The sequence below is a fragment of the Pseudomonas sp. GW821-FHT09H03 genome, assembly GCF_059415945.1.
In genome coordinates this window covers 183,462-239,715 of sequence record NZ_JBWKOF010000010.1, presented here as the reverse complement: position 1 = coordinate 239,715, position 56,254 = coordinate 183,462, and the positions used below count along the sequence as shown (strand labels likewise).

The window sequence follows — 56,254 nt, the reverse complement described above, 5'->3', positions numbered from 1 at the left end:
GAAATGATCGTGACCGGCCATGAATCACCCTGTTGGCTGGGTGTGCCGCTCAATTCGCAAAACGGCACCATCGGCGCGCTGATCGTCAAAAGCATGCCGGGCGGCGAGCGCTACACCGAACAGGACAAAGAATTGCTGCAATATGTTTGCGCCCAGGTCGCCACTGCGATCGAGCGCCAGCAATTACACGCGCGTCTGCAGCACATGGCGCAATACGACCAACTGACCCAACTGCCCAACCGCGAACTGCTGCGTGACCGGCTCAATGCCTCGCTGGAAGTGGCGCGGGAGAACGGCGGGCGCATGGCGCTTCTGTACGTCGACCTCGACCGCTTCAAGCAAGTCAACGATACCCACGGCCATGCGGTCGGCGACCTGCTGCTGCAAGCAGTGGCCAACCGGCTCAAGGGCTGCGTACGCGAAACCGATACCGTGGCGCGCATTGGCGGCGATGAGTTCGTGGTGTTGCTGCACAGCATTCACGCCGCCGACGATACCGACATCGTGGTCGGGAAAATCCGTCAGGTTCTGGTCCAGCCCCTACGGCTGGACGGGCACAGCCTGAATATCCAGCCGAGTATCGGCGTCGCCCGATACCCCGATCACGGCACCGAAGAAAAGCAGCTGTTCAGGCACGCCGACGAGGCCATGTATAGCGCTAAACGCGAACAGCACCTGCGACGGTTCTGAATCCAGGTCGCCGTTCGTCGCGGTGCGAAACTATTTTTCTAAACCTTTTGCATCGCGAAAATTCAGATTCTATGCGGGCGCAAGTTCGCCGCGATCATCAAAAAGAGGAAGAGAATCATGCCTAACTCAAGAAACTCGAACTCGGGAAATTTCGCCAACGATCGAACCAAGGCGTCTGAAGCAGGTCGCAAAGGTGGGAAAACTACCACCACGACTGTCGATAAAGAGCCTGCGAAACCCGATATGGGCCGCAAAGGTGGCCAAAAATCCAAGTAGTGGTGAACGTAGTTTTGATTGAGAAGCGGGGGCGAAAGCTCCCGTTTAAATTTACTCGAGGAGGGCGCGACCATGCACCGGATGGCCACCCGAATACGATGTACCAGTTTTGCCACGTTACTGGGCCTGTGTGCCAGCAGTGCCTTCGCCCAGTCCCCCGTCGAATTCATCGATGATGCCTCGGCCAAAGGCATCGCGGATATCGAAGCCAGTCGCCTGGCGCACCAGAAGTCCGAATCCAAAGAAGTGAAGGACTACACCATTGTCGTCATCAACGACCGCACCACCGCCAACCAGCACCTGGCGAAAATCGCCAGACAACTGGATTTGCCGGTGGCCCCACGGGAACAAGTGGTGGAAAAGGCCAAGACCCTGATGCCCGAAGTCATGGAAGGCTCGAACTTCGATCAGGCCTATGCGGCCAGCCAGGTCAAAAACACCCAGGAAGCCATCGAGCAGTTTGAGCAAACGGCGCAAACCACCGATGTGCCGCAGATCAAAGCCTTTGCCGAGGAAACCCTGCCAAAGTTGCAAAATCACCTGCAAATGGCCAAGGCACTCCAGGCCAGTCGCTGATCGTCAGCGGGTGGCCCGGGGGCCACCCGCAAATCGCGATCAGCAGTTATTCAGATCCTGCTTGCCTTCTTCCTGAACGACGACGCCACCCACGGAAACGGTCTGGCCTTCACCCAGTTTGCGATACTGCTTTCTCAAGGCTTCGAGCTGCTTGAGGTCGAGCGCTTCCAGCCCCAGCATCGCGTTCTGCGCCTCCTTGGTCACTCGCAGTAACTCGTCGACCTTCAAGTGCAAGATGTCGGTATCGCGGTTTTGCGTGTTCTGAATCAGGAACACCATCAGGAAGGTAATGATGGTGGTCGAGGTGTTGATGATCAGTTGCCAGGTATCGTTGAAATCAAATATCGGACCGCTCAGGCCCCATAGAAAAATCAACAGGATCGCCCCCAGGAACGTCTTGGGACTGCCAGCCCACAGGGCGAGTTTTTGTGCGACTTTTGCGAACTTCATGGCCGTGATTCCTTATGAGAGGGCGCCTGAAATTCAGACACTGGCGGCGGGATGAAAATTCGACTGTTTGTTACTGACTGTTGCATGATCGCTTTTCGAAACCTTTGGCGGTGCCCGTAACGGTATCGTAGCGGTCCGCTGACATGGCATCGAAAAGGAGAACGCAATGAGTTGGTCCGCCAGACAATACGTCGCTTTTGAAGATGAGCGCACCCGTCCCGCCCGCGACTTGCTGGCGGCCATCCCGGCCGCGGACGTGCGCTCGGCCATCGACATCGGTTGCGGCCCGGGTAACTCGACCGAGTTGCTGGTGGAGCGCTTTGCCAACGCCACGGTGCGCGGTCTGGACAGTTCCACCGACATGATCGAGGCCGCCCGCAAGCGTTTGCCGCAATTGCAGTTCGATATCGCAGACATAGACTCCTGGAGCGACAGCGGCCCGTTCGATGTCATTTTCGCCAACGCGGTATTGCAGTGGGTACCCGATCACGCAACGTTATTGCCTGCGCTGGTGAGCAAGCTTGCACCGGGCGGCAGCCTGGCGATCCAGATGCCGGACAATCTCAATCAGCCATCCCACCGCTTGATGCGTGAGGTGGCTGCTGATGGCCCTTGGGCGAACAAACTGGCAAGCGCTACCGGGCAACGCACGGAAATGGCCGATGCCGCTGGCTACTATTCGATGCTGAAATCTCACTGCAGTCGAGTCGATGTATGGCGCACCACCTACCACCATCCGCTCGCCGACGGAGCCTCGGGAGTGGTGGAGTGGTTCAAGGGCAGCGGCCTGCGGCCGTTTCTCGAGCCGCTGGATGAGGTGGAGCGGGCTGAGTATCTGAAACAGTATCAGGCGGCCATCGAGCGGGCTTATCCGGCACTGGCCGATGGCTCGGTGCTGTTGCCGTTTCCGCGGTTGTTCATCGTCGCGACCCGCTAATACCTGAAGGGGTAGGGCACGCCGAGCGTCGTCTGCCCCCTTGCCTCATCCATCAGCGCTGAACACTGAGCAACATCATCATGGGTCGCTCACGTTCTTCGGCCAGTGCCGGTTGCGCTGCTACCTCGGCATCCGTCGGTCCCCATTCGTCCACTCGCAGGATGTTGAAGCCCGCGCCAATCAGCAGGTTGAGCAAGGTGCCGAGGGTCCGGTGCTGCTTGATCACGCCGTCCGCCAGCCAGTTGGTCACGCGCTCACCTTCCAGTTGATAGCTATCCACGGGCCAGCTCTTGCGGCCCTCGGTATCGATGATCCACCCAGGATTGCGCGGCGCCATGAAGATCGGATGCTCGATGGAGAACACGAAGCGCGAACCGGGCTTGAGGGCTGCGTGGATAGTCGTGAATAGCCTCGGCAAGTCCTTGATGTAATGCAGGGCCAAAGAGCTGTAGGCCAGGTCGAAACTGGCGGCCGGCAGATCGAGGTGCTCCATGTCCGCACGTTCGTAGCGCACGCTTGATGCCGAGGTGGTCTTGCGTGCCTGCTCCAGCATCTTTTGCGAAACGTCCAGGCCGAGTACGCTGCCGACGCCTTGCTCGCTGGACCAGCGACAGAACCAACCGTAGCCGCAGCCCAGATCCACGACCTTCAGGCCTTGCATGGGTGGCAACATTGCTCTGAGTGCAGGCCATTCGGGTGCTGCATCCAGGCCGCCGATGGAGCGGGCCATCTGGCTGTAGCCGTGGAAGAAATCGGGGTTGTCGTAGATGTTTTGAGTCATGCAAAAGTCCATGTACCGGGAAACGAGGCAGGCCCGAACATAGTAGTGGATCAAGCCTTTGGCAGAGGTTCGTACATGAGGTTACGCCTTGTGCCTGAGTTACATTGGTGAAATGTGAAAATCATTGCTTAGTGGGCGCTTCTGATTTTTTGGCCTGCCAGGATCGTTTCATCCACGAACTGCAGTGTTGGTAAATCACTCCTTCGGGCGGTCACTCGTTCAGGGCGATTCAGTAGTGCCTCCTGATCTCCCGCAGCATGTGCATTGTGCACCGCAGGTTCGGGAGTCTGAGGAGCGCGTGTAGTTGCGTGAGTGGGAGCAATAGAGGGTTGAGCCATCGGTGACCTGTTAACTGTAACTGGTGGCGTGCTCAGGTTCGATCTTAGGAGTGATGAACGGGAAAGTGTAGAGGTATCGACAAGTGAAGCTACCGACGCACCCCGTAGGGTTACTCTTGCTGTTTCTGCTAATGCCCCCCTCAAGGCAAACGTCAAGCTGGCTGTCCCTGCTGCCACACTCGCAGCTGCCAGAACGGGGGAGGAAGTTGCAACCGCTGCCGTAGCGAGAAGCACGCCGGCTCCCCCCGACCCAAGCGCCAAAGCTCTCGCCCCGTTTAAATGAGCAAAGTTTTTCACTGAATTAGCTATGCCCATGAGCGAGAAATATCCACCTGCGGTCCCCGCAAGGTGAATCGCAATGGCCGGAACAGCGACGCGTCCTGTTGGATCGCGACGATTTATGGGGTCTGCGCCACAGTACATGTAGGGGTTTACTCCACCCGCCCCGAATGGGCTCAACCTGTCGGGACTGTGGAAACGCATCAGCGCCGGGTTATAGGCCCGATAGCCATTGCCCAGCATGTACCAGCTAGTACGAGATTCCCGCAACTCGCCATTGAAACCCAGCTGGGTCGAAACTGGGCGGCCAGCTGAGAGGTGCCCGTAGGCGGTGTATGTTATCGCGTGTGCGTCACCCTGACTCACTTCTGCCTGAACGGATTGACTCTGGTTGGTGGCGAGTAGAATCGTATGTCGGCTTTTTATCGATTTGGGTGACATCATAGGGTTTGCACCTACGTGTTAAAGAGGATGGTGTGGTTGTTTTACAGTAATTGCTCTGACGTCTGTACTAGCAGAACTGATAGTGCTGGGTCCTGTAATGAGCTTTCCTGTTCGACATGTTTGGTCCAATCCACCAGATCCAGGCTCAAAAAACCGGCCATCACGACCGGTTTCTCGTATTTCTACACACCCCCCCGAGGGGCAGACGTGGCAGCTTGTGCCAGTAGAGCGAGCCACTCAGAAAAACCAGCTGCGATCATCTTCCAGTTTCTGGCTGCACTGCTTCAGTTGCGCCTGGTAGTTGCGCGATTGTTGTTCCACTTTGCGCGCCACTTGTATCAGCCAAGGCTTGCTGAGATGGGAGCCGCGACTATAGTCGCCACGACCTTCGTGGTAGGCCAGATACTGACTGTTCCTCGAACGCAGAGCGCACGGCCTCCACAACACGTTCTGCAATATGCTCATCTTCTAGCAGCGGATACGATTTCTTTAGTTTGCCGGACACTATCCAGCCGTTCTCCTTGATGGAGCGGATAATGCGGTTCGCGTCCTGGTCCGGCATTTCCACAACCTCTTTCAACTGCTCCTGAGCGCGCTGAAAAATCACCAATACTCTGGCTTCATCCGCCATTTCCTTTCGAATCGTATGTTCGACGACGCGAGCGGTGTACAGGACGTGTTCGGTCAGATCGGGATATCGCCAAGTGAAGCAGGCGTCCTCGTATTCATCGAAGATGAAGTTGCTTGGTGTCCCGTCCTCGTAGGTCACCAGTTCGCCGAACCGATAGGCCGTCGCGTAGCGTCGCATGAACGGTCGCGAAAACACTTCGAGTGTACGATCGTAGCCCGCCCTGAAGTCGATCGAGCTTGTGATGGTGGCTGATACCGGCAATATCACACCGTCAGGCACTGCCTTATCCCGAATCAGGGTGTCGTTGATCAGGAACCGATGAATCCGGCCATTGCCATCGCGCATCGGATGGATGTACACGAAACCAAATGCCAACACGGCGGCACGTGCTATTGACTCCGCGCCACGGGTTGCGACCTCAAACTCGTTGAGCCCTGCCAATAGCCCGGCAAGATCCGCAGAATGAGGAGCAATGTAATGCACGATGTCCTCGCGCATTGTGGCCTGCCCCACAAACTCAGGAGAGCGACGTAATCCCAGTCCGATCGCGTCACGTCCCAGGATGCCGGCTTGCATGGACGTCAGGCTGTCGTTGCTCAACGGGTTTTCTATATGGCCGCAGTGTTGAGCAATAACATGGGCAAACCGCTGGATGCGGTCGGCCTGGTCGGCTTCCTTTTCGATGAGGAAGCTTGCGCGCGATTCCTTGAATGTCAGCCAACTGGCCGTACGCATCAGGATATCTGGGCCAAAGGTTTGGTCCAACTCATCCAACGCCTCGCGCAGATCGAATTGCAGAGCTTCCTGCACTGGCGCTGTTCGACGAACCACGGGGCAAAAACCAGCTGTGCCTGGCAGGTTGTTATTGATCCGCCAACGCCGCGTTCGCAGTGCCTCACGTCGAGTCAGGTAGTCTTGGGGAGAAAGTGCCTGAACATAAGCGCCATTGGTCACGTCAGGCACATCCAGGCGTTCGCCTGTCAGCCATTCATAAAAGAATCCCGTGCGCCGGGCGTATTGTCCGAAAGGTTCACGTCGACACCAGTCCTCGATAGGCTGCGGGCCTATGGCCGCAAACAGGCGAGCAAAGAACTCAAGATGAATCTCTTCGTACTTGAGGCCGAACTCGAAATGACCTGCGAAATCGTCCGTGGGGCGATACCTTGGTGGATACCGGTTCTCCACCTTCCCGCCACTTTCACGACTGACTCGCACAGTGCCGATTATCGACTCAACGCGCAGTGGCTGTGCCAGAGCGATGTTGTGACGGTTCGCGAGGGTCTGAAAACCGACTTGCATTGACGAAATCCTTTATCGAGGCAAGAAAAAGGCTAACAAGAAAGCGATTTTATGGCAAAACGTTAATTTCTTCAGTGTAAAATCACTAATGCTGAAGGAAATTTGATACTAAATATGGTGTCTGCGAGAAAAACGTTAACAGGACCTAAGGTAGTCGGTATCCGGCGCCAGCGCTCGGTCACCGATCAGCGGAAGATGGACGAAAATGCGGACGGGGATTTTTGTCGAAGAGTCGCCAATTTAGCCAACGGTCTAATTCCAGCAAATCCAAACAAAAAAAGGCCTTCAAGACTAATGCCGATCAGTTAGGGACAATTCCTGAGGGAGTGAAACTTAGTGGCGGAACGCCGCATCGCCCCGTTGGGTCGCGAAGCGGCCCGAGAAAATGGGACTGCTGCGCAGTCCAGCGGGGCGATGCGGCGTTCCGACAAGCCCCCTCGCCACAAAGGTTCGCTCCCATAAGGGTTGCGGTGTTTGATGCCTTAACTGATCAGCATTAGGCCTTCAAGACCGGTTTTATATCTCTACACATCCACGAGGGGGGCAGCCCTTGAGCTTGCGCCCGTGGACGCGTTACTCAGAAAAACCAGCTGCGATCATTCTCCAGTTCCTGGCTGCACTGCTTCAACTGCGCTTGGTAGTTGCGCGATTGTTGCTCCACTTTGCGCGCCACTTGTATCAGCCATGGCTTGCTGAGATGGGAGCCGCGACTATAGCCGCCACGACCTTCGTGGTAGGCCAGATACTGGTTGTAAGCATCCCATTTGGAGATCCCGAGTTGGCGCTGGGTGCCGGTGGTGTACCAGCCGATGAACATGATCGCGTCATCGAAGTTGTCCCGTGAGCCGCCATTGCCGGTGCCGTCCTTGTACTCGCCCCACACAGGATCCTGCGCTTGTGCGTAGCCGTATGCGGAACTGACCCGGCCCCAGGGGATGACCCACAGCAGGTAGTCGCGAGGGGGGAGTGCATCGGAAACAAAACTGCTTTCCTGCTTCATGATCGCCATCGCCACAGGTAGAGGCGTGCCCCATGCCTTCTGCATGTCCAGGGAGTCTTCGTACCAGTCCGGGTATTCACGATAAATGTTGCAGAGGTTGTTCTGGTCTTTGGGTGGCGCCGTTGCGCAGCCCGTCAAAATCATCAGAAACAGCAAAAATATCCACGTTCGCCTTTGCTTCATTCATAACATCTCTGAAAGGAGTAGGGCGCCGTCAGTCCATGTATGCGGCTCCTGATTCCTATGGACCAAAGCACCGACAGCAATGTCTGATGCCTTCCTGATCGACCGGGTCACCCGATACGCAAGATGGGTTTGTAACGTCTTGCTACCGTTGAGCCAACACACTTGCGCACAAAAAACCGGCCACTTGGGGCCCAGAGGTACATCACTGAAACAAAGTCATCCGCTCTGTTGCAACACCTTGAGCGCCGCCGAGGCGAGCTCCGGCGGAAAAGCACCCCGCAATGTCAGGGACTTCCACGCCCCAGGCGTGTTTTTCGTCGCCCATTGAAATCGCAATCGGGTAAAGCATGTTGATCGTCCTCCGAGGACTCAGCGCTTCGGGCTCGTCAGAGCAGCGCCGTTTCAATCGGCGCCGACATACCAGGATCGTCGATCCGGGTTCCCGCGCCGAGCTCGGCGAGGCGCCGTGCAATCTCGCTCGCCTGCCGCTGGGCGAGCGCCGCGCAGCCCTCGATATTGATCAATGCACGCCGTTCCACATCGAACACCAGGGCGATGGACCCCACCAGGCCCACAGGTGGCATCAGGATGGGAACGGCCAAGCCCATGGCGCCGGCCTCCAGTTCTTGTTCTGAGAGGTAGTACCCCCGCTTCCGTACGTCGGAGAAGTGGGCCTTCTGCGCAGGCCAGTCGGCACCCAGCCGTTGGAGGTCGGGGTCGTCCATATGCTTTTCACAGATCTTGCGCAGGCGCGCCGGTGGCAGGAAGGCGAGCATGGCCTGCGACGGCGCGCCGCGAAACATTGGCATCGGATGTCCTCGCGCGAAGGCCTCACCCGCTGGGTAGCGGCCGACCTGCTGGTGCACATTGACTACTTCATCGTTGTACATGCGGCAAAGGAAGCTGGTGAATCCGGTTTCCTCGGAGAGGTGCTGCAGGGGATCGCGTGCCGCTTTGAGCAGCGGGTCCGACTGACGAATCCGGTAGTCCAGCATGATGATCCGCGCTCCCAGCGAGTAGTGGCCGGAGTAATTGGCCAGGAAGCCGGCCGTCGACAGTTCGCGCAGGTAGCGGAAAGCCGTGGGGCGAGACAGTTGAAGGCGCGCAGCGACCATCTCTGCTGTCAGCAGGGTATCGCTCTCGGAAAATAGATCCAGCACATCGGTCATTCGGACAAATTTGCTCATCGAGCGGGGACTCCAGGGTGATTGCCGTCGGTCGTATGTAAAATCTCAATATTTGACACTTTACGTTATTTTCCTCATATTCTCCAAAACAACAACATAGAGGCTTAGCCCATGCCCAAGACTTTTGAACCCATCCGGCGCCTTCATCATTTTGCATGGCGATGCCGCGACGCAGAGGAAACCCGCGCCTTCTACGAGGACATCCTGGGCTTGCCGCTGACCCACGTCGTTCTTGCCGACAGCGTGCCCAGCACGGGGGAGAACTACCCCTTCGCGCATCTTTTCTTCAGTCTGTGCGATGGCTCTTCTATCGCTTTCTTTGACCTTGGCGACGACACGGCGGCGCAGCCTTCCCCCAACACTCCGGCCTGGGTCAACCATCTTGCCCTGAAGGTCGACTCGATGGGCGCCATGGAGCGGGTTCGACAGAAACTCGAAAGTGTCGGCATCGAGGTCCTCGGCATTACCGACCACGGATTCGTACGTTCGATCTACTTCTTCGACCCCAATGGCGTTCGCCTTGAGTTGACGATCGACATGTCGGATGAGCCAGTCTCTAATTCTGATATTGAAACAGCTCATGTGGAACTGGGCAAGTGGATGTCCGAAAAGGCCGCCCGGCGCGCCGTAACGGTCTGAGTTGCTGAAGGAGACGTCGGATGACTCAAGATATTGAACACCAGTGGGTGCATGTGGGCTACCCCGAGTCCAGCTTGGTCACGGAGAGCTACGGCTTCGTCGGCAGTCAAGGCGTCGTCAATCTGGAGGGAGTGCTGATCCGGCCACGCGAGGGCGGGCGCCATACCGTCTTCTTGATGATGCACCCCAGTTCCACGCTGCAGCTGTTGCCACTGCCGGGCGCCATGGCACAAGCGGGTCACTCGGTGCTGTGCATGGGAAGCCGCTATGCCAAGAACGACACCGCGCTGATCTACGAAAAAGTCGCGCTGGACCTTGGCGCCTGCGTGCGTTATGCCAAAGAGGTCTTGGGCTACAAGAAGGTGATCCTGCTGGGCTGGTCCGGCGGCGGATCGCTGAGCCTGTTCTATCAGTCGCAGGCCCAGCAACCGACCATCACTCACACGCCTGCCGGCGATCCGGTTGACCTCACGGCAGCCCAGCTCTGGCCGGCGGACGGCTTGGTGCTGGAAGCGGCGCATCGTTCGCGAGCTCGCTGCCTCGCCGACTGGATCGATCCTTCGGTACTTGACGAAGGCGACCCCACCCGCCGCGATCCGCGTCTGGACATCTACTCGTCAATCCAGCCGGTGCGCGCTCCTTACCCCGCGGACTGGCTCGCCGAGTACCGTGCGGCCCAGGTTGCCCGGATTCGGCGCATCACCGTGCGAGTGCGCGAAACCCTGGACGAACTGCGCCGCACGGGCGGGGCCGAAATGGAACGCGGCTTCGTGACCCATCGCACCATGGCCGACCCTCGCTTCCTCGATTTGCGCATCGATTCCAACGACCGGGCCCCCGGTTGCTACCTGGGCGTTCCGGAAACCGTTAACAGCGGACCGGTCGGCCTGGCGCGCTTCTCGATGCTGCGCTCCTGGTTGTCGCAATGGTCACTGGATGACTCGCAGGCCGACGGCGAAACCTGCGCCCGCGCAATAACGGTGCCGCTGCTGGCCATCGAACATGGTGGCGACGACGCCGTCCCGCAGCCCGACATGCGCCTGCTCTACGAGGCCTGCGCCAGCACCGACAAGCGCTTCGAGTTGCTGCCCGGTGCCAACCATTATTTCAAGGGTCAGCCGGAACACCTGAAAAAGGCTGTCGCCTTGATCGGCGGCTGGGCTGAACAGTACGAGAGGAGACTCCCATGACAACTCCACTTTCCGGTCTGCGCGTGATTGAAATGGGTACCCTGATTGCGGGTCCCTTTGCTGCCAAGACACTGGCGGATTTCGGTGCCGACGTCATCAAGATCGAACCGCCCGAAGGCGGAGATCCCTTGCGGACATGGCGCACGCCCGAGGGCGAGACTTCGGTGTGGTGGCATGTGCAGTCGCGCAACAAGCGCTCGCTGGCTCTGGACCTCAAGCACCCCGAGGGGCAAGCCCTGGTGCGTCGCCTGGCCATGGAGGCCGATGTGTTGATCGAGAATTTTCGACCAGGCACGCTGGAGGGCTGGGGGCTGGACTTCGAGACCCTCTCGCGGCTCAACCCACGCCTGATCATGCTGCGCATCTCCGGCTACGGACAGACCGGTCCGATGCGTGACCAGCCCGGCTTCGGTGTCATCGCAGAGGCGATGGGCGGCCTGCGCCACATTACCGGCGAGCCTGGCCGCGCACCGATACGGCCCGCCATCAGCATCGGTGATTCGCTGTCAGCCTTGCATGGCGTGATCGGCCTGCTGATGGCGCTCTACCACCGCGACGTGCGCGGCGGCCAGGGCCAAATGGTGGACGTCGCCCTCTACGAATCGGTGTTCAACATGATGGAGGGCGCCATTCCCGAATTCGATCGCTTCGGCATGATGAGGGAACCGGCGGGTAGCGCGTTACCTGGTGTGGCCCCCACCAATGCCTACCCCTGCGCAGACGGGCAGTTCGTGCTGATCGCCGGCAATGGCGACAGCATTTACCGCCGGCTCATGGCGCTGGTTGGACGCAATGATCTTGGCGTGGCCCCGGAACTCGCTAGCAATCCGGGACGAGTCAAGGCCATGACTGTGATCGACGAAGCCATTGCAACATGGACCCGGCAGCATTCGCTGGTCGATGCACTGCAGGCGCTCGCAGATGCCAAGGTCCCCGCCGGCCGAGTGTTCACAGTGGCCGACATGATCGACCACCCGCAGTTCCTGGCGCGCGAAATGGTGCCCGAGGTCTCCCTCGCTGACGGCTCCACCTTGCGCGTCCCCGGCATCACCCCAAAGCTCAGTGCCACGCCGGGGCAGATCACGAGCATGGGCCCTGACCTCGGTCAGCACACCACCGAGGTCCTGCGCGCTGCAGGTGTATCGGAAGAAGACATCCATCGGCTGCGCGAGTCAGCAGTGATTGCTTGAGGAAAACAACCACATGAAGAATCTACAAATCCTGGGTATCTGCGGCAGCTTGCGGCGTCAGTCCTACAACCGTAGTGGCCTGCTCGCGGCGGCAGAGAACATGCCCTCGCATATGCGAATGGTCGAAGGCAGCCTGCGGGGCATTCCTGTATATGACGGCGATGTCGAGGAGCAGGGCATTCCGGCAGAAGTCCTGCGTCTGGCCGAAGAAATCCGGTGCGCCGACGCGCTGCTGATCGCCAGCCCCGAGTACAACTTTTCGATCAGCGGCACGCTCAAGAACGCGATCGACTGGCTGTCCCGCACGACGCCCCAGCCCTTCAAGAACAAGCCGGTAGCGCTGCTGTCGGTCACCCCCGGTCCTGTCGGCGGCGCGCGGCAGCAATACGAACTGCGCAAGGTCCTGGGCTGCCTGGAAGCCATCGTGCTGCCGCGTCCGGAGATCTTCATCGGTCTTTGCGCCCAGCGGTTCGACGCCGACGGCAGGCTCGTGGATGAAACGACCCGCGGGCTACTGGGCGCGCAGATGCACGCCTTGAACGAATGGATCACACAGGTCACCCCGCGCGATAGATAACTGCGATTCCCAAAACTGCGATCCCAATAACAACAATCCGGGACAAACCATGAACACATTCAGCAAAGCTATTCGAGCAGCCCTTGGCTGCACCCTCTTGGTGGCGTTGCCGGCCATGGCAGAGGACACCATCAAAATCGGCATGATCACCGACAAGGTCGGGCCGGCGAAGCCGTATGCCGAGCCGGTCTCGGCCGGTGTCACCTTCGCGGTCAAGCAACTCAACGCCAAGGGTGGCCTGCTCGGCCGCCAGATCGAACTGCTTGTGGAGGACGACCAGGGCCGTCCGGACATTTCGGCCACCGCCGCGCGCAAGCTCGTGGATGCTGGCGCGGTGTTCATCCTGTCCAATTCGCTGACTCCGGCGACGCAACAAGTGCAGACTGTGACGGTGGAAACGAAGACGCCCCAGTTGGCCCCGAGCAATAGCGGCGACACCTTGACGACCCAGCTCAGCAATCCCAACTTCTGGCAGACCGGCCCGCTGGGGTCGACCCAGATCGCCACGCTGCTGTCCTATGCGGCCAACAAGAAGTACGTCAAGGTGGCCGTGGTGTCTGACAACACGGAGCTGAGCCAGCTCACCACCAAGTCATTCAAGGCCGGTCTCGAGAAGGCCGGCATGCAGGTCGTCGCCGAGGAGATGATCTCGCGCGGTACCACCACGGCCGAGCCGCAGATGCAGAAAGTGCGCGCAGCCAATCCGGAGGCCATCTTTCTCACTGGCTTCCTGACGCCTGAAAACGCCCTCATCCTGCGTGCCTATCGCCAGCTGGGCATGAAGTCCGCCTTGCTGGGTAACTTCAACTTCTCGACGCCGCAAACCGCCGCAGTGGCCAAGGGCTTGCTAGACGAGCTTGTCTTCGTCGATGCATTTGATCCCGCCAAGCCAGAAGTCGCCCGCTTCGTCGAATCGTTCAAGAAGGAAGTCGGCAACGAGCCCTACAACCTCAATGGCTACGGATACGACGGGATGATGCTGGTCGCCGACGCGATCCAGCGCGCCGGCAGTACCGACAAGGAAAAGGTGCGCCAGGCCATGCAGGCAACCAGGGACTATGTCGGCGTGATGGGTGCAACCGGTACCGGCTATGGCTTCGCCGACGACAAGCGAACCGGCTTCGATCCCAATGGCATGGTCGTGCGCGTCTACACCGGCGACAAGCAGGGGCCGGTCGTTCACACCGGTACCAAGTAAGCCCCCAGGCTACTGTAAGGAATCCTATGAACGACTTTCTGGAACTGCTTGTCAGCGCCGCCGCCAGCGGCTGCATATATGGTCTGGTGGCCCTGGCTTATCTGTTGATCAACCGGCCTACCGGCATCATCAATTTCGCGGTGGGTGAGTGGGCCATGGTGGCCGCCTTCGGGGCCTTCGTCGCGCTCTCGCTCATCGAGATACCCTATCCGCTGGCCATGGTCCTGGTGCTGCTGTTGATGCTGGTGATCGGCTGGCTCACCGAACGGCTGGCGGTGCGCCCGCTGGTGGAGAAAGGCGCGCCCCATGTGGCGCCCGTGCTTGCGCTGCTGGGCATGCTGGTGGTGTTTCGCGAGTTGATCTCCATCGGCTTCGGTGCCGATCCGCAACCGGTGCCGCCTGCGCTGGGCTTCGGACGATTCGAACTCGGGGTGCTCGCGGGTTCGTACCAGAGCTTCTTCATCATCGCGGCCACCGCACTGGTCTTCGTCGGCGTGTGGTACTTCTTCGAACGCACACTGACCGGCAAGTCCTTCGAGGCAGTAGCGATCGATCGTCGTGCCGCCGCGCTCATGGGCATTCGCCTCGGGCGCGTGACAGCCGCATCCTTCGCGGTGGGCGCGGCGGTTGCCGGGCTGGCTGGCATGTTGGTCTCACCCAACATTTCGGCCCACTACATGATGGGCATGCCGCTGGCGGTCCAAGGCTTCACCGCGTTGGTGATAGGCGGCGTCTGCCGCGTCGAAGGGGCTCTGCTGGGCGGACTCGTGCTGGCCCTGGTAGAGCAATTCACGGTGCGCTACGCCCCCATCCCGGCCGGCCTGGCAATGGGTGTCCCGCTGGTCCTGCTTATCCTCTTCCTACTGGTGCGCCCCACCGGATTGCTACAGGCCCGGGAGGCTCGTATATGAAATCCCTCGTACGCTACATCGTCGCCGCCCTCGTGCTATCTGGCCTGGCCTTTGTCCTGGGCAGCTATCAGATGGACGTGTACCGCAAGTTGCTGCTGTGGATCACATTGGCCCTGAGCTACAACTTCCTGTTCGGCATCTGCGGTCAGGTTGCGTTCTCGCACATTGCCTTCTACGGCATCGGCGCCTACTCGGTGGTGATCTTCATCACCCAACTGGCCCTGCCTTTGCCGCTGGCTGTCATCGCCACGGTGGCGGTCTGCCTGGCGCTGGCGCTGATCGTCGCCATTCCGGCCACTCGCCTGGCCGGCTTCTACCTCTCGCTGGCCACACTGGCCTTCGCTCAGCTATTCATCGTGGTGCTGAACGAAGGTGGAGCCGTGACCGGTGCCACTGGCGGCCTGACCAACTACAGCCTGCCAGCGATGTTCGGCGTCACCGTCACCGGCCCCTGGTATACGGTGGTGATCGTGTTGCTCTTGCTTGCAACCTTTGCCACGTTGTGGCGTCTGGACCGGTCCTGGTTTGGCCGTGCCTGCCGCGCAGCCCGTGACAACCCGGAAGCCGCCGTCGCCATGGGCGTGGACGTGCGCCGCACCAAGGTACTGGCCTACACCATCACCAGTGCGCTGGCCGGTGTGGCCGGGATGGTCTACGCCTTCGTGGATAACACCGTCAACCCGGCCATCTTCAGCCAGGAGGCCGTGTTCCAGTTGCTGTTCATGGTCGTCGTTGGCGGCGCCGGCCGGCCGGCCGGCGCCATCATCGGCACCACAGTGCTGTACCTCATGCCACTGCTGCTGTCGCCCCTGATCGGACATCATCATGCACTGGTGTTCGGTCTGTTCATGGTACTCGTCGTGATCTTCCAGCCGCGTGGCCTGATCGGCATTTGGGATCGTGTCGCAAGGCAATGTCGTCAAGGGCAAGGTCGCCAAGGGCAAGTGCAACTTCGGAAGGTGCAGCCATGAGCGCCAACAATCCCCTCCTGCAGGTGCGCGGCCTGGGTCGGCGCTTCGGCGGCCTGCATGCGGTCGCCGACCTTGATCTTGACGTCTACCCGGGCGAAATCCTCGGTGTAATCGGGCCCAACGGGGCCGGCAAGAGCACCACTTTCTCAATGATCGCCGGGGCGCTGTCACCCACCAGCGGCGAGATCGTCTTTGATGGACAGCCCATGGGCAAGGTGCGTCCCCACGGCTTTGCGCCGCGCGGGATTGTGCGCACCTTTCAGCACAACAAGCCTTTCGAGAGCATGTCGGTACGCGAGAACGTGATGGTGGGCATGCACAGTCGTATGCCGTCGTCGCTCTGGCAGATCCTGGCAGGGACTGGATCGTCCGCTCGTGCGGAGCGCCAAGCCGCGGCCAAGGCGGACTCCCTGATCGATTTCGTTGGCTTGTCGGAGTTTCGCGATGCCGACGTCGCCACACTGTCTTTCGGACAAGGCCGCCTGCTCGAGATCGCCCGCGCGCTGGCAGCGGAGCCCCGGCTGATGTTGTTCGATGAGCCCGCCGCCGGACTGACCGCTGCGGAGTGCCGCCGTCTGGAGGAGATCGTGCGCACGATTGCCAAACGCGGCATCTCGGTGTTGCTGATCGAGCACGACATGCGCTTCTTGATGTCCCTGGCGGACCGCGTGGCCGTACTGAACTTCGGGCGCAAGATCGCCGACGACACCGCAGCCGAGGTCCAGCGGCACCCGGAAGTGGTACAGGCCTACCTGGGCAACTTAAAGGATCTGCAGAATGCTTGAAATACGCAACCTCTCAGCAGGCTACGGCCACGGCCCGGTGATCGACGATCTCAGCCTCTCGATTGCGCGAGGCGAAACAGTTGCCGTGCTGGGCCCCAATGGCGCCGGGAAGTCCACGCTCGTCAACGCGCTGTCCGCAACCTTGCCGGTGCGCAAGGGCCAGGTCCTGCTCGAGGGATCTGATCTGGTAGCACTCACCAGCGATACGATTGTGCGACGCGGTCTGGTGCAAGTGCCGGAAGGGCGACGCATGTTCGCGCCGATGTCGGTGCTGGACAACCTCATGCTCGGTTCCATCACGCTGCCCGGCGGCAAGCAGGCGGCCGAGGAGCAGTTGCAGCGGGTCTACGAACTGTTCCCCAGGTTGGCGGAGCGCCGCCATCAGGCGGCAGGCACCCTGTCCGGGGGCGAGCAGCAGATGGTGGCCATCGGCCGCGCGCTGATGTCGAAACCGCGGCTGCTGTTACTCGACGAACCCTTCCTTGGGATCGCGCCCCGGGTGGTCGAAGAGATTCTGCAGTCGTTGGAGGTGTTGCGCGGCGACGGTCTGACTCTGTTGCTGGTGGAGCAGAAGCTGGACATTGCGCTGCCCTTCACGCAACGAGCCGTTGTACTGATCAAGGGCCGCATCGCCCTGGAGCAAACCAGTGCTGAGCTGGCGCGCCGCGACAACCTGGAAAGCCTTTACTTCGAGCTGGCCGACGAGGTCATGGCCTGACGCCGGCGCATCTGACCGCGCTGTCAACCGACTCCGAATGATCCGCTGCCCCCGCCGACGCCGACAGGTGTCGGACGGGCCTTTGCAACCTCCTAATGAGGAGCTGACTTCATGGAACGTCTTTATATCACCGATGTGTGCATGCGCGACGGGCTGCAGAACCAGTGCGCCCAGGTGTCCACCGAGGCCAAGCTGGCGCTTGCGCAGCACCTCGTGGCAGCCGGCGTTGCCAGCGTGGAGGCAACGAGCTTTGTATCGCCCAAGGCTGTTCCCCAGATGGCCGATGCGGCCGACGTCGTTCTGGGTCTTCAGCAGCGCCTGCCGACACTCCGCACATCGGTCCTGGTGCCGAACCTCAAGGGTCTGCACCGAGCGCTGCAGGCGGGTTGCCGGGAAGTCGCGGTCGTCCTGTCGGCGACGGAGGAAATGAATCGCCGCAACATCAACATGAGCCTGACGCAGGCGCGCGAAGAGTCCGCGTTGGTGCTGCGCGAGGCGCGCGCGAGCGGGATCAAGACACGCGCCTATATCGCCGTGGCTTTCGACTGCCCGTTCGAGGGGGCCACGCCGCTTGACCGCGTGAAGGTACTGGCAGCCGAGATGTATGCGGCCGGTGCCGACGAGGTGGTGATCGCGGACACCATCGGGTCCGCGTTCCCCGCAGAGGTGCGTCGGCGCATGACCGAACTGGCGACTGTCGTACCGCTCGATCGCTTGTCGATTCACCTGCACGATACCCGCGGGATGGGCGTGGCCAATGCGTGGGCGGCAATCGAAGCCGGCGTGCGCCGCTTTGATGCCAGCGCCGGCGGCATCGGTGGCTGCCCGTTTGCGCCCGGCGCTGCCGGCAACCTCGCCACGGAGGACCTCGTCTTGCTGGCCGAGAACTCGGGCTTCGACACCGGCATCAACCCAGTTGCGCTGCTGAGTGCGATCGAGTTTGCCGAGTCCTTGCTCGGCCGAACGTTGGGCGGCCATTCGGCGCGCTGGCTGATCCGGCAGCGCGAGCGGGCCGCTCAAACCTCTACGGAGGGTATCGCGCGGGCTTAACGTACAAAATTCTCCGAATTCTGTGAGCTCCACTTAACCCACACAGCCTTGAAAGCTCTTCAACCACACCTTAGAGAACAATAAAAAAATGAACAGGTATCTATCTCTCGCCACCGCGGGACTGGTTTTGTGCGACCTCAATTTCGCCCAGGCAGGCTTCGTCGAAGACAGCAGCGCGACTTTGGCCACCCGTAACTTTTATTTGAATCGGGACTTTCGCCAAAGTGGCGCTCCCCAGGCCAAGGCCGAGGAATGGGCCCAAGGCTTCATCGCCCAATTTCAGTCTGGCTACACCGACGGCGCTGTGGGATTCGGCTTCGACGCCTTGGGTACACTGGGCATAAAACTCGACTCCAGCCGAGATCGGCGTGGCACAGGCTTGCTAGCTTTCGGCCCGCAAAGCCACGAGCCAGTGGACGAATACAGCGCACTGGGCCCAACCGCAAAAATGCGCCTGTCCCAGACCCAGCTCAAAGTGGGAACCCTGATACCGACCCATCCGCTGGCGTACTACTCGGATACCCGATTGCTGCCCCAGACGTTCACTGGCGCCTACCTGACGTCGAAGGAAATCGACGACTTGACCTTCACCGCGGCGAGATTGACCGAAAGCAAGGACCGTAACTACTCGCACCGAGACGACATCAGCTTTGCCGGCCAGAGCAGCGATCATATGGACTTGCTCGGTGGTGACTATGCGTTTGGCAAAAACCTGACGCTGACTTACCACCACGGTGATCTACAGGACATCTATCGCCAGCAATACGCCGGGCTGGTTCATGTACTGCCGCTAGCAGAGGGAGTGAGCCTGCGTTCCGACCTGCGCTATTTTGACAGCAATGACATCGGCGCCAGCAAAGCCGGAAAAATTGATAACCGCAACTTCAACGGCATGTTCACCCTGTCGGTCGGGGCGCATCGAATCGGCGCCGCATTCCAGAGTCTGTCAGGCGACAGCGCATTCCCCTACATCGACACCAGCATGCCCTATTTGGTAAACCTGGTTACCTACAACTCCTTCTCCAGGGCCAATGAAAAATCGTGGCAACTACGCCATGATTATGACTTCGCAGCCCTCGGAATCCCGGGCCTGACGCTCATGAACCGTTATGTGAAAGGCGACGACATTCGCACCAGTACGGTACGCGATGGCACTGAGTGGGAGCGCGATACCGACCTCAGCTATGTCTTCCAGAGTGGAATGCTCGAAGGCGTGAACCTGCGCTGGCGCAACGTCACCTTCCGGTCCGGCAATGGCCTGACTCAGAAGATCGATGAGAATCGCCTGATCGCCGGTTACACCTGGAAATTGTGGTGAGTCCGGTGAGCCAGAATCTGCCGGTTTGTGTCTTGTTGTGGGGAGGGCAACTATGACCCAGTCATGCGCAACTGATGTATGCGCCCTGATAGAGGGACGCAAACTGTCGAGATTCCAATTGCGTGATGGTCTGTGTGTTGGTGTTGGCGTGTTCAAGCAAACAATAGTTGCTGGTTACGTGTAAGACAAAAAAAGGGCTTGTATCACTACAAGCCCTTTTTTATGTGGTCCCGGTGTCAGGAGTTGACCCTGTGCGACTCACCGCCAAGCAGGGAGGGCCGCTAAAGAAAAAGCCATTGCGCAGAAAACCCAAGCGACCCTGGTCGAGACGGGCACTGCGCGGGAATTTTTCGTGCTGCGCGACGCAGAGGCCTGGCATCTGGAACTGCACCTCGGCGCCAAGTGGCTGACCATCACTCGGACACCATTGAGATGTAATATTCCTGGCTCGTCGGTTACTTGAAGAAGTCGCTCATATCCTCTTTTGTGATTTTAACGCACTCACTGCGCAAGCCTTTATAGCAATCGTCTTCAGACTCAGAAATGAGCCTTTTCATTGGATAAACTGATATGCCGCTTGAACTCCTTCTCCCGCTACTAGCCGGTGCTGCCGCCGGCGGATTCATAAATGGACTTGCAGGGTTCGGTACCGCATTGCTATCGCTTGGCATCTGGCTTCAAGTGTTGCCACCGTGGCAGGCCGTTTCCATCGTGGCGGCAATGTCTGTCGCGAGCGGCCTCCAGGGGGTTTGGAGCGTCCGCCGCGACCTACCGAGTGGAACCAGGCGTCTTTCCCGCTTACTGATGCCAGCTTTAATCGGGGCACCTCTAGGCGCAGCGATACTTGGATTCATCAGCGCGACAATATTGAAGATTGTGATTTGCAGCTTCATGCTGCTTTACGGTGTGTTCTTCTTACTGCGGCGGTCGCTTCCACAGATTGATCGCCCGATGCCTGTGGCCGATGTCTTCATTGGTTTCTTAGGGGGCGTCTTTGGCGGAGCAGCCTCGCTTTCTGGTGTGCTGCCAACTATGTGGTGTGCGATGCAGCTTTGGACTAAGGGCGAGACCAGCGCCGTGCTCCGCCCTTACAACTTGATAATTCTCTCGATAGCCGTCGTCATGTTTGCTTGGCAGGGCTACTACTCGCGTGAGACGCTCGTACTAACAGTCATCGCGCTTCCAGCGACCCTCATAGCCTCGCAGGTCGGCCTGGCAGTCTATCGACGGCTGACAGACCACCAGTTCCGCTGGCTGTTAGTTTGGCTACTCTTCGCATCTGGCATCGTGCTGGCTTTGCGCGAATTACTTTAGGAATGTTGAGTGTTGGTGCTGACGCCGAAATGACCCAGTGGCCGAGATGTCACTGACCCAGTCTTATTCCTCGCGAACCACTGACTATGCTGGATTTCTGCCTACTTGGGGTAGGGCAGTCTTGCGTCGGTACGTGGGTCGATTCGGCGTCAGCGTCTACTGTTGAATGGGTGTGAATCGGTGTTTAATTGGGTTTTGAGGTGCTTTACCGGCTAGATGCTCTGGCCTTGGGAAGATTTATTCCCCATGGTTGTCTCCTCAAAAGATGAGGTGCATAGCCTCATACAAGACCATGCACCTCAAGATTTCAACAGATTAAGCGAACGGCTCGCTTCGAGGGCCCATCTTTTTGATGGCGTTTAAAGAGCGATTTGCTTCTGGGGCAAGTAGGGGGTGATGTTCCGCATTGCACGTTTAACGTAGTCTTCCTTTTCGCCTACCGGCGCTACGTAGTGCATTGCACTCTCTGCTGCTTCAATGCCTTCCAGGCGGGCGATAATCCAGGTGGCCAGATATTGGGATGCAAGGCACCCACCCGCAGTGGCAAGGTTGCCTTGGGCGAAAAATGCTTGATTGAGAATTTCGACACCTGCTTCCTGAACCCAAGGTTTCGTCGTTAGATCCGTGCAGGCAGGAATTCCATCGAGCAGCCCGAGCTTTGCCAGTATCAGGGTTCCGGAGCACTGAGCGCCCAGTAGTTGCCTTGTAGGATCAAGCTCCAGCTGCGCCATGAGCGCCGGGTCGGCAACCACGTCTCGGGTTTGTATGCCACTGCCGACGATAACGGCGTCGGCCTTGCTCGCTTCTGAAAGCGACACATGGGATTCGATGACAACCCCGTTCATGGAGCGAACTTTGGCTGTTGGGCTGGCAATTGATACACGCCAGCCAGGCTTCTTGATTCGATTTAGAATGCCCAAGGCGATGAGCGAGTCGAGTTCGTTGTAGCCTTCAAAAGTAAGGATTGCTACGTGCATGCTGTTTTCTTCCTCTGCATATGGTCAGGAACAGAACGTGAAGCAGGTACGCCACAACGGCGAGCGTCGGCTGCTCAAGTCAGGCTTGAAAAAAGCATGCTATGGAGTGCATGCAAGGCAATCAAATTATTGTCATGGATACATCGTCTGTTTCCGGTGGGTCAATTCGGCGTCAGCTACAACAGGCGGGGGACACTTGGAGCAAGATTATTCAGCAGGGTTCTGCGCAGCCAACGTGATGACGTGTGCAAGGCGTCTGGTGGCGGACTCAATTTCTTCAGGGCTGAACCCACCCAAGCCCAAAATCACCCCTGGGCGGCCATTGCCACCGGCGTACATTGTGGACACTGCACGTACTGATACTTGATCTTCTGAGGCTTTCAAGGCAACCCACTTATCATCGATGTCGCCCTTTAGCCATAGAACCAAATGCATACCCTGATCACTGGGTTCCAGCCATGCAAGGCTGTGGGGGATCAGTTTATTTACGGCCTCGATTATTTGCCTGTGAATGTCCGCATACACTCCGCGAATTCTCCGGATGTGTCGATCCAAATGTCCTTCTGCGATGAATGCAGCGAGAACATGCTGATCGGCGTTGGCAGGATGCCGATCCATCAGGACTCTTGCCCCACAAAAGGCTTGCACCAGGCATGGTGGAACGATTGCGTATCCGAGCCGTAAAGATGGGAACAATATTTTGCTGAATGTTCCTAAGTAGATGACGCGCTCGGGGTCTAGTCCCTGTAAGGACGGAAAGGGATGGCCTGCATAACGCAACTCACCATCATAATCGTCCTCGACAATCCAGGAGTTTGAAGCTCTGGCCCATGACAACAAGGCATTGCGTCTGGCCATACTCATCGGCATGCCGAGCGGGTATTGATGTGATGAGGTCACGAAGGCTGCACGGGCCTGGGGGCATTGCTCTATTCCGCTTTCAACATTCAAACCCTCAGCATCAACAGGGACGCGGATCATTTGATTCGTATGGCCTGCGCTTTCCAAAATCGCGGTGATACCCCGGTAGGCCGGATCCTCCACCCACGCAAAATCCCCGACATCAAGAAGCACCTGGCAGGCGAGGTATAGGCCCTGTTGCGTGCCGGATGTGATGATGACTTGGCTAGCTTCACATCTGACAGATCGTGACTTGCGCACGTAATCGGCTACGGCTTCCCGTAGCTCAAGGGCGCCCTTCGGATCACCGTATCCCGATGGCGCTCCTGGGCCTCGCGCCCTAATACGATTACCAAGGCGGCGCCAAATATCATCAGGAGCTGCCTTACCAATCGGTACAGAGACTGAGAATGGAATCTGAGGAGCTGCTCCAAATTGCTGGGCCACTTGAGCGAACCTCTCGATTCGCGCAGAAGGTGTCCACGGCAGTGTTTCAGTTGGCGTACTTTCCTTCTGCTTGCTAGTTGGAGACATGTCAACCAAAGAACGGGCAACCCGCGTGCCCGCTCTGCCTTGCGATTCTAGAAAGCCCTCCGCAATCAGCTGCTCAAATGCCTCGATAACGGTGCCTCGGGCAATCGTCAGCGATTTGGCGAGAATGCGTGTCGATGGAAGGAGTTCGCCCGGTTTAACGTCACCCCTGCGGATCGCAGATCTCAGAGCTTGCGCAAGCTGTCGTCCTAATTGGCCTGTGGTTCGATCCAGAGCGCCTAGCGATGGAATTTCAACAACATTCGCTTTTCTTGCCATCAATTCTGGCTCATTAATTATGTTGGATATTGGCTCTATACCATAGGCCAGTTAATCAACACAATTTGTATGAAGGCCTTATCACCACTGCCCGACGATCTTGACTGATCTGATGTCTCTGTACTGCCAAAGCAATACAAACGCACAACTTTTCCACTTCAACCCACGCAGGAGTCTCAACAATGTTCTCCGGTCTCAGTGCATTTCCCTTGACCCCCATGGATGAAAGCGGCCTTGACGAAACGGCCTATATCCGATTGATCGAGCGCCTTGCGACTGCCGGTGTTGACTCCATTGGAGCCCTCGGTTCGACCGGCAGTTATGCATATCTGACTCATGCAGAGCGGCTGCGAACCGCACAGCTTGCGGTGAAGCACGCAGGCGACGTTCCGGTAATCGTTGGTATCGGTGCGTTGCGCACTCGAGACGTACAGGCTCTGGCGGAACAGGCGCAGAAAGCTGGAGCAAGCGCCGTTCTGCTCGCCCCAGTGTCTTACCAGAAGCTGACTGCTGACGAGGTATTTGGGCTCTATGAAGCGGTGACGCGTGATCTGTCTGTACCACTTTGCGTGTATGACAATCCCTACACTACCCACTTCGAGTTCAGCGACGAACTACATGGGCGTATCGCGCAACTGCCTAATGTGGGCTCTATCAAGATCCCGGCGGTACCGGCAGATCTAGATGCTGCCAGGGCACGAGTTGATCGCCTTCGTGCGTTGATACCCGTCAATGTGACCATCGGTGTCAGTGGTGATGCTTCGGCTGTGACTGGTTTGAATGCCGGTTGCGACGCTTGGTACTCCGTAATCGGAGGGTTGCTACCAGACTTGGCGGTGGCAATTACACGCGCTGCACAAGCAGGGAATTGGCAGGAAGCTGCTCGGCTGTCGGAGAAGTTACGGCCTTTATGGACGTTGTTTGGCAATCACGGAAGCCTCCGAGTCGTGGCGGCGATGGCCGAGTTGCTGAACCTGGTAAGCCGACCATGTTTGCCGCTGCCCCTGAAAGCGTTGGAGGGCAATGATCGGCAAATTGTCGCCACGTTGTTGAAAGAGTTGGAGCTGGAGCGATAGTTCGCACTTCACTTGTGCTAGGCGACAGGTTTTACGCGACTTGGGCACACGCAAACGGCGTCGTGCTCCAATCCATCCGACAGGATGCGTCCGGTAAAACAGGAGCAGGCAAAAAATTGTATGAAGTGGCAACCTGAATTGTTTTCGCGCTTGGAGAAAAGCTGGTGTCGAAGGCACCTCCTCGAGGAGATAGTATGGACTTACGAAGCAAAGAATATTTCGACGACCGTGCCACACGAGAGATGAAGGAACATCTGAAACCACAACAGCGTTCAATACAGGAACAGCTTGCCTACGCATGTCGCATCCTCGCCATGACAGGTCAGGAAGCTGGTTTGGCTGGCCAGATCAGTGCTCGTTCGGAACGGCCTGATGCCTACTGGACATTGCGTTTCGGCTTGGGGTTCGACGAAGCGACAGCAGGAGACTTTATCGAGGTTGACCGTGACCTGAATACCCTTACAGGATCCGGGATGGCAAACCCTGCTACGCGTTTCCACCTGTGGGTCTATGAAGCGCGTCCTGATATCCAGAGCATCATTCACACCCACTCTCCTTGGGTATCTGTCTTGGTCGCCGCTCGCCAGCCCCTGATCGTTTCTCAAATGGATATGACACCCTTCCACAACGATTGCGCTTTTCTGAGCGAATGGCCAGGCGTCCCGATTGCCGATCACGAAGGCGTAGTCATTTCCGCCGCCCTTGGAAAAAAGCGCTCCATCCTGCTCGCGCACCACGGTCAGCTCACCACCGGGAACATCCAGGAAGCTACCTACCTCTGTGTTTATCTCGAGCGCGCAGCACGCATGCAGGTTCGTGCTCGGGTGTTCGGCCCATTGGTACCGCTGGATGATGCCTTGGCAAGTGAGGCTCACGATTACCTCCTGAAGCCTTCGATTGTTAACGGAACGTTTGACTATTGGTGTCGCCAGGTAGATTCCATGCGGGAAAAACAAGTCGATTCACCCCAATAGCCGTTGATGCTCCTGAAATGGCTGTTGCTGCGAACTAATTGAATGTTCGTGGGTGGGCGCTCCGCATCATGTGCCTAAGTGTTAGCTCGCCGACACTTAGATGCATGGGGGTTGTCATGAGGCGCTGCTGTCAAAATTATTAAATACCACATCGTACCAGTCTGGGTGTATTTAGACGCACCAGAGGACTGGCGGTAAGGCAGCTGTTAAACTTAATCAGTTCGCTGAGGTCGATTATGGACTCTCGCAAAAACATCTCGAAATTTAGCATCGGCACTCAACTTACAATGCTCGGAAGAAATCCTGATGAGCAGTCAGGCTTTGTCAATCCTCCGCTCTACAAAGGCTCCACCGTCATCTATAAAACGCTTGAGGATATAGAGCTTAAGCGCAACCGTTTTCATTATGGAACCTGCGGTACTCCAACGATTGCGAACCTGGAAGATGCATGGACACAGCTAACTGGTGCGGCGGGCACTGTTCTGTCGCCATCAGGATTGGGTTCCGTGGCTTTAGCACTATGGAGTTTAACTAAGGTAGGTGATCACATACTGATGCCAGACACCATCTATCGGCCATCTCGAGTTTTTTGTGATGGTTTTCTCGCTAAATTTGGTGTCCAGACGAGCTATTATGATCCCTTGATTGGTTATGATATTGAGGCGCTCGTAAAAAGCAATACCACGGTTATTTTCATGGAGTCGCCTGGCTCTCAAACGATGGAGATCCAAGATATCCCCGCCATTGTCCAAGTGGCAAAAAAATATGGCATTAAGACTATTTTGGATAATACGTGGGCCACGCCGATTTTCTTTAATGCCCATGCTCATGGGATTGATATATCTGTCGAGGCAGGCACCAAATACCTTGGAGGACACTCCGATATTCTGCTTGGACTAGCATCCGCCAATGAAGAGTGCTGGCCTGGACTCAGAGCTACGTACGATGCAATAGCAATGCTGCCTGGTGCTGATGATTGTATTTTGGCATTGCGTGGTTTACGTACAATGCATTTGAGGTTGAAGGAGGCTGAGAAGAAGGCTATAGAACTCGCTGCCTGGCTTCAAAAGTGCCCTGAGATCGAAAAGGTGCTACATCCAGCATTTGAAGGATGTCCAGGGCACGAACTCTGGAAGCGTGACTTTACCGGGTCGTCCGGGTTGTTTTCTGTCATTTTAAACAAGAAATACAGCAAAAAAAGCCTAAGCAATATGCTTGATAATATGTCTGTTTTTAGTATGGGGCTTTCATGGGGTGGCTTCGAAAGTTTGATCATGCCGTTCAACTGCCAATCATACAGAACGGCGACTGATTGGTTGGAAGCTGGGTACGCCTTGCGTATTCAAGTTGGGCTGGAAGACATCAATGATCTGAAGCACGATCTCACCTTGGGCTTTGAACGACTCAACAGGGAGGGGTAGCACCGGCTTGCTATCTCGATGCAAGAGCAAGTCAGAATACGCTGATTAGTGCATAATAATTATAAACCCTACAAATAGCGTTTTAATACAAATAACTATTGATGCTCCGCATTAGACTTTTGTTAGCGCCGCCGACAACATTGGTTAAGGACTAGCGCCCAAGGGTGCGCTTAATCGAAATGCATGGGGTGTGTACAAATCAAGTGGCAAATCTAAAATGTGCTTGTGTTAACGCCGATGCCGAATTGACCACGGGCGGATGCAAGACTGCCTCACCTCTGAATTTGCAAAAATCACGCATAGGCAATGGTTCGAGAAGAACAGATTGGGTCAGTGATATCTCGGCAACTGGATCAATTCGACGTGGGCGCCAACGGTTCAACGCACCAGACATGAAAAATCATAGTTTTCATCGCAGTAGCATTGACGGAGGCTAGGTTGGCCGAACGCGATGCATTCGCGGCTTACTCTAATAGGAACTCAAGATACTAATTGGAGAGATAGATGCTTCATTCAATCCGCATAGTTTTTATTCACGGCTTAATCGGCCCACTCAAGGAAACCGTCCTGATGGAGGGGGCGAAGTTTACGCAAATGCTCGCTCCTGAAATGCTCGGCTACGGCTCATTGGCAGAAGTCGATCCGGCAATGATTAGCCTAAATGCTCAGGTCGAGTATCTTCATAAGGAAATGAATGCAGTCTCTGCACCACATGACCGCTGGTACCTCGTAGGGCACTCGGTCGGTGGTGCAATTGCTGCGCTTTTTGCCGCAGCGTACCCGGATCGCGTGGAAGCCGTGATAAGTGTTGAAGGCAACTTCACGTTGGATGACGCCTTTTGGTCGCAAAAGCTGGCAAAGATGCCACTCGAAGAAGTCGAGGCCAAGTTGGCGGATGACCGTTCAAAACCTGAAAAATGGCTGCATGGAGCTGGAGTTAAACCAACCGAGGCTACCTTGTTGGCTGCGATAACCTCTCTTTCCTTTCAGCCGGCGAGCACGCTTCAACAAATGGCAGCCTCAGTCGTTGATATCACGGGCGCCCCTGCCTACCTGGATGGAATCAAAGGCTGGGTTGATGACAATCCGCTCCATCTTATTGCAGGCGAACGATCAGCCAATGGATGGCACATTCCCGCCTGGGTCAAAGATAAAGCCGCGTCATACCGAGAGATGAAAAATTGTGGCCACCTGATGATGCTTGAAGATGCCCACCAATTTTCGTCCGCAATCACCTCCATCATCGAAAAAAAATAAAGCCATCCTAGATCGCCTGTAGCCTAAATGCTGCTGTCGATATGTTGCTAAGGTTTCTGGCCGTCACTGCAAAACGCGTGATTTTCCTTCGTCGAGATGGCTTCGCAAGACGCTTACCATTCTCTGCCTGTCACGACCGGCTCAGAGCGTGAAGCGGTCAATGAGTTACCCGCGATAGCAGCACTGAATGGTTATCCAGTGGCAGGCTGAAGGCAGTTTCTCTCACCGCGCCTGTATCCCATAAATGCGGGCCTTCTGTGTCTATCGGCACCATCGCCCGAATGATACGGTCTGTATTTATTGCATTTCGATGAGGCAACAATGGATCTCACTGCAATCCCATTTGGTACCACCGATTGGTCAACGATAGAGCCGGTGGCGCATGCCGGTCAGACAGGCACAGCCTATTGGCGTACCTGCCAGTTTGGTTCAGCGCGTGTGCGGATGGTCGAATACAGCCCTGGATATCTGGCCGATCACTGGTGTTGGAGGGGGCACATCCTGTTGTGCCTGGAGGGTCAGTTGCATACAGAACTGGAAGATGGTCGTCAGTTCACACTGACGCCAGGCATGAGCTATCAGGTGGGCAATAATGCTGAGGGACATCGGTCATTCACTACGACCGGGGCGAAGTTGTTCATTGTGGATTAGTCGTGGGGGCGACCTGTAAAATGCACCCACCCAATCCGTTGGCAGCGGATGCTTCCGCAATCTGGGGTCTGAAATGCTCCTGTACGAATGACTGCTCTTGGCCGGTTTGTGGGTGCTGACGCCGAATTAACCCGTTGGCCGAGATGTCACTGACCCAGTTTATTCTTCGCGAACCATTGCCTATTGCTGGATTTCTGCCTACCTGGGGTGGGGCAGTCTTACGGCGGCACCTAGGTCAATTCGGCGTCAGCGTCTACATCCGTACCTCCTATGGCGCCGACCTGACCATGGACTGCCTGATGAACCCAGCAAGCGCGCGTTTCAACCTTCGCCGGATTCATCCGTGAATCCCGTCCTGACCTACGCGCAAGTGCGGATGTTGGAGCGCAAGGCCGGCTCCGCAGCAGGTGGCGTGTCGATGCATTTTCTTAAAGTCGCTGCTTCGGGCCAGCGGGCCCGGCTGATCTTCGTCGATAAGGAGATACCAGCATGATGAACAACTGCTTGTCGCATCCCATTCAAGTAAATATCCAGCAAGAGCCTGTTGATGCGGGGGATTTGAGATGGAATGTACTTTCACCCTGAAGTACCAACTGCCGTCTGACGACAACGATATGGATGCGATTATGGATCGCTTGGCGGTAGAAGGCTGTGATGATGCATTGGTCGGAGTCGGACAGCCAAGCCGCCTGGCGTTGGAATTTGTCCGTGAAGCACCCTCTGCACATGACGCTATAGCGGGCGCCATAGAAGACGTGCGCCGAGCTGTACCTAACGCCCGCTTGATCGAGGCAGCTCTCGCTCCATCACTTATTACAGGCGGCCTTCCGTGAGTGCGTCAAGGAAGGGCATTGCGACTGTTTCATTTCTCCTGGGCGTTACACAGCTGTCCGCTATCCCAGGCTTGAGAGAGCTCGTCTATTCGATCCGCAATCTGAGGCGTTTTTGATAGGACAAGGCAGCGCGTGTTGCCGACAAATTCTTCTATTAAGTACACAGCGTCGCCGACATCCAGTTCGAGCTCCTGTAATGCCTCATCGGGAATTCGAATCGCACCGTCACCATCCCATTCTTCGATCATGATTTTCATAGGTGGCTTTGTCACGTGTAGTCTCCATTGTTTCTGAGTCAACGTCAGGTGGGCTTACCGGTCGGCTGGTTATTAGTACTGATGCGCAAAGGGGTGCCCGACCTGATCAGGTCGGGCGAGGTGAATCAGTATTCCCAGAACATCCGTTGCAGTTCTTTGCTGTCCTGAGTCTTGGTCAGAGCAACCATCGCCAGGATGCGGGCTTTTTGCGGGTTCAGGTCATGGGCAACGACCCAGTCGTATTTGTCATCAGGCTGCTCTGCGTTACGCAGTACAAAACCACCGGCATTGACGTGGGAAGAACGAATGATCTGTACGCCGTCCTTACGCAACGCCTGCAAGGATGGGACGACGCGCGAAGAGACCGAGCCATTGCCAGTGCCAGCATGGATGATGGCTTTAGCGCCAGATTGAGCCAGGGCCTTGTAAGCGGTGTCGCTGACATTGCCATAGGAGTAAGCAATTTCGACGTCAGGCAGGCTCTTGATGGTTTTGATGTCGAATTCAGAGTCCATGGTGTGACGCTTGGCTGGCAGGCGGAACCAATAGGATTTGCCTTCGACCACCATACCCAGCGGGCCCCAGGCGCTTTTGAAGGCTTCAGTCTTGATGTTGATCATCTTGCTCACATCACGACCCGACTGGATCTCGTCGTTCATGGTGACCAGTACACCTTTGCCATGCGCATCTTTGCTGCTGGCGACCGCGACGGCGTTGTACAGGTTCAGCATACCGTCGGCAGACATGGCGGTGCCTGGGCGCATCGAGCCAACGACCACGATTGGCTTGTCGGTTTTTTCCACCAGGTTAAGGAAGTATGCGGTCTCTTCCAGGGTGTCGGTACCGTGAGTAATCACGATGCCATCGACGTCTTTGCTGTCGGCCAGTTCCGCGACGCGGCGACCCAGTTGCAGCAGGTTTTCGTTGGTGATGCTTTCCGACGCGATTTGCATGACTTGTTCGCCACGCACATTGGCCAATTGACTCAGCTCGGGCACGCCAGCAATCAACTGATCGATACCCACTTTGGCCGCTTGATAAGTGGCGCTGTTGGCGGCGCTGGCACCAGCCCCGGCGATAGTCCCGCCGGTAGCGAGGATCACAACGTTAGCCAGTTTTTGTTTGGTTTCGACTTCTTTTGCTTGAAGTGCGGTAGGGAGTAGCAGCAGGAGGGCCAAGGCGCCCGGAACAAAGGTATTGAAAGCAGATTTCATTATTTTTCTCTCTAGTTGTAATGACGATGCTGATGCAGGTTCATCTAGAAACACCCCGGGCAGGTCTGAATGCCGTGGGAGCTTGGAGGAGAGCAGGATCTGTACCAGCTGCACTTTGTCTGGATAAATATTGTAACTATTTGATATATAACAATTTATTATAAGATTTTGTTTCGCAATACAGATCGACGTCCGGTTTTCCGACGATGTGGAGGCTTTGTGTTCGGCAGTCCGAAAATGATCACGATAAAAACCGCTTGGCCCTACGAAACTGGGAGGAGGCTGGCAGGGCTCGCCAATGCGCCGGAAGAGGTGCAGAAGGAGCATCAGGCGGTGCTGAAAGCTTTGGAAAAAACGCGCTGGCGAGCTCGATCAGGAGCTTCAGTTCATCGAACGTTGCCTTGCGAGCGATGCCCAGCGCGTGCAGGCCAGGGAGCAATCCAGTCAGGTGCCGCCCCCGTAGGTACCGTTAACGGCCTAACTTGATTTCGAAATCGGACAGCCGAACCCGTCGAGGATTTCACCCGAGTTCTGACCGACCTCACTCCCTCTCCATCATCCAGTCACTCACATGCATGATCAATGGCTAATCTGACCCTGGCTGGCAAGGTGGCACAACGAGTGTGTAGGTATTTATTGAAGGGCTGCTGAGTGAGGCCGATCTGCCTGGGCGTCAGAGTGGCCGGCATCGCTAGTGCACCAATTTTTTTGGCTTTTGAGGGAGTTGGGCGTGGGGGGCTGCGAGTTGATTTGGCGGCTGGAAAGTGGGGGGGGGGCGGCTGGAAGGCCCGGAAATACTGGGGGAGGTGGAGCGGGTAGAGGGAATCGAACCCTCAACTAAAGCTTGGGAAGCTTTCGTTTTGCCACTAAACTATACCCGCTTAATTCTGCTTCTTTATGCACCTAGCGCAAGGGCCGAATAAGAACCCTCGTTATCAGCTTGGGAAGCTGGAGTAATGCCATTATACGACACCCGCTCAGAGCGGTGACTTTGTACCAGATGTGCGCGGGGAAATGAAGTTTTTCTTTACGCCAGATAGCTTTAGCGCAGGCGAAACAAGACACGGACCGCGTGGCGGTCGTTCGCGGGCAAGCTTCGCTCCTGCAGCAATGGGTTCATTACTGTAGAGCGAAGCTTGCTCGCGATGACTCTGTTTCAGAATGCCAGTGCATGTTGGTCCTGGACGTAGTGGTACCGCGGTCGGCTTTCGTGCAGGGCCGGTTTCAGGAAGCCCATCAGTGCGTTGCGGCTGTCTCGGCAGGCGGCTTTGTGTTCCATGTCGAGAAAGTGGCCGGTGGCCTCAAGGGTGGTGAAGGTGGCTTGCTGTACGTGATTGGCGAACAACCGGGCGCCATCGGCGGCGGTGTATTCGTCCCATTCGCCGTTCATGAACAGTACCGGCACGTTGATTTTCTGCGCAGCCTTGAAGAAGCACTGACGATCGCTGTGCAACAGGTCGCTGATGTGGAAATGCATCTGCCCGTATTCATGTTCGGCCAGGGAACTGACGTGCCGATAGTTGAAGCGCTTGAACAACGTCGGCAGGTGTTTGCCGATGGTGCTGTTCACCAGATTGCCGACCCGGTCGCCGTCCCGGCTGCCGAGGTAGTCGACGCCGCGTTCGAGGTAGTCGAGCATGTGCGCGTTGATCTCCGGAGAGAACGAGCTGATCACGGCCTTCTCGATGCGTCGTGGCCGTTGCGACAACGCGACCAGTGTCGCGGCGCCGCCCCAGGAAAATGACAGCACGTGTTCGGCCCCGAAGTGGTCGATCAGCTCCAGGAGAATTTGCCCTTCGATTTCCTTGGTGAGCATTTTTTCATGCAGGTTGTGCGCCTTGGACTTGCCCGCGTAGGGCTGGTCGTAGCAGACCACATTGAACTGCGGATGAAGGTTTTTCACGGTTTGTGCAAACGACGCAGTCGTGGCCATCGAGCCGTTGACCAGAATAATGGTCTTCTCTGCGGCGTCTGCGCGATAGAACTCCGTGTAAACCCGATACTGACCTTGTATATCCAGCACAGCGATTTCTGGCCTCATGTCATATGACTCCTGGCAAGCGGGTATGCGCGCAAATGAGATTGCACGAGCTTTGTGACAGGTAGGCATACGCCTGGAATTTGAGGGGCCCATGTCGATCCATTGCAGTCCGGTCGACGGGTATTGTTATTGGCGGGCAGTTTGCCGGTACCACGCGGAACCTTGGGTTCCAACCGACAAAAAGTTTCTTAGAAGTATGGGGTGACTCGTCGGTCACATTTCGGCCGACGTCCTGATTCAAGCAGGGGTCACATCAATGTGCAAGTGCCTTTGGTAAATTGTTGGACAACTTCTGCTCAGCGGTAGGCTGCTTAGATCAATTCGATCTCTTGAGCGGTCAGCGGGCGGTAATCGCCCGGTTTCAACGCATCGTCGAGGACTAGCGGGCCCATGCGTTCGCGGTGCAGGCGCAGCACTTTGTTGTCGAAGTGGCCGAACATTCGCTTCACCTGATGGTAGCGGCCTTCGACGATGCTCAGGCGTGCGGACCTGGCGGCGAGCAACTCCAACTCGGCGGGTTGGGTGGTGAGGTCTTCGAAAGCGAAGTACAACCCTTGGCTGAACGTGATGGCGTATTCGGGGCCGATGTCCTGTTCGGTTTCGACGTAGTAGACCTTGGGCAGCTTCGTCTGGGGTTGGGTCAGGCGGCGTGACCAGCTGCCGTCGTTGGTGATCAGCATCAGGCCGGTGGTGTTGAAGTCCAGGCGACCGGCTATGTGCAGTTCGTGCTTGTCCGGCTCATGGATCAGATCGAGCACGGTCGGGTGCTGCGGGTCGCGGGTGGCGCTGACGCATCCGGCGGGCTTGTGCAGCATGAAGTGGCGCAGGGGCTTGCCGACCTGCAGCACATCGCCGTCGACTTCGACGCGGCTGAACTCGCGGACTTCACTGTGCGGATCGCTGACGATTTCTCCGTCAACCCGCACGCGCTTTTCCACCAGCAACAGGCGCACCTGCTTGCGGTTGAAGCACGGCAGATTGCTGAGGAAGCGGTCAACGCGCATGACTTAGGGCCGGTGAAGAAAGGGCCGCGCATCTTACTTCAATGGCTGGGTCGCTGCTTGCAACTGCGCCTCGACCTCGGCGCAGCGCGGGCACAGGCAGGCCGCGTTGCGCAGTTCGGCGGGCAGCGCCTGGAGCACTGCCGGGTCGATGCTGACGCCGTAGCACCAGCAAGCCCGGTCGGCGGTTCGCGGGTCGGCCAGGGCGCAATCGTTGGATGCACCGCAGGCCGGGCAGAGGTCAGGCTGGTTCATAAGTAGTGTGAGGCATTTCCACGCAGGTTCGATTGCGGCCGCTTTGCTTGGCCCGATACATCCCATGATCCGCCCGCGACAGCAGGCTGTGCAAGGTGTCATCGGGCTGCAGGGCGGTGAGGCCGATGCTGACGGTGACTTGCATCATGTGTTCGTTGTACGCATAACGCTGATGCGCCACGTATTGGCGGATTTTCTCGGCGATCTCGTGGCCGGTCTCGGCGTCGGTATCCTTGAGCAGGACGATGAATTCTTCACCGCCCCAGCGGCAGACGATGTCGCAGTGGCGCAGGCAACTCTGCAGGTCGCGGGCAAAACCGCTCAGCACCTGATCACCGGCCAGGTGACCGTAGGTGTCGTTCAGGGCCTTGAAGTGGTCCAGATCGAGCAGCAGCGCGGTCAGTGGGTTCAGTTCACGTTGGGCTTCGAGAATGGCCTGCACGGCCAGCAGGTCGAAACCGCGCCGGTTGGGCAGTTCGGTCAGGCTGTCGAGCGTCGCCTGGGCCTGGATCCTGTCCTGAAAGCGTTTGATCACGCGATTGAGCAAAACCATCACGACCAGCGTGACCACCAGGCAAATCAGCAGGTTGAGGTACAGCGACTGACGAATGTCATTGAGCGCGCCGTCTTCGAGCTTGTCGACGAACAGGTACCAGTTCAGTTCCGGGATGAACCGTACGTTGAGGAAATGCCCTTGACCCTGGACGGAGTATTCATAGCTGCCGATGTGGGGTTTGGGCAGTTGGCTGACGAGGTCCTTCATGCTCGACAGTTGGCTGAGTTTCTGGCCGATCTGTGCGCCTTGCGGGCCACCCTCGGCACCGGTGAGTACCAGGCGCGCGAAGTTGTCGACGAAGTACACGCTGCGCTGGTAGCGCTGCTGGTACTTGTCGATCAGCTTGATTACCGCATCGACTGTCAGGCCGACACCCGCCGCACCGATGAAACGGTTGTTGTAGTCGTAGACCTTGTAGTTGATGAAGAAGGTCAGGTTGTCCTTGTTGGCGAGGTCCGGATCGAGGTTGATCTCGTAAGGATCGTTCATGTCTCGCACGCGAAAGTACCAGGCGTCGCGAGGCTCCGTGGCCTTGACCTGCTTGAGCACGCCCTTGGCGTGGTAATAGGTCAGGCTGGTGTTGGAGACGAAGAACGCGGTGTAGGCGCCGTAGTGGGTCATGACCTCGTTGAGGTAACGGGTCATCTGGTCGGAGTCTTTTTCACCGTTGACCACCCAGTCACGCATGAAGGTGTCGCGGGACATCATCGAGGAAATGAGGATGGGCCTGACGAGGTCTTTCTGGATTTCCGAATAGACCGTGTCCGATGTCAGCGGCAGCTCAGTGTTGACGATGTTGTCGCGGATCGACGCCCGCGAGGCGTAGTAGCTGAGGAGGGAGGTCGCGAGAAACCCGGCGCCCAGCAGCGCGACCAGCGTGAGTACCAACCAGCGTTGAGCATACAGAGGCGAGCGGGGCGGCATGACAATTCCATTGGCAGAGGACCGATGGGTAGCATTCTAGTGGCACTTTGCCGAAATAACTGCTGCATTTGTTGGGGGAATGGGGGGTGATAGAAGGTGATTGACCGAACATTGTGGTGTCAGACAGGGCCAACCCCCTCACCCCAGCCCTCTCCCCAGAGGGGAGAGGGGGAAAGGGAGCCGATCTTTGTTGTTCTCACGTGATGCGTTCGACGCGTTTTCCGGTATCAATGCAATTCGAAAATCGCTTGGCTCATTCCCCTCTCCCCACGGGGGGAAAGGGGGCCGATCTTTGTTGTCGTCAAGTGATGAGTTCGGCCCGGTTTCCGGGATCATTGCGATTCGACAGTCGCCTCGGTCAGTCCCCTCTCCTTCGGGAGAGGGTTAGGGTGAGGGCGGCGATCCCGGATCAGCCCCGAGTTTCCAGATACGCCCGCCACCCTCCCAAATGACTGATATCCACCGCCCCCTCCAACCCGTACGTCTCACAAATGAACCCGCTCTCCCAGCGTCCATCCGCCAGTTGCACCTTGCCCAACCCCAGCGGTGCCGGAATCCCGGTCAGGAATGAACCCAGTTCGCTGCTCGGCAGTTCCCAGACTTCCACCGCAATCGCCACGCCACCTTCCTTGACGCGGACCATGCCCGGCCGAAACGGCGGGCCTCCTGCCAGGGCGTACAGTTGGTAGTCCGGTGAGCTGCACGTTGTTTCAACCAGGCGGGCGCCACGCTGTTTGAGCTGCCAGTTCAAGGCCAGCCCATCCAGATGCGCACCGCAGACCACCAGGCGCGCCCGGTCATTGCGCGCGACGGTGGTCGGGGCGCTCGTGGTCGCGCTTTGCTGGCGCTGCAAGGCATCCGCCACGCTCAACAGATATTGATCGGTAAATGCCCGGCCAAACAGCGTCACACCCCACGGCAAGCCGTTGTCCATGAACCCGCTGGGCACGGCGACGGCGGCGTAGTCGAGCAGGTTCATGAAGTTGGTGTAGTAACCCAGTTGCGAGTTGCGCAGCACCGGTTCGGCTTCCAGTTCAGCCAGGGTGACCGGGCGGCCGATGGTCGGGGTGAGGACGCAATCGAGGCCGTCCAGCGCTTTGTCGCACAGGGCCTTGAGCGCTTGCAGGCGATATTGGGCGCGGAAGGTTTGCACGCCGCTGACCGCCGGGGCCTTGGCCAATACCGCGCGAATCACCGGCAGCACAGCCTCTGGATTTTGCTCCATCAACTCGCCGGCCACGCTGTAGCGCTCGGCCACCCATGGGCCCTCATAGAGCAGGCGCGCGGCTTCCAGGAACGGCGACAGATCCAGTTCCACGGCTTCACCGCCCAGGGCCTTGAGTTGATCTATGGCCTTGGTGAACAACTGCGGTCCTTCAGGGCAGCCGAAGAATTGCAGGTCTTCGGCACGGGGTACGCCGAAGCGCAACGGACGGATGGCGCCGAACGCCGAGCCGTCATTCCATAGTGGATTGCTGCGGCTGTAGGCGTCCCGTGGGTCCAGGCGCGCGGTGAGCGCCAGCAACTGGCTGGCTTCCCTGGCGGTGGCGGTGAAGGTGGTGACGCAATCGAGCGTGCGACAGGCCGGCACCACACCCGCTGTAGAGATCAAGCCCTTGGTGGCTTTCAAGCCGACCAGATTGTTCAATGCCGCTGGTACGCGTCCGGAGCCTGCGGTATCGGTGCCCAATGCAAAGCTCGCCACGCCCAGCGCCACCGCCAATGACGATCCGGCACTGGAACCACCTGACGGATACTCCGCCAGTACGCTGTTGGGACAGGCGCCATAGGGCGAGCGGCTGCCATTGAGTCCGGTGGCGAACTGGTCGAGGTTGGTCTTGCCCAGCGGTATGGCGCCGAGGGCCAGCAGTTGCTCGACGATGGTGGCCGAGCGCTCCGGCACATAGGCAAACGCCGGGCACGCTGCCGTGGTTGGAATGCCCGCCAGATCGATGTTGTCCTTGATCGCGAACGGCACGCCGTACAGGGGCAGGCTGTCGATGTCGCGACCGTCGAGGTTGGCCAGGTAGGGTTCCAGTTCATCGACGCTGAGCAAGTGGATGAACAGGTGGTAATCCGGGTTCAGCGCCGCCGCTTTGTCGCGCAGATTGCGCAGCAGCTGCCGGGGCGTGGTACTGCCGTCGCGGTAAGCGTTGCGCAGGGCGTCGAGTTGCAGATTGATGTTCATGGCATTGGTCCTTTTCAAATGGGTTCAGTCGAGTTCCAGCACCACGACGCGCTGTCCGGCACGCACCGCCGAACCCGGTTGCACGCGAATCTCGCGAACCACGCCGGCCATCGGTGCGAGCAGGGGGATTTCCATCTTCATCGACTCCAGGATCACCAGCACATCGCCAGCCTCGACCCGCTTGCCGCAAGCCACCTGAACCTGCCAGAGGTTGCCGGCGATGTGGCTGTCGACGCTCAGTTCTCCACTGCCCAGCGGTGCGTCTTCGCTGGCTTGCGGGGCCGGTTCCTCGCTGTCGAAATGCGCCTGGCCGCTGGCGATCCAGCGCTCGCGTTCGGCGTTGAACGCGCCTTGTTGCTGCTCGCGAAACGCGGCGATGGTTTCGGCTTCTTTCGCCAGGAACGCCTGGTAATCCGCCAGGTTCAGCTGACTGTGTTCGATGTTCAGATCGAAGCGCCCGAGGGGGAAGTCGCGACGAATGCGCAGCAGTTCATCGGCGCTCACCGGGTAGAAACGGATCTGGTCGAAGAAGCGCAGCAGCCAGGGTTTGCCATCGAACGCGGCGACTTCGCGGTAGCGGTTCCACATCTGCAAGGTACGCCCGACGAACTGGTATCCGCCGGGACCTTCCATGCCGTACACGCACATGTAGGCACCACCGATGCCCACCGAGTTTTCCGCGGTCCAGGTGCGGGCCGGGTTGTACTTGGTGGTCACCAGGCGGTGACGCGGGTCCAGCGGGGTAGCGACCGGGGCGCCGAGGTAAACGTCGCCCAGGCCCATCACCAGATAACTGGCGTCGAACACCGTACGCTGCACTTCATCGAGGTTCGGCAGGTCGTTGATGCGGCGGATGAACTCCAGGTTGCTTGGGCACCAGGGGGCATCCTTGCGCACGGTGGTCATGTATTTTTCGATCGCCAACTGGCAGGCAGGGTCGTCCCAGGACAACGGCAGATGGACGATGCGCGACGGTACTTGCAGGTCCTTGGCGGCGCAAACGGCGTCCCATTCGCCGGCGACGATGCCGAGCAGATCCGCCAGCGACAGTTGCTCGGGCTGGTAGTGCACCTGCAGCGAGCGGATGCCCGGCGTCAGGTCGATCACGCCGTGCAGGTTTTTGCTTTCCAGGGCTTGCATCAGGGCGTGGGCGCGAAAGCGCAGGACCAGGTCGAGTTCGGGGGCGCCAATCTCAAGGAGAAGGTGCGTATCTCCCGACAACCTTGCGACCAGTCGCGTGTCCCCCTGACCCAGATCCATTACCACCGGCGACACCGCCCCCGGGTGGAACGCATTGTCTGTGGCGAGGGGGCTTGCCCCCGCTGGGGGGCGAAGCACCCCCAAGTCGTGAATCAACGCTGCGTCAGGTGTACCGATTTGGTGGCTTGGCGACTGCTTCGCAGCCGAACGGGGGCAAGCCCCCTCGCCACAATTGTTCTCTGTTGCCAATACGCGGGCGGTTTTGAGATCGACGGGATGGAACTGGACTTTGTCCCCGGCCTTGAGCTGCCCCAGCTGCCAAAGATCCGCCTCGATCACCGTCACCGGGCAGACGAACCCGCCGAGGCTCGGGCCATCCGGGCCGAGGATCACCGGCATGTCGCCGGTGAAATCCACCGCGCCGATGGCGTACGGATTGTCATGAATGTTCGACGGATGCAGCCCGGCCTCGCCGCCATCGGCGCGTACCCATTCAGGCTTGGGTCCGATCAGGCGCACGCCGGTGCGGCTGGAGTTGAAGTGCACTTCCCACTGCGTGGCGAAGAAGGTGGCGATGTAGTTTTCGGTGAAATACTCCGGCGCACCGTGGGGGCCGTAGATCACCCGGATCTGCCGCACCCCGGGCAACGCGCAGACCTGTTCTTCAGCCAGTTGTTGACCGGCGCTGTGGTCGCCCAGGGCGGGTACATGCAGCACGTCGCCGGTACGCAGGGCGCGACCGCCATGACCGCCGAACTGGCCGAGGGTGAAGGTGCTTTTACTGCCCAGATAATCGGGCACCTGCAGGCCGCCGCGCAGGCACAGATAGCTGCGCGCGCCGGCACCGGCAATCGTGCCCAGGCTCAAGGTGGCACCGGCCGGCACCCGCAGGGCGGTATTCATCGACACCGCTTCACCGTTCAACGTCAGCGGGATCACCGCGCCCGTGACGGCGACAACGGCCGCGCAATTGAAGCGCAGCAGCGGTCCGCTCATGGTGATTTCCAGCGCCGCCGCACCCTCGTCATTGCCCAGCAAGCGGTTACCCAGGCGCAACGCACGACTGTCCATCGGTCCCGACGGCGGCACGCCGACCGCCCAGTACCCGAGGCGACCGGGGTAATCCTGAACGCTGGTCTGGGTGCCGGCGCTGAGCACCTCGAACGTGTTGGCCTGATACACCAGGCCTTCCAGGCAACGGGTCCACGGCTGGCCGCTGGCGAAAGGCGTATCGAGCAGGATCTGCCGCAGGTAATCGCGGTTGGTTTCCACGCCATACAGCAGGCTGGCACCCAGGGCCTGATGCAGATCGGCGCGCGCCTGTTCACGGCTCGGCGCCCAACTGATGACCTTGGCGATCATCGGGTCGAAAAACGGCGGAATCTCGCAGCCGGCTTCGACCCAGGTGTCGATGCGCAGTTGTATGCCATTGGCCGCAGGGAAATCCACGGCGGTGAGCAGGCCGGGGCTCGGTTGAAAATCGCGGCCCGGATCCTCGGCATACAAGCGCGCCTGAATCGCGTGGCCCTCGGGTTGCAGACCCTGACTCAACTCACCCAGCGGCGGCAGGTCACCGGCGGCCAGTTGCACCATCCAGCGCACCAGGTCGACGCCCCACACTTGCTCGGTGACGCCATGCTCGACCTGCAGTCGGGTGTTCACTTCCAGAAAGTAGAAACGCTGGTCTTCGCTATCGAAGACAAATTCCACGGTACCGGCGCTGCGGTAGTTCACCGCCTGGGCCAGCTTGATCGCCGCCGCGCAGAGTTCTTCGGCCATGCCCTCGGGCAGGTTCGGCGCCGGGGTTTCTTCGAGCACTTTCTGGTTGCGCCGCTGCACCGAGCAATCGCGCACGCCGAGGGCAATCACTTCGCCTCGGCCATCGCCGAATACCTGCACTTCCAGATGCCGGGCGCGCTGGATGTACTTCTCGATGAACACCCCGGCGTCGCTGAAGTTATTCTGGCCGAGGCGTTTGACCGCCTCGAAGGATTCGCTCAATTCGGTCGCGTTGCGGCATACACGCATACCGATGCCGCCACCGCCGGCGGTGCTTTTGAGCATCACCGGGTAGCCGACCTGATCGCCGGCCGCCAAGGCAGCGTCGAGGCTGTCGAGCAGCTCGGTACCTTCGAGCATCGGCACGCCGTGTTGTTTGGCCAGGGCGCGGGCGGTGTGCTTGAGGCCGAATACCCGCAGCTGCTGCGCGGTCGGGCCGATGAAGGCGATGCCGGCGGCTTCGCAGGCTTCGGCGAACGCGGCGTTTTCCGAGAGGAAGCCGTAGCCCGGATGGATTGCGCTGGCGCCGCTTGCGCGGGCGATGGCGAGGATCTTGTCGACCGCCAGATAAGTGCCAGCCGCCGCGCCTTCACCGAGGCTGTGGGCCTCGTCGGCTTGCAGGATGTGCAGGCTGGCGGCATCGGCTTCGGAGTACACCGCGACGCCTTGCACATGCAGTTCGCGCAGGGTGCGCAGGATGCGACAGGCAATGGCACCACGGTTGGCAATCAGGACTTTTTCGAACATGGCATAACCCCTGGAGGGGATGCGGGCCGTCCCGCAGTTTTTCTTGAGGCATCCGGGCCGTCCCGGATGAAAAATCAGAGTTCTTCAAACACCGCCGTCCCCTGTGGGAGCGGGCTTGCTCGCGAAAGCGCAGTGTCAGTCGACATCGATGTTGGATGTGACGGCCCCTTCGCGAGCAAGCCCGCTCCCACATTGGGAGTTGTGGTGGTTTTACTTTTTGAGGCACTGGCCGGAGCGGGACTGGCACAGGGAAAACAACCATTTACGCAACCGCGCTAATTTCAGTTCCATACCAGCAGCTCCGCAGGGGTGGGGTTATAGGCGTTGCACGGGTTGTTCAGTTGCGGGCAGTTGGAGATCAGCACGATCACGTCCATCTCGGCACGCAGGTCGACGTATTTACCCGGGGCGGATATCCCGTCTTCGAAGGTCAACCCGCCATCAGCGGTGACCGGCACGTTCATGAAGAAGTTGATGTTCGGCCCGATATCGCCCTTGCCCAGGCGACCGTCGTGGACACAGGCACGCAGGTAGTTGTCGCGGCAGCTGTGCATGTAGCGTTTCTCCAGGGCGTAGCGCACGGTGTTGCTCTCTTGCGCGCAGGCACCGCCGAGGGTGTCGTGACGGCCGCAGGTGTCGGCGACTATGCTCAGCATCGGCTTGCCGAGGTTGGAATACAGCACGCTGCCGGTGCTCAGGTACACGCTGTTCTGCCGGCGCAAGGTGCGCTGTACGTCATAGCGTTCCTTCGGGTTGGCGACGCTGTAGAACAGGGTGTCGACGGCCTGGTTGCCCTCCAGGTCGAGGATGCGCAAGGTCTGGCCGGCCTTGACCTCCATCAGCCAGGGTTCGCCGGCGGGGATGGTGGCGCGGTAGATCGCGGTTTCTGGCTGCCTGCTTGCGGCATTTCCATTGGAAGCAGCGGTGGCGATAGCGAGTGACATGGCAGCGATCCTCAGGCGAACAGACGGTCGGTGTTGATGAAGCCGCGCTCGTTTTCCGGGCGCGAAGTGCGGCAGTGTTCGGCGACGCTGGCGTCAGCGTTCATCCAGCTGAGCTTCAAGGGTTTGGGGGCGTATTGCGGTGACGGGTCCATCGGATGTTGCAGGGCGGTGAGCACCACCAGGGTGTCCATCGGCGCGTACAGCTCGATGTAGTCGCCGGCCTTGGAGTTGCCCTCGACGAAGTGAAAACGTCCGGCCTCATCGACGTTCACCCGGCTGAACAGGTTGAGTGTCATCAGCAGGTCGGACAGGCCCAGCCCCCACTTGCCCAGTTCCACCAGCAGGTTGTCGGTGCCGTTGCGGAAGAAGCCGTTGCGCAGTTCCTGATAGCGCCCTTCGCCGTATTTTTGCGCGACTTCTTCAGCGCAGAGCACGCCGCCCAGGCTGTCGCTCCAGCCGCAGGTGTCGGCCGTGATGGCAGCCAGCACGCGGCCCATGTCCGAGTACAGGCAATGGCCTGTCGTCAGCTTGGCGGTGTGTTGGCATTTGAGGCTGTCGGGCAGGTTCAGGCGCTCGGTTTTCTCGTTGGCATTGAGCAGCGTCAGGCTGACGTTGGCACCGCCGCGCAGGTCGGTCAGGCGCAATAGCTGGCCGCGTTTCAACACGAACGAGCGGTGGCCGCCGCCGGGCAGCATTTCTTCGGCGAAGGGCGGGAACAGTTGGGTCGAATCAGTCATGGGCAAATTCCTCTCAAGCGATACGCAGCGTGCCCGCCAGCGGTGCCGGCAGGGCGTCGACGGCGGCACGGGTGGTGCGGCGGTCGCTGTTCAAAGGGATGTCGTAGGTGATGCGTGCGCCATAGGCGCCCGGGGCGTGCGGGTCGACGCGGACCTTGTCGAATACCATCAGGCGCGTGCCGAGACTGAAGCCTTCGGACAGGTCATGGGTGACCATGAACACCGTCAGTCGGGTCTCGCGCCACAGCTCCAGCAGCAGGCTGTGCATGTCTTTGCGGATACCCGGGTCGAGGGCGCCGAACGGCTCGTCGAGCAGCAGTACCCGTGGTTTCATGATCAGCGCCTGGGCGATGGCCAGCCGTTGCTGCATGCCGCCGGAGAGCTGCGCCGGGTACTTGTCCAGCGAGTGGCCGAGGCCGACTTTGTGCAGCAGCACCGAAGCCTGTTCCCGGGCGTCACGTTTGGCGCTGCCGAACAGACGTCCAAGCAGCGGCGAGCGTGGCAGTTCCAGGCCGAGGGCGACGTTGTCCAGCACGCTCAGGTGCGGGAACACCGAATAGCGCTGGAACACCACGCCACGGCTGGCATCCGGTTCACCGGCCAGGGGCTGGCCGTCCAGCAGGATCTCGCCGCGACTGGCGCGCTCCTGCCCCAGCAGCAGGCGCAGAAAGGTCGATTTGCCACAACCGGACGCGCCGACCAAGGTGCAGAACTCACCCTCGCTGACGCTCAGATTCAAGCCTTCGAGCACTACCAGATCGGCGTATTGCTGCCAGACGTTTTTCACGGTGATAAAGCTCATGCCCGCGCTCCTTCGTACCAGGGGAACGCACGTTGGGTCAGGCGCTTGAGCCCCCAATCCATCAGCCAGGCGAGCAGGGTGATCCACACCACGTAGGGGAGAATTACGTCCATCGCCAGGTAGCGGCGCACCAGGAAAATCCGGTAGCCGAGGCCGTCGGTGGAGGCAATGGCTTCTGCGGCAATCAGGAACAACCACGCCGAGCCCAGCATCAGCCGCAGTGAGATCAGCAGGCGTGGCAGCAACTGTGGCAAGACCACCCGCAGCATCAGGGTCCAGGTCGACGCGCCGAGGGTCTGGGCCTTGATCAGCAACTCGACGGGAATTTCACGGGCGCGTTGCTCCAGGTCACGGGCAAGGCACGGAGTGATGCCGATCACGATCAGCATCACTTTCGACAACTCCCCGAGGCCGAAGACGATGAACAGGATCGGCAGAATCGCCAGCGGCGGCACCATCGACAGCACCGTCAGCAACGGCGACAACGGCGCGCCGAACAACGGCAGCGTGCCGGCGGCCATGCCCAGGCACAGGCCGGCCAAAGCGCTGATGCCAAGGCCGATGGCCAGGCGGCGCAGACTGGAGGCGGTGTCCTGCCAGAGCAGGTATTCACCGGTGCGCGCGTCGGCGACGAAGGCCAGGCGTTTCACCGCGTCGGTCATCTGCACGGCACTGGGCAGCAGCTTGTCGTTGGGGTTGTCCGCCAGTCGCTCGGCCGAGCCCAGGAAGTAGGCGAACAGCACGAGGGCGAACGGCAGGATCACCAACAGCAGGCGACTCGGGCGATCCGGGTGGCGATTGATCAGGCGCATGGCCAGGTCCTCTTCTTACAGCTTGGCGTCGGCGGCCATCTGCACGTAAGTCGGATCGAAGCGCAGCTTGAGGTTGCCCTTGTCGCCGCTGGTCACGCCGTTGGCGAAGTCCATGCCGACCGCGCTGGTGTCCTTGGCGCCTTCACCCAGCAAGCCGTGCTGGAAGGAAAATTCGGCAACCTTGCGCATGGTTTCCGGCAGTTGCTTGCTGGTGGAGAACGCGAGGGCTTCCTGGGGGGTGGCGAACAATTTGGTGGTGTCCAGTTGCGCCTGGAAACCGGCCAGGTCGGTGCCCGAAGCTTTGGCCATGTGTTCCAGGGCGGCTTGGCTGGCGGCGTTTTTCGCGTTCATCAACTCGACCACTTCGAACCAGGCACCGGTCAACGCTTTGCCCAGGGCCGGGTTGTCTTTGAGGGTGGCGCTGTTGACCACCATCATGTCCATGATTTCGCCGGGGATCTGGCTGGAGTTGAACACCTCGGTCACCGCAGGTTTGGCCTTGATGTCCGAAAGCATCGGGTTCCAGGTGGTGACGGCGTTGACCTGATCGGTGTTGAAGGCGGCCGAGATATCGGCGTCGGAGGTGTTGACCACTTTCAGGTCTTTCTCGGTGAGGTCCACCGAATCCAGGGCCCGGGCCAGCAGGTAGTGGGAGACCGACAGCTCGACGAGGTTGACGTCCATGCCCTTGAGGTCGGTGATTTTCTTGCCTTCGCCCTTGAGCACAATGCCGTCGTTGCCGTTGGAGAAGTCGCTGACGATCAGCGCGGTGCTGTCGACGCCACCGGCTGCGGGGATGGTCAGCGCGTCCATGTTGGTCATGGTGCAGCCATCGAACTGGCCGGCGGTGTACTGGTTGATCGATTCGACGTAGTCGTTGAGCTGCACGACATCGATCTTGATGCCGTACTTTTTCGCCCATTTGTCGACGATGCCCTGGCTGCCGGCATATTCCCAGGGCATCCAGCCGGCATAGATCGTCCAGCAGACGCTGAAGTGATCTTTCTGTGCGGCCTGGGACGAAAAGCTCACGATGGCGGCGAAGGCCGCGGCGAGCAGGGCGGGTAAACGAAGCTGGGACATGGTGGTTCTCCAGTTGATCAAGGGCGGACAGGAAGGCAGCGGCACCGCTAACGGTGGCTTTTCTCCCGGGCTTTTGTCCCGCCGTGTAACCTCAACTGGAGGTCGCCAACTCTCGGACCAGTCACTCGCGAAGCGAGCCGGAACCCTAGTCAGCCATTTGCAAATTGTGGTGCCGCGAACCTGTGTGACTCCTGCACTGGCTTTGTTTAAGCGAGAGCCGTGCCAAGTCCGGTGGAAGGCTCTGGGACGGGCGGTGCGGGCATCAACGTGTTTAAGTGCCGGGGCGGCTTGCCTTGTGATGGTGCATTAGTGCACTGAGATGCGGCGTGGCTGGCCGCTGATCCGAAACCTGCATGGATGAAAAACCTTTCATCGGCGAGGTGTTTCAACTTGTTGCGAGGGCGCACCAGGTCTCGAATTCGATGTCTGATATTTCGACAGTCACAGAACTATTGACTGCCGCCTGCCAGCGTCGCTGGTATGGCTCACTCGCGGTCCAGGAGGCCGCCATGCTCTGTCAAAAAAAGCTGCGCCGAATTCTACTGCTTGCAGTGTTGGGTTTGTCCCTGGGCGGATGCGTGCCTTATTACGATGGAGGAGACGGTTACTACAGGTCAGAGGTCTATACCTCGTCAGCGCCAAACTATTACACCGGCGGTAGCTATTACTCCAATGGTGGCGGCTACTACTCGCCGCCTGCCCGGTACTACGCTCCACCTGCACGGTATTACCAGCCCACGCCGCGCTACTACTCGCAGCCACGGGTCTATCAACCGGCTGGGCACTACTACCAGTCGCCGCGTCATACCCAACAGTCGCCGCGTTATTACCAGCAGCCGTCGCGGAGCGACTACCGGGCGCATCAGAATCGTGGGTGGGACGGCCATAACCGGAGTGGCTGGAACAATGATTCCGGAAGTCATGGCGCGGGCAATAATCACAGTAGTCGTGGCGGCCGCGCGGGCCGCGGCGGTAACCGTTAACTAACTGTTATAGCGATCCATTTGTGGGAGCGGGCTTGCTCGCGAAGGCGGAGTGTCAGACAACAAGAATGTGGCTGACACTCCGCCTTCGCGAGCAAGCCCGCTCCCACATCGGTTTTCAGTATTCCGACGACAGATCCGCCAACGGGTGCCGACCTTCCCACGCCTTGTGAAAATGCGCCTCCACGACCGCATCCGGCACGTTGTTGACATCCGGCCAGTGCCAGTGGGGCTTCTGATCCTTGTCGATCAACCGCGCGCGCACCCCTTCGCTGAACTCCGGATGACGGCAGCAGTTGAGGCTCAGGGTGTATTCCATCTGAAAAACCTGGGCCAGTGACAGGTGCCGGGCGCGCTGGATCTGCTCCCAGACCAGATGCGCAGTCAGTGGCGAGCCTGCGCTCATGGTCTTCGCCGCCCGACTGAGCAGCGGGTCGGTGTGATCGGCCAACGCACTGATGGCTTTCCACGCGCAACGCACATCACTGACATCCAGCCATTCGTCGATCTGTCGACGACGTGGCAGCCACTGGGCTTCGGGCATCCCGGCTACGGCTTCCTGCTGCAACGCCTTGAGCAGACTGTTGAGCTGCATGGGTGTCTGTTCCTGCCAGTTCAATTGCAACAGACCTTCGATCAGGTCCTGCTGCTGCTCATCGAGCAGGAAACGGTCCGCCAGGTCCAGGTCAATGGCGTCGCGGCCGTTCATATGGGCACCGGTCAGCCCCAGGAACAACCCGAGCTTGCCCGGCAGTCGCGACAGGAACCAGCTGGCGCCGACGTCCGGGTACAGGCCGATGCTGATCTCGGGCATTGCCAGGCGGCTGCTCGGTGTGACGATGCGGATATTTGCGCCTTGCAACAACCCCATGCCACCGCCGAGCACATAACCATGGCCCCAGCAGATCAGCGGTTTGGGGTAGGTGTGCAGGTTGAAGTCCAGGCGATACTCCGCGGCAAAAAATTGCGCGGCCAATGGCGGCACCTCACCCGGGTGGGCACGACAGGCGTCCACCAGGCTGCGCACTTCGCCGCCGGCGCAAAAAGCCTTTGCGCCATTGCCGCGCAACAGCACGCAGACGATTTGCGCGTCCCTGGCCCAAACGTCCATGCGCTCGCGCAGGGCGTTGATCATCGGCAGGGACAGGGCATTGAGTGACTGTTCGGCGTCCAGGCTGGCGATGCCGATACGGGCGCCGTCGGTGCCGGTGAGTTCTTCGAAGTGCAGATTCATCGTGACCTCGATCGGGAATTTGAACGTTCAGTATGATCGCTGCGTAGGAAAGTGCTGGATCTGCGTCAGAGCAATTGACAAGCCAGGGAGGGTTTCCTAGGGTTCGCCCCATTGTCTTTACCGGATGTAACCATGACTGCAGATGACCGTATCAAACTCGAACCGAGCTGGAAGGAGGCCCTGCGTGCCGAATTCGACCAGCCCTACATGAAAGAGTTGCGAAACTTTCTGCAACAGGAGCGCGCGGCCGGCAAAGAGATCTATCCACCGGGTCCGATGATATTCAACGCGCTCAACTCTACCCCGCTGGACAAGGTCAAGGTGGTCATCCTTGGCCAGGACCCGTATCACGGACCGGGCCAGGCCCATGGCCTGTGCTTTTCGGTGCAACCCGGGGTGCCGGCGCCACCGTCGCTGGTGAACATCTATAAAGAGCTCAAGCGCGACCTGAACATCGACATCCCCAATCACGGCCACCTGCAGAGCTGGGCCGATCAGGGCGTGCTGATGATCAACACCACCATGACGGTGGAACGCGCCAACGCCAACGCGCACAAGGACAAGGGCTGGCAGTTTTTCACCGACCGGATCATTGAAGTGGTCAGCCAGCATCAGCCACATCTGGTGTTCATGCTGTGGGGCGCGCATGCCCAGAGCAAGCAGAAGCTGATCGATGCGACCAAGCACCTGGTGCTGACCTCGGTGCATCCGTCACCGCTGTCGGCCTATCGTGGCTTCCTCGGTTGCGGGCACTTTGGCCGGACCAACAAGTTTCTCGAACAGAATGGCGAGACGCCGATCGAGTGGCGGTTGCCGCCGGTTTGAAAAGCATCGCCAGCAGGCTGGCTCCCACATTGATTTTGCGGTGTTTACAAAACCTGTGGGAGCCAGCCTGCTGGCGATGAATTTAACCCGGTCTTTACTCTGGATTGCGGTTCCAATATCTGAACAAAGGCTCCGCCAGAAACAACACAAACAACAACCGCATCACCTGCATCGCCGTTACCAGCGGCACCGACAGTTGCAGGGTTTGCGCCGTCAGGCTCATCTCGGCAATCCCCCCGGGCATCATGCCCAATGTCAGAGACCGCAGATCCAGATGGGTCAGCGCACTCAGGGCCAATGCCGCCGCCGTGGCGATCAGCATGGTCAGCACCGTGCCGATCAACGTCCGGCCCATGAACGACGGGGCGCGACGGAAAAACTGCCGGTTGAAGTGACAACCCAGACCACTGCCGATCAGCCATTGGCCGATCTCGCTGCCGCCGTTGGGCAAGGCGATGTGCAGGTCCCAACCGATGCTCACCGCAGCCGTCACCAGCAACGGCCCGAACAGCCAGGGGTTGGGTTGACGCAGGCGCTCCCAGATCCAGGCCGCCAAAGCGCCCGCCGGGAATAGAAGTGCCAGCCAGCGCCAGTCCACACTGGTGGCATGGGAGACCGGCGTACCGTCGCCCATCAAATACTTGAATGCCGCCGGTACACAGAGCACCACCACCAGCACCCGCAAACTCTGCCCCGCCGCCACGCGACTGAGCACCGCGCCATTGCGGGCGCCGAGGTTGACCATCTCCCCTGAACCGCCGGGCATGCTGGAAAAAAACGCGGTGGCGCGATCTTCACCGGTGCGCCGCATCAACCAGACCCCGACCACGGCGGACAGGCTGGTGACCAAGGCTCCGAAGAAGATCAAACCGAAATGACTGAGCACCTGTTCCATCACCACCGGGGTGAAGTGCAGGCCGATACCGATACCGATGACCCACTGGCCGCACTTGCGCCCGCCCGGGATTTCCGCCAGTTGCCAGGGAGTCAGGCAGCGCACGAGGATGATCGCCAGCAACGAGCCGACCATCCACGGCAGAGGCCAGCCGACCTGGCTGGCGAGGTATCCGCCGAGCAGGCCGACCAGCGGGGTTCCCCACCAGGCTTTGAAGGGTGTTCGATCAGACATCGGCGATAACGCGCCGTGCAACCGAACGTTTGCGCCAGATCCGCAGCAGCGGCACCAACAGCATGACCACGGTCAGCACCCAGACACCGAAGGTGATCGGGCTCGACCAGAGGATTTCCAGCGCACCGTTGGAAATCGACAGCGCGCGACGCAGGTTTTGTTCCATCAGCCCTCCGAGAATGAACCCCAGCAGTACCGGCGACAGCGGGAAGTCCAGTTTACGCAGGATGTAGCCGAAGATGCCGATGCCGACCATCAGGAACAAGTCGAAGGTGGTGGCGTGCACCGCATAGACGCCGATCCCTGTGATGATCGCGATCACCGGCACCAGTGCCCAGTTCGGCACGGCGAGGATGCGGGTGAAGATGCGGATCATCGGAATGTTGAGGATCACCAGCATGATGTTGGCGATGAACAACGAGGCAATCAGGCCCCAGACGATGTCCGGTTGCTGCTGGAACAGCAGGGGGCCGGGAGTGATGTTGTACAGCGACAGGGCGCCGATCATCACCGCCGTCGTACCCGAACCCGGCACGCCGAGGGTCAGCATCGGCACCAGGGCGCCGCAGGCGGATGCACCGATGGCGGTTTCCGGAGCGGCGAGACCGCGCATGTCGCCCTGGCCGAAGGTACCCTTGGCGCCGGCGATACGTTTTTCGGTCATGTAGGCCACGGCGCTGGCCAGGGTTGCACCGGCCCCCGGCAATACACCCATGATGAAACCGAATACACCGCAACGGATGTTCACAACGAACACCGCTGAAGCTTCCTTGAAGTTGAACATCATGCGCCCGGTCGCCTTCACCGCTTCCTGGCCTCTATGGGTTTTTTCCAGCAGCAGGAGGATTTCACTGATGGAGAACAGGCCCAGCACCAGCACGACAAACTGAATGCCGTCAGTGAGGTGGATGTTGTCGCCGGTGAAGCGGTACACACCGCTGTTGGCATCGATGCCAACGGTCGACAGAAACAGGCCGATCAATGCGGCGATAAAGGTTTTCAGTGGTCGGTCACCGGCCATGCCGCCCAGACAGACAATGGCGAATACCATCAGCACGAAGTATTCCGCCGGGCCGAAGGCAATTGCCCATTTCGCCAGTAGCGGGGCAAACAGCACCATGCCGCAGGTGGCGATGAACGCACCGATGAAAGAACTCCAAGCCGACAGAGACAAGGCCACACCAGCCAGGCCTTTGCGGGCCATCGGGTAACCGTCGAGGGTGGTCATCACGGTGGAGGCTTCGCCCGGAATGTTCAGCAGGATCGAGCTGATCCGCCCGCCATATTCGCAGCCCAGGTACACCGCCGCCAGCAGGATCAGCGCCGATTCCGGTGGCAGGCCGAGGGCGAACGCGATCGGGATCAACAACGCCACGCCGTTGATCGGGCCCAGGCCCGGCAACAAACCGACGACGGTGCCGATCAGGGTGCCGCAGAGGGCGGTCACCAGGTTGTACGGGCTCAGCGCGACGCCGAAACCCTGACCCAAATAGCCAAGGGTATCCATATCAGTTCTCCAGAACGTCGAGCAGGCCCAAGGGCAGCGGCACGTCCATCAACTTGTCGAACAACAGGTAGAGTCCAACGGCCATCAGCGTGGTGACGACCACGCTGGGCAGCCAGCGACCGCCATACAGGCGCGCCATCGGAATACCGATCAGGATGCTGCTGAGGATGAAGCCCAGAGGTTCGAACAACCCGGCGAAGATCAGCAGCAGCACGATGCAGAGGCCAATCTTGTTCAGGGTTTCACGGTCCAGTTTCGGGTCGTCTTCGCTGTGCACGATAGGTGTCGGTCGAAACGCCATGTACAACAGCGCGCAACCCATCAAGGCGAGCATCAGCAAGGGAAAGGCCCGAGGCCCCACCGGTTCGTAGGAAAAAGCCGCTTGATACGGCCACGCCATCAAGGCCAGGCCGACACAGGCCAGCAACAGCACCGAAGCGAAAATACGTTGTAAGAGCATAAGGAACTCCTGTGCCGCGGCTCCGCAAAACGGAGCCGCAGCCGCTAGACAGAGGCGATCACTGGATCAGGCCGAACTCTTTGGCCAGCACTTTGTAGTCCGCGACTTGCTTCTTCACGTAGGTGTCCAGCTCCGGGCCGGTCATGGCGAACGGGAAGAGTTCGCGCTGATCGCGCAGCTTGGCGAATTCCTCGGACACCAGCAGTTTGTCGAAGGAGTCTTTCCACCAGGCGTAGTCTTCATCGCTGACTTTCGGCCCGAGGTAGAAGCCGCGAACCACCGGCCAGACGATGTCGTAGCCTTGCTCTTTGGCGGTAGGGATGTCTTTCATCTCCGGCTCGTCCAAACGCTTGTCGGAGAACACCGCCAGCAGGCGCATGTCCCCGCTCTGGATGTGCGGCATGGAGTCGGAAATGTCCGTGCTGCCGACCTGGATGTGACCGCCGAGCAGGGCGGTGGCGATTTCACCGCCGCCTTCGAGGGCAACGTAGCGCAGGTCCCGCGGGTTGATCCCGGCGGCTTTGGCGATCAGCGCGGTTTGCATCCAGTCCTGGCTGCCGACGGTGCCGCCGGAACCGATCACCACGGAGCTCGGATCTTTCTTCAGGGCCTGCACCAGATCGTCCAGAGTCTTGTAGGGCGAATCGTTTTTCACTGCGATGGCGCCGTAGCTGGTGCCCACCGCTGCCAGCCAGCGCACGTTGGTTTCGTCGAAGCGACCGAACTTGCCCTGGGCCAGGTTCAACAGCGAGCCACTGGACCAGGCCACCAGCGTGCCGGCATCGGCAGGGCGCTGGGCGACCACTGCGTTGTAGGCCACCGCACCGACACCGCCGGGCATGTAAGTCACGCGCATCGGCTTGCTCAGCAGTTTCTCGTTGACCAGCGCGCTTTGCGCCAGTTTGCAGGTCAGGTCGAAACCACCGCCGGGCGAGGCCGGGGCGATGCATTCCGGGCGTTTTGGCTCGGCCATGAGTGGGCCGGCGAACAGCACACAGCTGGCGGCGAGGGCGAAACGGCGCAGTGATCGATTCATTGTTGTCTCCACGGGAGTTATTGTTTTTGGGGATGATTCAAGCGCGACGATTTCTTACGCTTTGAGTGTGTTCAGTTCGGCGCGGTCTGAACGACGAGCAGCCGGCTTCGGCGCTGGCAAGCGTAAGAACAGGGGATCGATGAAGTGGGCGGGGCGGGCAAGCCTGAAGCTGTGTGGGCAGCATGATGCAATACCTCGTTTATTGTTCTTATTGGCGAAAACGCTTCAAGGCGTTTTTCGGTAGTTACATGGCAAGGCACGTTTCAAACTACGATTCGATGGTCTGCAGTCGAAACCATCCGTGGGCCGACTCTAACGTGCCAACCTTTCGCTAACCTTTCATCGGGCTTTCATGTTTTTTCGGGCTTCACAGCGTCGGTTGCGGCGGTAAACTCCGCGCCAAAGAATGGCGTCGACCATCCCTGAACGAGGTAAAGATCCATGCGTGTCCTGCTCGTCGAAGATCATCTGCAGCTCGCCGATAGTGTCGCCCAGGCACTGAAAAGCACCGGGTTGACCGTGGACGTGCTGCACGATGGCGTGGCTGCCGATCTGGCGCTGGGCAGCGAGGAATACGCCATGGCGATTCTCGATGTCGGCCTGCCGCGCATGGATGGTTTCGAAGTGCTGGCGCGCCTGCGTGCCCGGGGCAAGAATCTGCCGGTGCTGATGCTCACCGCCCGCAGTGACGTCAAGGATCGGGTCCATGGCCTGAACCTGGGTGCCGACGATTACCTGGCCAAGCCTTTCGAGCTGAGCGAGCTCGAAGCCCGGGTCAAAGCCTTGCTGCGCCGCAGCGTGCTGGGCGGTGAGCGCATCCAGCGCTGCGGTGTGCTGGCCTATGACCTGGAAACCCGGCGCTTCACCCTCGGCGAAGAACTGCTGACCCTGACTTCCCGCGAGCAGGCCGTGCTCGAAGCCTTGATTGCCAGGCCTGGCCGAGTGATGAGCAAGGAGCAACTGGCCTCGCAGGTGTTCGGCCTAGACGAAGAAGCCAGCCCCGATGCGATCGAAATCTACGTGCATCGCTTGCGCAAGAAACTCGATGGCCAGCCGGTCGCCATCGTGACCTTCCGCGGCCTCGGCTACTTGCTGGAAAGCCGCGATGCATAAGCCCAACAGCCTGCGCTGGCGGTTGCTATGGAACCTCGCGCTGTTGTTGGTGGTACTGATGCTGGCCAGCGGTCTGAGCGCCTACTGGAACGGTCGCGAGGCCGCCGACACCGCCTATGACCGGACCTTGCTGGCATCGGCGCGGACCATTGCCGCCGGCGTCACCCAGCGCGACGGCACGCTGAGTGCGGACGTACCTTATGTAGCCCTCGATACCTTCGCTTACGACAGCGCCGGGCGGATTTTCTACCTGGTCAACGACATCAATCAGAAGCTGATTTCCGGTTACGAAAACCTTCCACCACCACCTCCCGGTACGCCTCGCACCGACGACTATCCGGCCCTGGCGCGTTTTTACAACGCGACCTATCGAGGGCAGAACGTGCGAGTGGTGAGCCTGCTCAAGCCGGTCAGCGAACCGAACATGAACGGCATGGCGGAAATCCGCGTGGCGGAGACTGATGAGGCGCGCGTCAGCATGGCCCGCAGTCTGGCGGCGGACACTTTGCTGCGTCTGGGCATGCTGGCGATTGGTGCGTTGATGGTGGTGTGGTTTGCGGTCAGTGCCGCGCTGCGTCCGCTGGAGCGCTTGCGCTCGGCGGTGGAAGAGCGTCAGCCGGATGACCTTCGGCCATTGCCGCTGGTGGAAGTGCAACATGAGTTGTGGCCGTTGGTGCGTGCGCTCAATCACTTTACCGAGCGCTTGCGCGGGCAGTTCGAACGCCAGGCGCAGTTCATTGCCGATGCGGCCCATGAACTGCGAACCCCGTTGGCAGCGCTCAAGGCACGCCTGGAGTTGGGCATGCGCTCAAGTGAACCGCAGGCCTGGCGCAGTACCCTGGAAACCGCAGCGCAGAGTACTGACCGCTTGACCCATCTGGCCAATCAGTTGCTGTCCCTGGCTCGGGTCGAAAATGGCGCCAGGGCCATTGCCGAAGGCGGCGCGCAGTTGCTGGATCTAAGTCAGCTGGCACGGGAGCTGGGCATGGCCATGGCACCCTTGGCGCATAAACGCGGTGTCGCACTGGCGCTGGAAGCGGACGAACCGGTGTGGTTGCGCGGTGAACCGACGCTGTTGAACGAACTGCTGAGCAATCTGGTGGATAACGCCCTGGCCCACACGCCGCCGGGTGGCAATGTGATCCTGCGCGTCACGGCCCCGGCGGTGCTTGAGGTGGAGGATGACGGACCGGGGATTCCTCTGGATGAACGTGACCGGGTGTTTGAACGTTTTTACCGGCGTAACCAGCAGGTGGCCGGTTCGGGATTGGGCTTGGCGATTGTCGGAGAAATCTGCCGCGCGCACCTGGCACAGATCAGTCTGCATGATGGCGAGCAGGCGGGGTTGAAGGTGCGGGTGAGTTTTATCGCCGGGGAGTGATGCTGTTTGTACCGGCCTCATCGCGAGCATGCTCGCTCCTACAGTGAATTTGTAGCGGACACAAAATCTGCGTACTACCACAGATCCACTGTGGGAGCGGGCTTGCTCGCGAAGGCGCAGTGTCAGTCACCAGAGATGTTGGATGTGCCGGCCTCATCGCGAGCATGCTCGCTCCTACAGTGAATCTGTAGCGGACACAAAATCTGCGTACG

At 59.2% G+C, this 56,254-nt stretch carries 52 protein-coding genes, 1 tRNA gene, 3 pseudogenes and 1 riboswitch (1 of these 57 running past the window's edge); of the genes and pseudogenes, 27 read left to right on the top strand and 29 right to left on the bottom strand.

Annotated features, from left to right (window positions below; genetic code table 11):
- The 3 genes from AC07OG_RS16725 to AC07OG_RS16715 form a co-directional block, all read left to right on the top strand.
- Positions 1–690 carry the 3' portion of a sensor domain-containing protein gene (locus AC07OG_RS16725; protein WP_495067535.1) on the top strand. 657 nt of this gene lie to the left of the window's left edge, so only the last 690 of its 1,347 coding nucleotides appear in the window; its start codon lies beyond the left edge, outside the window; the stop codon is at positions 688–690.
- Between the two features lie 117 nt (positions 691–807).
- The gene (locus AC07OG_RS16720) at positions 808–966 is read left to right on the top strand and encodes a KGG domain-containing protein (protein WP_080995118.1); all 159 of its coding nucleotides are present in this window, start codon (positions 808–810) and stop codon (positions 964–966) included.
- Between the two features lie 72 nt (positions 967–1,038).
- The gene (locus AC07OG_RS16715) at positions 1,039–1,542 is read left to right on the top strand and encodes a DUF4142 domain-containing protein (RefSeq protein ID WP_495067534.1); all 504 of its coding nucleotides are present in this window, start codon (positions 1,039–1,041) and stop codon (positions 1,540–1,542) included.
- Between the two features lie 39 nt (positions 1,543–1,581).
- On the opposite strand, the gene AC07OG_RS16710 is transcribed toward AC07OG_RS16715, so the two are convergent.
- On the bottom strand, positions 1,582–1,992 hold the full coding sequence (locus AC07OG_RS16710; protein WP_495067533.1) for a low affinity iron permease family protein: 411 nt from the start codon (positions 1,990–1,992) through the stop codon (positions 1,582–1,584).
- A 166-nt stretch (positions 1,993–2,158) separates the two neighbouring features.
- Between AC07OG_RS16710 and tam the strand changes: the two genes are divergently transcribed.
- Complete coding sequence (tam, locus tag AC07OG_RS16705; protein WP_495067532.1) at positions 2,159–2,929, top strand: trans-aconitate 2-methyltransferase; 771 nt, start codon at positions 2,159–2,161, stop codon at positions 2,927–2,929.
- 52 nt (positions 2,930–2,981) lie between these two features.
- Here the strand turns inward: tam and AC07OG_RS16700 are convergent, their stop codons facing one another.
- The 7 genes and pseudogenes from AC07OG_RS16700 to AC07OG_RS16670 form a co-directional block, all read right to left on the bottom strand.
- On the bottom strand, positions 2,982–3,710 hold the full coding sequence (locus tag AC07OG_RS16700; RefSeq protein ID WP_218425674.1) for a class I SAM-dependent methyltransferase: 729 nt from the start codon (positions 3,708–3,710) through the stop codon (positions 2,982–2,984).
- A 128-nt stretch (positions 3,711–3,838) separates the two neighbouring features.
- Positions 3,839–4,768, bottom strand: a complete 930-nt coding sequence (locus AC07OG_RS16695) for an RHS repeat-associated core domain-containing protein (protein ID WP_495067545.1) — start codon at positions 4,766–4,768, stop codon at positions 3,839–3,841.
- Positions 4,769–5,008: 240 nt separating this feature from the next.
- Positions 5,009–5,182: pseudogene (locus AC07OG_RS16690) on the bottom strand (transglycosylase SLT domain-containing protein); the annotation flags it as partial.
- A complete protein-coding gene (locus tag AC07OG_RS16685) occupies positions 5,142–6,701 on the bottom strand; it encodes a Fic family protein (protein WP_495067531.1) in 1,560 nt (519 codons plus the stop codon). The pseudogene AC07OG_RS16690 and the gene AC07OG_RS16685, both read right to left, overlap by 41 nt.
- Before the next feature lie 577 nt (positions 6,702–7,278).
- A complete protein-coding gene (locus AC07OG_RS16680) occupies positions 7,279–7,884 on the bottom strand; it encodes a transglycosylase SLT domain-containing protein (RefSeq protein WP_060540701.1) in 606 nt (201 codons plus the stop codon).
- A gap of 226 nt (positions 7,885–8,110) precedes the next feature.
- Positions 8,111–8,236: pseudogene (locus AC07OG_RS16675) on the bottom strand (type II toxin-antitoxin system HicB family antitoxin); the annotation flags it as partial.
- 37 nt (positions 8,237–8,273) lie between these two features.
- Positions 8,274–9,074 (bottom strand): IclR family transcriptional regulator, encoded by an 801-nt coding sequence (locus AC07OG_RS16670; RefSeq protein ID WP_495067530.1) that lies wholly within the window; start codon positions 9,072–9,074, stop codon positions 8,274–8,276.
- A gap of 111 nt (positions 9,075–9,185) precedes the next feature.
- On the opposite strand from AC07OG_RS16670, the gene AC07OG_RS16665 reads away from it, so the two are divergent.
- From AC07OG_RS16665 to AC07OG_RS16610, 12 genes are all read left to right on the top strand, one after another.
- A complete protein-coding gene (locus AC07OG_RS16665; RefSeq protein WP_495067529.1) occupies positions 9,186–9,713 on the top strand; it encodes a VOC family protein in 528 nt (175 codons plus the stop codon).
- A 20-nt stretch (positions 9,714–9,733) separates the two neighbouring features.
- The gene (locus AC07OG_RS16660) at positions 9,734–10,903 is read left to right on the top strand and encodes an alpha/beta hydrolase family protein (protein ID WP_060540698.1); all 1,170 of its coding nucleotides are present in this window, start codon (positions 9,734–9,736) and stop codon (positions 10,901–10,903) included.
- Positions 10,900–12,093, top strand: coding sequence for a CaiB/BaiF CoA transferase family protein (locus tag AC07OG_RS16655; RefSeq protein ID WP_060540697.1), 1,194 nt, complete (start codon positions 10,900–10,902; stop codon positions 12,091–12,093). The genes AC07OG_RS16660 and AC07OG_RS16655 overlap by 4 nt, the downstream gene beginning before the upstream one ends.
- 13 nt (positions 12,094–12,106) lie before the next feature.
- Complete coding sequence (locus AC07OG_RS16650; RefSeq protein ID WP_060540696.1) at positions 12,107–12,670, top strand: NADPH-dependent FMN reductase; 564 nt, start codon at positions 12,107–12,109, stop codon at positions 12,668–12,670.
- 49 nt (positions 12,671–12,719) lie between these two features.
- Positions 12,720–13,868 (top strand): ABC transporter substrate-binding protein, encoded by a 1,149-nt coding sequence (locus AC07OG_RS16645; protein WP_218425678.1) that lies wholly within the window; start codon positions 12,720–12,722, stop codon positions 13,866–13,868.
- A 26-nt stretch (positions 13,869–13,894) separates the two neighbouring features.
- Positions 13,895–14,779: a branched-chain amino acid ABC transporter permease gene (locus tag AC07OG_RS16640; protein WP_060540694.1), complete on the top strand. Its 885-nt coding sequence runs from the start codon at positions 13,895–13,897 to the stop codon at positions 14,777–14,779.
- Positions 14,776–15,750: a branched-chain amino acid ABC transporter permease gene (locus AC07OG_RS16635; protein ID WP_218425680.1), complete on the top strand. Its 975-nt coding sequence runs from the start codon at positions 14,776–14,778 to the stop codon at positions 15,748–15,750. The genes AC07OG_RS16640 and AC07OG_RS16635 overlap by 4 nt, the downstream gene beginning before the upstream one ends.
- Positions 15,747–16,535 carry an ABC transporter ATP-binding protein gene (locus tag AC07OG_RS16630; protein WP_218425681.1) on the top strand — a complete coding sequence of 263 codons (789 nt, stop codon included), beginning with the start codon at positions 15,747–15,749 and terminating at the stop codon, positions 16,533–16,535. The genes AC07OG_RS16635 and AC07OG_RS16630 overlap by 4 nt, the downstream gene beginning before the upstream one ends.
- The gene (locus tag AC07OG_RS16625) at positions 16,528–17,253 is read left to right on the top strand and encodes an ABC transporter ATP-binding protein (RefSeq protein ID WP_495067528.1); all 726 of its coding nucleotides are present in this window, start codon (positions 16,528–16,530) and stop codon (positions 17,251–17,253) included. Before AC07OG_RS16630 ends, AC07OG_RS16625 begins: the two co-directional genes overlap by 8 nt.
- A 111-nt stretch (positions 17,254–17,364) precedes the next feature.
- Positions 17,365–18,303 carry a hydroxymethylglutaryl-CoA lyase gene (locus AC07OG_RS16620; protein ID WP_495067527.1) on the top strand — a complete coding sequence of 313 codons (939 nt, stop codon included), beginning with the start codon at positions 17,365–17,367 and terminating at the stop codon, positions 18,301–18,303.
- A gap of 88 nt (positions 18,304–18,391) precedes the next feature.
- Positions 18,392–19,621, top strand: a complete 1,230-nt coding sequence (locus tag AC07OG_RS16615; protein WP_495067526.1) for an OprD family porin — start codon at positions 18,392–18,394, stop codon at positions 19,619–19,621.
- A 570-nt stretch (positions 19,622–20,191) separates the two neighbouring features.
- Positions 20,192–20,935, top strand: coding sequence for a sulfite exporter TauE/SafE family protein (locus AC07OG_RS16610; protein WP_495067525.1), 744 nt, complete (start codon positions 20,192–20,194; stop codon positions 20,933–20,935).
- Positions 20,936–21,294: 359 nt separating this feature from the next.
- Here AC07OG_RS16610 and AC07OG_RS16605 read toward each other — a convergent pair whose 3' ends face one another.
- Both AC07OG_RS16605 and pdxR read right to left on the bottom strand, forming a co-directional pair.
- Complete coding sequence (locus AC07OG_RS16605) at positions 21,295–21,912, bottom strand: DJ-1/PfpI family protein (protein ID WP_495067524.1); 618 nt, start codon at positions 21,910–21,912, stop codon at positions 21,295–21,297.
- 207 nt (positions 21,913–22,119) lie between these two features.
- The gene (gene pdxR / locus AC07OG_RS16600; protein ID WP_495067523.1) at positions 22,120–23,622 is read right to left on the bottom strand and encodes a MocR-like pyridoxine biosynthesis transcription factor PdxR; all 1,503 of its coding nucleotides are present in this window, start codon (positions 23,620–23,622) and stop codon (positions 22,120–22,122) included.
- A 182-nt stretch (positions 23,623–23,804) separates the two neighbouring features.
- On the opposite strand from pdxR, the gene AC07OG_RS16595 reads away from it, so the two are divergent.
- From AC07OG_RS16595 to AC07OG_RS16570, 6 genes are all read left to right on the top strand, one after another.
- Positions 23,805–24,698 (top strand): dihydrodipicolinate synthase family protein, encoded by an 894-nt coding sequence (locus AC07OG_RS16595; protein WP_495067522.1) that lies wholly within the window; start codon positions 23,805–23,807, stop codon positions 24,696–24,698.
- A gap of 194 nt (positions 24,699–24,892) precedes the next feature.
- Complete coding sequence (locus tag AC07OG_RS16590) at positions 24,893–25,672, top strand: aldolase (RefSeq protein WP_495067521.1); 780 nt, start codon at positions 24,893–24,895, stop codon at positions 25,670–25,672.
- A 236-nt stretch (positions 25,673–25,908) separates the two neighbouring features.
- The gene (gene metC, locus AC07OG_RS16585) at positions 25,909–27,093 is read left to right on the top strand and encodes a cystathionine beta-lyase (RefSeq protein ID WP_495067520.1); all 1,185 of its coding nucleotides are present in this window, start codon (positions 25,909–25,911) and stop codon (positions 27,091–27,093) included.
- A 504-nt stretch (positions 27,094–27,597) separates the two neighbouring features.
- Entirely contained in the window at positions 27,598–28,350 is a 753-nt protein-coding gene (locus AC07OG_RS16580; protein ID WP_495067519.1) for an alpha/beta fold hydrolase, read from the top strand.
- Positions 28,351–28,671: 321 nt separating this feature from the next.
- Positions 28,672–29,001 carry a DHCW motif cupin fold protein gene (locus tag AC07OG_RS16575; RefSeq protein WP_007992577.1) on the top strand — a complete coding sequence of 110 codons (330 nt, stop codon included), beginning with the start codon at positions 28,672–28,674 and terminating at the stop codon, positions 28,999–29,001.
- A gap of 343 nt (positions 29,002–29,344) precedes the next feature.
- Positions 29,345–29,494 (top strand): hypothetical protein, encoded by a 150-nt coding sequence (locus AC07OG_RS16570; protein ID WP_495067518.1) that lies wholly within the window; start codon positions 29,345–29,347, stop codon positions 29,492–29,494.
- A 369-nt stretch (positions 29,495–29,863) separates the two neighbouring features.
- Here the strand turns inward: AC07OG_RS16570 and AC07OG_RS16565 are convergent, their stop codons facing one another.
- The gene (locus AC07OG_RS16565) at positions 29,864–30,106 is read right to left on the bottom strand and encodes an AbrB/MazE/SpoVT family DNA-binding domain-containing protein (RefSeq protein ID WP_060540687.1); all 243 of its coding nucleotides are present in this window, start codon (positions 30,104–30,106) and stop codon (positions 29,864–29,866) included.
- 110 nt (positions 30,107–30,216) lie between these two features.
- A complete protein-coding gene (locus tag AC07OG_RS16560; RefSeq protein ID WP_060540686.1) occupies positions 30,217–31,305 on the bottom strand; it encodes an asparaginase in 1,089 nt (362 codons plus the stop codon).
- A gap of 276 nt (positions 31,306–31,581) precedes the next feature.
- Here AC07OG_RS16560 and AC07OG_RS16555 point away from each other — a divergent pair.
- Positions 31,582–31,768 (top strand): annotated as a pseudogene (locus AC07OG_RS16555) (hypothetical protein); the annotation flags it as partial.
- Between the two features lie 344 nt (positions 31,769–32,112).
- Here AC07OG_RS16555 and AC07OG_RS16550 read toward each other — a convergent pair.
- The 12 genes from AC07OG_RS16550 to AC07OG_RS16495 all read right to left on the bottom strand — a co-directional run bounded on the left by AC07OG_RS16550 (position 32,113) and on the right by AC07OG_RS16495 (position 46,374).
- Positions 32,113–32,186 (bottom strand) — tRNA-Gly (locus AC07OG_RS16550).
- 275 nt (positions 32,187–32,461) lie between these two features.
- Entirely contained in the window at positions 32,462–33,346 is an 885-nt protein-coding gene (locus AC07OG_RS16545) for an alpha/beta fold hydrolase (RefSeq protein WP_060540685.1), read from the bottom strand.
- A gap of 311 nt (positions 33,347–33,657) precedes the next feature.
- Positions 33,658–34,350 carry a pseudouridine synthase gene (locus AC07OG_RS16540; protein ID WP_495067517.1) on the bottom strand — a complete coding sequence of 231 codons (693 nt, stop codon included), beginning with the start codon at positions 34,348–34,350 and terminating at the stop codon, positions 33,658–33,660.
- Positions 34,351–34,383: 33 nt separating this feature from the next.
- Positions 34,384–34,602, bottom strand: a complete 219-nt coding sequence (locus AC07OG_RS16535) for a cysteine-rich CWC family protein (RefSeq protein ID WP_218425690.1) — start codon at positions 34,600–34,602, stop codon at positions 34,384–34,386.
- Complete coding sequence (locus tag AC07OG_RS16530; protein WP_495067516.1) at positions 34,589–36,082, bottom strand: sensor domain-containing diguanylate cyclase; 1,494 nt, start codon at positions 36,080–36,082, stop codon at positions 34,589–34,591. The genes AC07OG_RS16535 and AC07OG_RS16530 overlap by 14 nt, the downstream gene beginning before the upstream one ends.
- A gap of 409 nt (positions 36,083–36,491) precedes the next feature.
- On the bottom strand, positions 36,492–38,270 hold the full coding sequence (gene atzF, locus AC07OG_RS16525) for an allophanate hydrolase (RefSeq protein ID WP_495067515.1): 1,779 nt from the start codon (positions 38,268–38,270) through the stop codon (positions 36,492–36,494).
- 24 nt (positions 38,271–38,294) lie between these two features.
- Entirely contained in the window at positions 38,295–41,996 is a 3,702-nt protein-coding gene (gene uca / locus AC07OG_RS16520; RefSeq protein WP_495067514.1) for an urea carboxylase, read from the bottom strand.
- 281 nt (positions 41,997–42,277) lie between these two features.
- Positions 42,278–42,940: an urea amidolyase associated protein UAAP2 gene (locus AC07OG_RS16515; protein WP_495067513.1), complete on the bottom strand. Its 663-nt coding sequence runs from the start codon at positions 42,938–42,940 to the stop codon at positions 42,278–42,280.
- 11 nt (positions 42,941–42,951) lie between these two features.
- Positions 42,952–43,677: an urea amidolyase associated protein UAAP1 gene (locus tag AC07OG_RS16510; RefSeq protein WP_495067512.1), complete on the bottom strand. Its 726-nt coding sequence runs from the start codon at positions 43,675–43,677 to the stop codon at positions 42,952–42,954.
- 13 nt (positions 43,678–43,690) lie between these two features.
- A complete protein-coding gene (locus tag AC07OG_RS16505; protein ID WP_495067511.1) occupies positions 43,691–44,479 on the bottom strand; it encodes an ABC transporter ATP-binding protein in 789 nt (262 codons plus the stop codon).
- Positions 44,476–45,291 (bottom strand): ABC transporter permease, encoded by an 816-nt coding sequence (locus tag AC07OG_RS16500; RefSeq protein WP_495067510.1) that lies wholly within the window; start codon positions 45,289–45,291, stop codon positions 44,476–44,478. Before AC07OG_RS16500 ends, AC07OG_RS16505 begins: the two co-directional genes overlap by 4 nt.
- Positions 45,292–45,306: 15 nt before the next feature.
- A complete protein-coding gene (locus AC07OG_RS16495) occupies positions 45,307–46,374 on the bottom strand; it encodes a putative urea ABC transporter substrate-binding protein (RefSeq protein ID WP_495067509.1) in 1,068 nt (355 codons plus the stop codon).
- A gap of 60 nt (positions 46,375–46,434) precedes the next feature.
- A riboswitch (guanidine-I (ykkC/yxkD leader) is annotated at positions 46,435–46,534 on the bottom strand.
- A gap of 349 nt (positions 46,535–46,883) precedes the next feature.
- Between AC07OG_RS16495 and AC07OG_RS16490 the strand changes: the two genes are divergently transcribed.
- On the top strand, positions 46,884–47,357 hold the full coding sequence (locus tag AC07OG_RS16490; protein WP_082457492.1) for a hypothetical protein: 474 nt from the start codon (positions 46,884–46,886) through the stop codon (positions 47,355–47,357).
- Positions 47,358–47,475: 118 nt separating this feature from the next.
- On the opposite strand, the gene dspII is transcribed toward AC07OG_RS16490, so the two are convergent.
- Positions 47,476–48,591: an enoyl-CoA hydratase/isomerase DspII gene (gene dspII / locus AC07OG_RS16485; protein ID WP_218425698.1), complete on the bottom strand. Its 1,116-nt coding sequence runs from the start codon at positions 48,589–48,591 to the stop codon at positions 47,476–47,478.
- A 132-nt stretch (positions 48,592–48,723) separates the two neighbouring features.
- Here dspII and ung point away from each other — a divergent pair, with 132 nt between their 5' ends.
- A complete protein-coding gene (gene ung / locus AC07OG_RS16480; protein ID WP_495067508.1) occupies positions 48,724–49,416 on the top strand; it encodes a uracil-DNA glycosylase in 693 nt (230 codons plus the stop codon).
- Positions 49,417–49,510: 94 nt separating this feature from the next.
- Here the strand turns inward: ung and AC07OG_RS16475 are convergent, their stop codons facing one another.
- The 4 genes from AC07OG_RS16475 to AC07OG_RS16460 are packed head-to-tail and all read right to left on the bottom strand — an operon-like array spanning position 49,511 to position 53,548.
- Positions 49,511–50,545 carry an AbrB family transcriptional regulator gene (locus AC07OG_RS16475; RefSeq protein ID WP_495067507.1) on the bottom strand — a complete coding sequence of 345 codons (1,035 nt, stop codon included), beginning with the start codon at positions 50,543–50,545 and terminating at the stop codon, positions 49,511–49,513.
- The gene (locus tag AC07OG_RS16470) at positions 50,538–52,052 is read right to left on the bottom strand and encodes a tripartite tricarboxylate transporter permease (RefSeq protein ID WP_060541226.1); all 1,515 of its coding nucleotides are present in this window, start codon (positions 52,050–52,052) and stop codon (positions 50,538–50,540) included. Before AC07OG_RS16470 ends, AC07OG_RS16475 begins: the two co-directional genes overlap by 8 nt.
- A 1-nt stretch (position 52,053) precedes the next feature.
- The gene (locus AC07OG_RS16465) at positions 52,054–52,512 is read right to left on the bottom strand and encodes a tripartite tricarboxylate transporter TctB family protein (RefSeq protein ID WP_060541227.1); all 459 of its coding nucleotides are present in this window, start codon (positions 52,510–52,512) and stop codon (positions 52,054–52,056) included.
- A 58-nt stretch (positions 52,513–52,570) separates the two neighbouring features.
- Positions 52,571–53,548 (bottom strand): Bug family tripartite tricarboxylate transporter substrate binding protein, encoded by a 978-nt coding sequence (locus tag AC07OG_RS16460; RefSeq protein WP_218425701.1) that lies wholly within the window; start codon positions 53,546–53,548, stop codon positions 52,571–52,573.
- 441 nt (positions 53,549–53,989) lie between these two features.
- Between AC07OG_RS16460 and AC07OG_RS16455 the strand changes: the two genes are divergently transcribed.
- Both AC07OG_RS16455 and AC07OG_RS16450 read left to right on the top strand, forming a co-directional pair.
- A complete protein-coding gene (locus AC07OG_RS16455) occupies positions 53,990–54,661 on the top strand; it encodes a response regulator (protein ID WP_060541229.1) in 672 nt (223 codons plus the stop codon).
- Positions 54,654–56,042, top strand: a complete 1,389-nt coding sequence (locus AC07OG_RS16450; RefSeq protein WP_060541230.1) for a sensor histidine kinase — start codon at positions 54,654–54,656, stop codon at positions 56,040–56,042. Before AC07OG_RS16455 ends, AC07OG_RS16450 begins: the two co-directional genes overlap by 8 nt.
- Positions 56,043–56,254: the final 212 nt, after the last annotated feature.

What these genes read in the sequence shown, in the direction of transcription:
- AC07OG_RS16720 (WP_080995118.1), top strand. Translation starts at nt 808, where the DNA reads ATGCCTAACTCAAGAAACTCGAACTCGGGAAATTTCGCCAACGATCGA.
- AC07OG_RS16715 (WP_495067534.1), top strand. Translation starts at nt 1,039, where the DNA reads ATGCACCGGATGGCCACCCGAATACGATGTACCAGTTTTGCCACGTTA.
- AC07OG_RS16710 (WP_495067533.1), bottom strand. Translation starts at nt 1,992, where the DNA reads ATGAAGTTCGCAAAAGTCGCACAAAAACTCGCCCTGTGGGCTGGCAGT.
- tam (WP_495067532.1), top strand. Translation starts at nt 2,159, where the DNA reads ATGAGTTGGTCCGCCAGACAATACGTCGCTTTTGAAGATGAGCGCACC.
- AC07OG_RS16700 (WP_218425674.1), bottom strand. Translation starts at nt 3,710, where the DNA reads ATGACTCAAAACATCTACGACAACCCCGATTTCTTCCACGGCTACAGC.
- AC07OG_RS16695 (WP_495067545.1), bottom strand. Translation starts at nt 4,768, where the DNA reads ATGTCACCCAAATCGATAAAAAGCCGACATACGATTCTACTCGCCACC.
- AC07OG_RS16685 (WP_495067531.1), bottom strand. Translation starts at nt 6,701, where the DNA reads ATGCAAGTCGGTTTTCAGACCCTCGCGAACCGTCACAACATCGCTCTG.
- AC07OG_RS16680 (WP_060540701.1), bottom strand. Translation starts at nt 7,884, where the DNA reads ATGAAGCAAAGGCGAACGTGGATATTTTTGCTGTTTCTGATGATTTTG.
- AC07OG_RS16670 (WP_495067530.1), bottom strand. Translation starts at nt 9,074, where the DNA reads ATGAGCAAATTTGTCCGAATGACCGATGTGCTGGATCTATTTTCCGAG.
- AC07OG_RS16665 (WP_495067529.1), top strand. Translation starts at nt 9,186, where the DNA reads ATGCCCAAGACTTTTGAACCCATCCGGCGCCTTCATCATTTTGCATGG.
- AC07OG_RS16660 (WP_060540698.1), top strand. Translation starts at nt 9,734, where the DNA reads ATGACTCAAGATATTGAACACCAGTGGGTGCATGTGGGCTACCCCGAG.
- AC07OG_RS16655 (WP_060540697.1), top strand. Translation starts at nt 10,900, where the DNA reads ATGACAACTCCACTTTCCGGTCTGCGCGTGATTGAAATGGGTACCCTG.
- AC07OG_RS16650 (WP_060540696.1), top strand. Translation starts at nt 12,107, where the DNA reads ATGAAGAATCTACAAATCCTGGGTATCTGCGGCAGCTTGCGGCGTCAG.
- AC07OG_RS16645 (WP_218425678.1), top strand. Translation starts at nt 12,720, where the DNA reads ATGAACACATTCAGCAAAGCTATTCGAGCAGCCCTTGGCTGCACCCTC.
- AC07OG_RS16640 (WP_060540694.1), top strand. Translation starts at nt 13,895, where the DNA reads ATGAACGACTTTCTGGAACTGCTTGTCAGCGCCGCCGCCAGCGGCTGC.
- AC07OG_RS16635 (WP_218425680.1), top strand. Translation starts at nt 14,776, where the DNA reads ATGAAATCCCTCGTACGCTACATCGTCGCCGCCCTCGTGCTATCTGGC.
- AC07OG_RS16630 (WP_218425681.1), top strand. Translation starts at nt 15,747, where the DNA reads ATGAGCGCCAACAATCCCCTCCTGCAGGTGCGCGGCCTGGGTCGGCGC.
- AC07OG_RS16625 (WP_495067528.1), top strand. Translation starts at nt 16,528, where the DNA reads ATGCTTGAAATACGCAACCTCTCAGCAGGCTACGGCCACGGCCCGGTG.
- AC07OG_RS16620 (WP_495067527.1), top strand. Translation starts at nt 17,365, where the DNA reads ATGGAACGTCTTTATATCACCGATGTGTGCATGCGCGACGGGCTGCAG.
- AC07OG_RS16615 (WP_495067526.1), top strand. Translation starts at nt 18,392, where the DNA reads ATGAACAGGTATCTATCTCTCGCCACCGCGGGACTGGTTTTGTGCGAC.
- AC07OG_RS16610 (WP_495067525.1), top strand. Translation starts at nt 20,192, where the DNA reads ATGCCGCTTGAACTCCTTCTCCCGCTACTAGCCGGTGCTGCCGCCGGC.
- AC07OG_RS16605 (WP_495067524.1), bottom strand. Translation starts at nt 21,912, where the DNA reads ATGCACGTAGCAATCCTTACTTTTGAAGGCTACAACGAACTCGACTCG.
- pdxR (WP_495067523.1), bottom strand. Translation starts at nt 23,622, where the DNA reads ATGGCAAGAAAAGCGAATGTTGTTGAAATTCCATCGCTAGGCGCTCTG.
- AC07OG_RS16595 (WP_495067522.1), top strand. Translation starts at nt 23,805, where the DNA reads ATGTTCTCCGGTCTCAGTGCATTTCCCTTGACCCCCATGGATGAAAGC.
- AC07OG_RS16590 (WP_495067521.1), top strand. Translation starts at nt 24,893, where the DNA reads ATGGACTTACGAAGCAAAGAATATTTCGACGACCGTGCCACACGAGAG.
- metC (WP_495067520.1), top strand. Translation starts at nt 25,909, where the DNA reads ATGGACTCTCGCAAAAACATCTCGAAATTTAGCATCGGCACTCAACTT.
- AC07OG_RS16580 (WP_495067519.1), top strand. Translation starts at nt 27,598, where the DNA reads ATGCTTCATTCAATCCGCATAGTTTTTATTCACGGCTTAATCGGCCCA.
- AC07OG_RS16575 (WP_007992577.1), top strand. Translation starts at nt 28,672, where the DNA reads ATGGATCTCACTGCAATCCCATTTGGTACCACCGATTGGTCAACGATA.
- AC07OG_RS16560 (WP_060540686.1), bottom strand. Translation starts at nt 31,305, where the DNA reads ATGAAATCTGCTTTCAATACCTTTGTTCCGGGCGCCTTGGCCCTCCTG.
- AC07OG_RS16545 (WP_060540685.1), bottom strand. Translation starts at nt 33,346, where the DNA reads ATGAGGCCAGAAATCGCTGTGCTGGATATACAAGGTCAGTATCGGGTT.
- AC07OG_RS16540 (WP_495067517.1), bottom strand. Translation starts at nt 34,350, where the DNA reads ATGCGCGTTGACCGCTTCCTCAGCAATCTGCCGTGCTTCAACCGCAAG.
- AC07OG_RS16535 (WP_218425690.1), bottom strand. Translation starts at nt 34,602, where the DNA reads ATGAACCAGCCTGACCTCTGCCCGGCCTGCGGTGCATCCAACGATTGC.
- AC07OG_RS16530 (WP_495067516.1), bottom strand. Translation starts at nt 36,082, where the DNA reads ATGCCGCCCCGCTCGCCTCTGTATGCTCAACGCTGGTTGGTACTCACG.
- atzF (WP_495067515.1), bottom strand. Translation starts at nt 38,270, where the DNA reads ATGAACATCAATCTGCAACTCGACGCCCTGCGCAACGCTTACCGCGAC.
- uca (WP_495067514.1), bottom strand. Translation starts at nt 41,996, where the DNA reads ATGTTCGAAAAAGTCCTGATTGCCAACCGTGGTGCCATTGCCTGTCGC.
- AC07OG_RS16515 (WP_495067513.1), bottom strand. Translation starts at nt 42,940, where the DNA reads ATGTCACTCGCTATCGCCACCGCTGCTTCCAATGGAAATGCCGCAAGC.
- AC07OG_RS16510 (WP_495067512.1), bottom strand. Translation starts at nt 43,677, where the DNA reads ATGACTGATTCGACCCAACTGTTCCCGCCCTTCGCCGAAGAAATGCTG.
- AC07OG_RS16505 (WP_495067511.1), bottom strand. Translation starts at nt 44,479, where the DNA reads ATGAGCTTTATCACCGTGAAAAACGTCTGGCAGCAATACGCCGATCTG.
- AC07OG_RS16500 (WP_495067510.1), bottom strand. Translation starts at nt 45,291, where the DNA reads ATGCGCCTGATCAATCGCCACCCGGATCGCCCGAGTCGCCTGCTGTTG.
- AC07OG_RS16495 (WP_495067509.1), bottom strand. Translation starts at nt 46,374, where the DNA reads ATGTCCCAGCTTCGTTTACCCGCCCTGCTCGCCGCGGCCTTCGCCGCC.
- AC07OG_RS16490 (WP_082457492.1), top strand. Translation starts at nt 46,884, where the DNA reads ATGCTCTGTCAAAAAAAGCTGCGCCGAATTCTACTGCTTGCAGTGTTG.
- dspII (WP_218425698.1), bottom strand. Translation starts at nt 48,591, where the DNA reads ATGAATCTGCACTTCGAAGAACTCACCGGCACCGACGGCGCCCGTATC.
- ung (WP_495067508.1), top strand. Translation starts at nt 48,724, where the DNA reads ATGACTGCAGATGACCGTATCAAACTCGAACCGAGCTGGAAGGAGGCC.
- AC07OG_RS16475 (WP_495067507.1), bottom strand. Translation starts at nt 50,545, where the DNA reads ATGTCTGATCGAACACCCTTCAAAGCCTGGTGGGGAACCCCGCTGGTC.
- AC07OG_RS16470 (WP_060541226.1), bottom strand. Translation starts at nt 52,052, where the DNA reads ATGGATACCCTTGGCTATTTGGGTCAGGGTTTCGGCGTCGCGCTGAGC.
- AC07OG_RS16465 (WP_060541227.1), bottom strand. Translation starts at nt 52,512, where the DNA reads ATGCTCTTACAACGTATTTTCGCTTCGGTGCTGTTGCTGGCCTGTGTC.
- AC07OG_RS16460 (WP_218425701.1), bottom strand. Translation starts at nt 53,548, where the DNA reads ATGAATCGATCACTGCGCCGTTTCGCCCTCGCCGCCAGCTGTGTGCTG.
- AC07OG_RS16455 (WP_060541229.1), top strand. Translation starts at nt 53,990, where the DNA reads ATGCGTGTCCTGCTCGTCGAAGATCATCTGCAGCTCGCCGATAGTGTC.
- AC07OG_RS16450 (WP_060541230.1), top strand. Translation starts at nt 54,654, where the DNA reads ATGCATAAGCCCAACAGCCTGCGCTGGCGGTTGCTATGGAACCTCGCG.